The sequence below is a fragment of the Agarivorans sp. DSG3-1 genome (assembly GCF_046774965.1).
In the GTDB taxonomy this organism is placed as follows: Bacteria; Pseudomonadota; Gammaproteobacteria; order Enterobacterales; family Celerinatantimonadaceae; genus Agarivorans.
On the sequence record NZ_CP177241.1, the window covers coordinates 403701 to 461371 of the forward strand.

At 44.9% G+C, this 57671-nt stretch carries 62 protein-coding genes (2 of these 62 cut by a window edge); 26 read left to right on the plus strand and 36 right to left on the minus strand.

Annotated features, from left to right (window positions below):
• Together ACLD71_RS01935 and ACLD71_RS01940 are read left to right on the plus strand one after the other, a co-directional pair.
• Positions 1-1558 carry the 3' portion of a peptidoglycan DD-metalloendopeptidase family protein gene (locus ACLD71_RS01935; RefSeq protein WP_411992703.1) on the plus strand. Its footprint begins 92 nt before the window's first position, so only the last 1558 of its 1650 coding nucleotides appear in the window; the start codon falls outside the window, past its left edge; its stop codon occupies positions 1556-1558.
• Between the two features lie 8 nt (positions 1559-1566).
• Positions 1567-2673, plus strand: a complete 1107-nt coding sequence (locus tag ACLD71_RS01940) for an anhydro-N-acetylmuramic acid kinase (RefSeq protein WP_411992705.1) — start codon at positions 1567-1569, stop codon at positions 2671-2673.
• Here ACLD71_RS01940 and ACLD71_RS01945 read toward each other — a convergent pair.
• From ACLD71_RS01945 to ACLD71_RS01960, 4 genes are all read right to left on the minus strand, one after another.
• On the minus strand, positions 2670-3884 hold the full coding sequence (locus ACLD71_RS01945; protein WP_411992707.1) for a multidrug effflux MFS transporter: 1215 nt from the start codon (positions 3882-3884) through the stop codon (positions 2670-2672). The two genes, ACLD71_RS01940 and ACLD71_RS01945, sit on opposite strands and share 4 nt — an antisense overlap.
• 91 nt (positions 3885-3975) lie before the next feature.
• The gene (locus ACLD71_RS01950) at positions 3976-4500 is read right to left on the minus strand and encodes a MarR family winged helix-turn-helix transcriptional regulator (protein ID WP_201798751.1); all 525 of its coding nucleotides are present in this window, start codon (positions 4498-4500) and stop codon (positions 3976-3978) included.
• 70 nt (positions 4501-4570) lie between these two features.
• Positions 4571-5422, minus strand: a complete 852-nt coding sequence (locus tag ACLD71_RS01955) for an SDR family oxidoreductase (protein WP_137673986.1) — start codon at positions 5420-5422, stop codon at positions 4571-4573.
• Between the two features lie 48 nt (positions 5423-5470).
• Entirely contained in the window at positions 5471-6202 is a 732-nt protein-coding gene (locus ACLD71_RS01960; protein ID WP_137673985.1) for a siderophore-interacting protein, read from the minus strand.
• A 100-nt stretch (positions 6203-6302) separates the two neighbouring features.
• Here ACLD71_RS01960 and ACLD71_RS01965 point away from each other — a divergent pair, with 100 nt between their 5' ends.
• Entirely contained in the window at positions 6303-6728 is a 426-nt protein-coding gene (locus tag ACLD71_RS01965) for a MarR family winged helix-turn-helix transcriptional regulator (protein WP_137673984.1), read from the plus strand.
• A 79-nt stretch (positions 6729-6807) separates the two neighbouring features.
• On the opposite strand, the gene ACLD71_RS01970 is transcribed toward ACLD71_RS01965, so the two are convergent.
• The 6 genes from ACLD71_RS01970 to ACLD71_RS01995 form a co-directional block, all read right to left on the minus strand.
• Entirely contained in the window at positions 6808-7113 is a 306-nt protein-coding gene (locus tag ACLD71_RS01970) for a DUF1330 domain-containing protein (RefSeq protein WP_137673983.1), read from the minus strand.
• A gap of 65 nt (positions 7114-7178) precedes the next feature.
• Positions 7179-7412, minus strand: coding sequence for a hypothetical protein (locus ACLD71_RS01975; RefSeq protein WP_137673982.1), 234 nt, complete (start codon positions 7410-7412; stop codon positions 7179-7181).
• Between the two features lie 124 nt (positions 7413-7536).
• Positions 7537-10665 (minus strand): efflux RND transporter permease subunit, encoded by a 3129-nt coding sequence (locus ACLD71_RS01980; protein ID WP_137673981.1) that lies wholly within the window; start codon positions 10663-10665, stop codon positions 7537-7539.
• Positions 10665-11768: an efflux RND transporter periplasmic adaptor subunit gene (locus ACLD71_RS01985; protein ID WP_137673980.1), complete on the minus strand. Its 1104-nt coding sequence runs from the start codon at positions 11766-11768 to the stop codon at positions 10665-10667. Before ACLD71_RS01985 ends, ACLD71_RS01980 begins: the two co-directional genes overlap by 1 nt.
• Positions 11769-11954: 186 nt before the next feature.
• Positions 11955-12314, minus strand: coding sequence for an iron-sulfur cluster insertion protein ErpA (erpA, locus tag ACLD71_RS01990; protein WP_137673979.1), 360 nt, complete (start codon positions 12312-12314; stop codon positions 11955-11957).
• A 69-nt stretch (positions 12315-12383) separates the two neighbouring features.
• The gene (locus ACLD71_RS01995) at positions 12384-13043 is read right to left on the minus strand and encodes a DUF6776 family protein (RefSeq protein WP_137673978.1); all 660 of its coding nucleotides are present in this window, start codon (positions 13041-13043) and stop codon (positions 12384-12386) included.
• A gap of 148 nt (positions 13044-13191) precedes the next feature.
• On the opposite strand from ACLD71_RS01995, the gene hemL reads away from it, so the two are divergent.
• Positions 13192-14475, plus strand: coding sequence for a glutamate-1-semialdehyde 2,1-aminomutase (gene hemL, locus ACLD71_RS02000; protein ID WP_411992711.1), 1284 nt, complete (start codon positions 13192-13194; stop codon positions 14473-14475).
• 32 nt (positions 14476-14507) lie between these two features.
• On the opposite strand, the gene ACLD71_RS02005 is transcribed toward hemL, so the two are convergent.
• Positions 14508-14786 carry a DUF2845 domain-containing protein gene (locus ACLD71_RS02005; protein WP_137673976.1) on the minus strand — a complete coding sequence of 93 codons (279 nt, stop codon included), beginning with the start codon at positions 14784-14786 and terminating at the stop codon, positions 14508-14510.
• A 60-nt stretch (positions 14787-14846) separates the two neighbouring features.
• Entirely contained in the window at positions 14847-15218 is a 372-nt protein-coding gene (locus ACLD71_RS02010) for a YbaN family protein (RefSeq protein ID WP_137673975.1), read from the minus strand.
• Positions 15219-15430: 212 nt separating this feature from the next.
• Here ACLD71_RS02010 and ACLD71_RS02015 point away from each other — a divergent pair, with 212 nt between their 5' ends.
• The gene (locus ACLD71_RS02015) at positions 15431-15616 is read left to right on the plus strand and encodes a hypothetical protein (protein ID WP_137673974.1); all 186 of its coding nucleotides are present in this window, start codon (positions 15431-15433) and stop codon (positions 15614-15616) included.
• 66 nt (positions 15617-15682) lie between these two features.
• Here ACLD71_RS02015 and ACLD71_RS02020 read toward each other — a convergent pair whose 3' ends face one another.
• The 12 genes from ACLD71_RS02020 to hrpB form a co-directional block, all read right to left on the minus strand.
• Entirely contained in the window at positions 15683-15880 is a 198-nt protein-coding gene (locus ACLD71_RS02020) for a hypothetical protein (protein ID WP_235836231.1), read from the minus strand.
• Between the two features lie 20 nt (positions 15881-15900).
• The gene (locus tag ACLD71_RS02025) at positions 15901-16098 is read right to left on the minus strand and encodes a hypothetical protein (RefSeq protein WP_303554610.1); all 198 of its coding nucleotides are present in this window, start codon (positions 16096-16098) and stop codon (positions 15901-15903) included.
• 20 nt (positions 16099-16118) lie between these two features.
• Positions 16119-16316, minus strand: a complete 198-nt coding sequence (locus ACLD71_RS02030; RefSeq protein ID WP_235836231.1) for a hypothetical protein — start codon at positions 16314-16316, stop codon at positions 16119-16121.
• A gap of 20 nt (positions 16317-16336) precedes the next feature.
• On the minus strand, positions 16337-16477 hold the full coding sequence (locus ACLD71_RS02035) for a hypothetical protein (RefSeq protein ID WP_411992714.1): 141 nt from the start codon (positions 16475-16477) through the stop codon (positions 16337-16339).
• Positions 16477-16644 (minus strand): hypothetical protein, encoded by a 168-nt coding sequence (locus ACLD71_RS02040; protein ID WP_411992716.1) that lies wholly within the window; start codon positions 16642-16644, stop codon positions 16477-16479. Before ACLD71_RS02040 ends, ACLD71_RS02035 begins: the two co-directional genes overlap by 1 nt.
• 20 nt (positions 16645-16664) lie before the next feature.
• Complete coding sequence (locus tag ACLD71_RS02045; protein ID WP_235836231.1) at positions 16665-16862, minus strand: hypothetical protein; 198 nt, start codon at positions 16860-16862, stop codon at positions 16665-16667.
• 20 nt (positions 16863-16882) lie between these two features.
• Positions 16883-17074 carry a hypothetical protein gene (locus tag ACLD71_RS02050; RefSeq protein ID WP_137673973.1) on the minus strand — a complete coding sequence of 64 codons (192 nt, stop codon included), beginning with the start codon at positions 17072-17074 and terminating at the stop codon, positions 16883-16885.
• A gap of 623 nt (positions 17075-17697) precedes the next feature.
• Entirely contained in the window at positions 17698-18351 is a 654-nt protein-coding gene (locus tag ACLD71_RS02055; RefSeq protein WP_137673972.1) for a dUTP diphosphatase, read from the minus strand.
• 27 nt (positions 18352-18378) lie between these two features.
• Positions 18379-20778 (minus strand): penicillin-binding protein 1B, encoded by a 2400-nt coding sequence (mrcB, locus tag ACLD71_RS02060; RefSeq protein WP_411992718.1) that lies wholly within the window; start codon positions 20776-20778, stop codon positions 18379-18381.
• A gap of 203 nt (positions 20779-20981) precedes the next feature.
• Positions 20982-22169, minus strand: a complete 1188-nt coding sequence (locus ACLD71_RS02065) for a patatin-like phospholipase family protein (RefSeq protein WP_411992720.1) — start codon at positions 22167-22169, stop codon at positions 20982-20984.
• Between the two features lie 126 nt (positions 22170-22295).
• The gene (locus ACLD71_RS02070; RefSeq protein WP_137673970.1) at positions 22296-22802 is read right to left on the minus strand and encodes a porin family protein; all 507 of its coding nucleotides are present in this window, start codon (positions 22800-22802) and stop codon (positions 22296-22298) included.
• Between the two features lie 268 nt (positions 22803-23070).
• Positions 23071-25545 carry an ATP-dependent helicase HrpB gene (gene hrpB / locus ACLD71_RS02075; protein WP_411992722.1) on the minus strand — a complete coding sequence of 825 codons (2475 nt, stop codon included), beginning with the start codon at positions 25543-25545 and terminating at the stop codon, positions 23071-23073.
• Between the two features lie 165 nt (positions 25546-25710).
• Here hrpB and sfsA point away from each other — a divergent pair, with 165 nt between their 5' ends.
• From sfsA to ACLD71_RS02130, 11 genes are all read left to right on the plus strand, one after another.
• Positions 25711-26412 carry a DNA/RNA nuclease SfsA gene (gene sfsA, locus ACLD71_RS02080; protein WP_137673968.1) on the plus strand — a complete coding sequence of 234 codons (702 nt, stop codon included), beginning with the start codon at positions 25711-25713 and terminating at the stop codon, positions 26410-26412.
• 320 nt (positions 26413-26732) lie between these two features.
• Entirely contained in the window at positions 26733-27176 is a 444-nt protein-coding gene (gene dksA, locus ACLD71_RS02085) for an RNA polymerase-binding protein DksA (protein WP_137673967.1), read from the plus strand.
• A 70-nt stretch (positions 27177-27246) separates the two neighbouring features.
• Positions 27247-28122 carry a tRNA glutamyl-Q(34) synthetase GluQRS gene (gene gluQRS / locus ACLD71_RS02090; RefSeq protein WP_411992725.1) on the plus strand — a complete coding sequence of 292 codons (876 nt, stop codon included), beginning with the start codon at positions 27247-27249 and terminating at the stop codon, positions 28120-28122.
• Between the two features lie 163 nt (positions 28123-28285).
• On the plus strand, positions 28286-29581 hold the full coding sequence (gene pcnB / locus ACLD71_RS02095; RefSeq protein WP_235836233.1) for a polynucleotide adenylyltransferase PcnB: 1296 nt from the start codon (positions 28286-28288) through the stop codon (positions 29579-29581).
• Between the two features lie 2 nt (positions 29582-29583).
• Positions 29584-30084: a 2-amino-4-hydroxy-6-hydroxymethyldihydropteridine diphosphokinase gene (gene folK / locus ACLD71_RS02100; RefSeq protein ID WP_137673964.1), complete on the plus strand. Its 501-nt coding sequence runs from the start codon at positions 29584-29586 to the stop codon at positions 30082-30084.
• 55 nt (positions 30085-30139) lie between these two features.
• On the plus strand, positions 30140-30934 hold the full coding sequence (gene panB, locus ACLD71_RS02105; RefSeq protein WP_411992727.1) for a 3-methyl-2-oxobutanoate hydroxymethyltransferase: 795 nt from the start codon (positions 30140-30142) through the stop codon (positions 30932-30934).
• Positions 30934-31782: a pantoate--beta-alanine ligase gene (gene panC, locus ACLD71_RS02110; RefSeq protein WP_411992729.1), complete on the plus strand. Its 849-nt coding sequence runs from the start codon at positions 30934-30936 to the stop codon at positions 31780-31782. The genes panB and panC overlap by 1 nt, the downstream gene beginning before the upstream one ends.
• 25 nt (positions 31783-31807) lie before the next feature.
• Positions 31808-32188, plus strand: coding sequence for an aspartate 1-decarboxylase (panD, locus tag ACLD71_RS02115; protein WP_137673961.1), 381 nt, complete (start codon positions 31808-31810; stop codon positions 32186-32188).
• A gap of 240 nt (positions 32189-32428) precedes the next feature.
• Positions 32429-32821 carry a hypothetical protein gene (locus ACLD71_RS02120; RefSeq protein WP_137673960.1) on the plus strand — a complete coding sequence of 131 codons (393 nt, stop codon included), beginning with the start codon at positions 32429-32431 and terminating at the stop codon, positions 32819-32821.
• 89 nt (positions 32822-32910) lie between these two features.
• Complete coding sequence (locus tag ACLD71_RS02125; protein ID WP_411992731.1) at positions 32911-34002, plus strand: methyl-accepting chemotaxis protein; 1092 nt, start codon at positions 32911-32913, stop codon at positions 34000-34002.
• 1 nt (position 34003) lies between these two features.
• Positions 34004-34840: a nitrate- and nitrite sensing domain-containing protein gene (locus ACLD71_RS02130; RefSeq protein WP_137673958.1), complete on the plus strand. Its 837-nt coding sequence runs from the start codon at positions 34004-34006 to the stop codon at positions 34838-34840.
• Positions 34841-34851: 11 nt separating this feature from the next.
• On the opposite strand, the gene trmB is transcribed toward ACLD71_RS02130, so the two are convergent.
• From trmB to hpt, 4 genes are read right to left on the minus strand one after another with little or no spacing between them, the layout of a single operon-like run.
• Positions 34852-35514: a tRNA (guanine(46)-N(7))-methyltransferase TrmB gene (trmB, locus tag ACLD71_RS02135; protein ID WP_137673957.1), complete on the minus strand. Its 663-nt coding sequence runs from the start codon at positions 35512-35514 to the stop codon at positions 34852-34854.
• The gene (locus tag ACLD71_RS02140) at positions 35514-36287 is read right to left on the minus strand and encodes an ABC transporter permease (protein WP_303553988.1); all 774 of its coding nucleotides are present in this window, start codon (positions 36285-36287) and stop codon (positions 35514-35516) included. Before ACLD71_RS02140 ends, trmB begins: the two co-directional genes overlap by 1 nt.
• Positions 36284-37201 carry an ABC transporter ATP-binding protein gene (locus ACLD71_RS02145; RefSeq protein ID WP_174235958.1) on the minus strand — a complete coding sequence of 306 codons (918 nt, stop codon included), beginning with the start codon at positions 37199-37201 and terminating at the stop codon, positions 36284-36286. Before ACLD71_RS02145 ends, ACLD71_RS02140 begins: the two co-directional genes overlap by 4 nt.
• A 58-nt stretch (positions 37202-37259) precedes the next feature.
• The gene (gene hpt, locus ACLD71_RS02150; RefSeq protein ID WP_137673955.1) at positions 37260-37790 is read right to left on the minus strand and encodes a hypoxanthine phosphoribosyltransferase; all 531 of its coding nucleotides are present in this window, start codon (positions 37788-37790) and stop codon (positions 37260-37262) included.
• 288 nt (positions 37791-38078) lie between these two features.
• Here hpt and ACLD71_RS02155 point away from each other — a divergent pair, with 288 nt between their 5' ends.
• The gene (locus tag ACLD71_RS02155) at positions 38079-38696 is read left to right on the plus strand and encodes a TetR/AcrR family transcriptional regulator (protein ID WP_137673954.1); all 618 of its coding nucleotides are present in this window, start codon (positions 38079-38081) and stop codon (positions 38694-38696) included.
• Positions 38697-38727: 31 nt separating this feature from the next.
• Here ACLD71_RS02155 and mpl read toward each other — a convergent pair whose 3' ends face one another.
• The gene (gene mpl / locus ACLD71_RS02160) at positions 38728-40077 is read right to left on the minus strand and encodes a UDP-N-acetylmuramate:L-alanyl-gamma-D-glutamyl-meso-diaminopimelate ligase (protein ID WP_411992735.1); all 1350 of its coding nucleotides are present in this window, start codon (positions 40075-40077) and stop codon (positions 38728-38730) included.
• 68 nt (positions 40078-40145) lie between these two features.
• Complete coding sequence (locus ACLD71_RS02165) at positions 40146-40478, minus strand: hypothetical protein (RefSeq protein WP_411992737.1); 333 nt, start codon at positions 40476-40478, stop codon at positions 40146-40148.
• Between the two features lie 49 nt (positions 40479-40527).
• Between ACLD71_RS02165 and ACLD71_RS02170 the strand changes: the two genes are divergently transcribed.
• The 4 genes from ACLD71_RS02170 (at position 40528) to ACLD71_RS02185 (ending at position 43456) form a co-directional block, all read left to right on the plus strand.
• Complete coding sequence (locus tag ACLD71_RS02170; protein ID WP_411992738.1) at positions 40528-40764, plus strand: hypothetical protein; 237 nt, start codon at positions 40528-40530, stop codon at positions 40762-40764.
• A gap of 84 nt (positions 40765-40848) precedes the next feature.
• A complete protein-coding gene (locus ACLD71_RS02175; RefSeq protein WP_137673950.1) occupies positions 40849-41769 on the plus strand; it encodes a hypothetical protein in 921 nt (306 codons plus the stop codon).
• 76 nt (positions 41770-41845) lie between these two features.
• Positions 41846-42388: a YtfJ family protein gene (locus ACLD71_RS02180; RefSeq protein WP_137673949.1), complete on the plus strand. Its 543-nt coding sequence runs from the start codon at positions 41846-41848 to the stop codon at positions 42386-42388.
• A 246-nt stretch (positions 42389-42634) separates the two neighbouring features.
• On the plus strand, positions 42635-43456 hold the full coding sequence (locus ACLD71_RS02185; RefSeq protein WP_411992740.1) for a TIGR03899 family protein: 822 nt from the start codon (positions 42635-42637) through the stop codon (positions 43454-43456).
• 71 nt (positions 43457-43527) lie between these two features.
• On the opposite strand, the gene ACLD71_RS02190 is transcribed toward ACLD71_RS02185, so the two are convergent.
• The 3 genes from ACLD71_RS02190 to ACLD71_RS02200 are packed head-to-tail and all read right to left on the minus strand — an operon-like array spanning position 43528 to position 47766.
• On the minus strand, positions 43528-44280 hold the full coding sequence (locus ACLD71_RS02190; RefSeq protein ID WP_137673947.1) for a phosphoadenylyl-sulfate reductase: 753 nt from the start codon (positions 44278-44280) through the stop codon (positions 43528-43530).
• Complete coding sequence (gene cysI / locus ACLD71_RS02195) at positions 44273-45976, minus strand: assimilatory sulfite reductase (NADPH) hemoprotein subunit (RefSeq protein WP_137673946.1); 1704 nt, start codon at positions 45974-45976, stop codon at positions 44273-44275. Before cysI ends, ACLD71_RS02190 begins: the two co-directional genes overlap by 8 nt.
• On the minus strand, positions 45976-47766 hold the full coding sequence (locus ACLD71_RS02200; RefSeq protein ID WP_411992743.1) for an assimilatory sulfite reductase (NADPH) flavoprotein subunit: 1791 nt from the start codon (positions 47764-47766) through the stop codon (positions 45976-45978). Before ACLD71_RS02200 ends, cysI begins: the two co-directional genes overlap by 1 nt.
• 215 nt (positions 47767-47981) lie before the next feature.
• Between ACLD71_RS02200 and ACLD71_RS02205 the strand changes: the two genes are divergently transcribed.
• The 5 genes from ACLD71_RS02205 (at position 47982) to ACLD71_RS02225 (ending at position 54361) form a co-directional block, all read left to right on the plus strand.
• Entirely contained in the window at positions 47982-49790 is a 1809-nt protein-coding gene (locus ACLD71_RS02205; RefSeq protein ID WP_411992745.1) for a sensor histidine kinase, read from the plus strand.
• A 9-nt stretch (positions 49791-49799) separates the two neighbouring features.
• Positions 49800-51140, plus strand: coding sequence for a sigma-54-dependent transcriptional regulator (locus tag ACLD71_RS02210; protein ID WP_411992747.1), 1341 nt, complete (start codon positions 49800-49802; stop codon positions 51138-51140).
• Positions 51141-51339: 199 nt separating this feature from the next.
• Positions 51340-52320, plus strand: coding sequence for a TRAP transporter substrate-binding protein (locus tag ACLD71_RS02215; protein ID WP_411992748.1), 981 nt, complete (start codon positions 51340-51342; stop codon positions 52318-52320).
• Between the two features lie 82 nt (positions 52321-52402).
• On the plus strand, positions 52403-52939 hold the full coding sequence (locus ACLD71_RS02220) for a TRAP transporter small permease (protein WP_411992750.1): 537 nt from the start codon (positions 52403-52405) through the stop codon (positions 52937-52939).
• Positions 52940-52963: 24 nt separating this feature from the next.
• Positions 52964-54361 carry a TRAP transporter large permease gene (locus ACLD71_RS02225; RefSeq protein ID WP_137673940.1) on the plus strand — a complete coding sequence of 466 codons (1398 nt, stop codon included), beginning with the start codon at positions 52964-52966 and terminating at the stop codon, positions 54359-54361.
• A 67-nt stretch (positions 54362-54428) separates the two neighbouring features.
• On the opposite strand, the gene ACLD71_RS02230 is transcribed toward ACLD71_RS02225, so the two are convergent.
• From ACLD71_RS02230 to prsK, 3 genes are all read right to left on the minus strand, one after another.
• A complete protein-coding gene (locus tag ACLD71_RS02230; RefSeq protein WP_137673939.1) occupies positions 54429-54875 on the minus strand; it encodes an acyl-CoA thioesterase in 447 nt (148 codons plus the stop codon).
• Positions 54876-54942: 67 nt separating this feature from the next.
• Positions 54943-56289, minus strand: a complete 1347-nt coding sequence (prsR, locus tag ACLD71_RS02235; protein WP_137673938.1) for a PEP-CTERM-box response regulator transcription factor — start codon at positions 56287-56289, stop codon at positions 54943-54945.
• A 41-nt stretch (positions 56290-56330) separates the two neighbouring features.
• Positions 56331-57671: the 3' portion of an XrtA/PEP-CTERM system histidine kinase PrsK gene (prsK, locus tag ACLD71_RS02240; RefSeq protein ID WP_411992753.1), read on the minus strand. It continues 699 nt past the right edge of the window; the window shows 1341 of its 2040 coding nt (coding positions 700-2040); the start codon falls outside the window, past its right edge; the stop codon is at positions 56331-56333.

Sequence of the window (57671 nt, forward strand, 5' to 3'; positions counted from 1 at the left end):
TTCTCCCAGTGCCAGCCAGCGCCAAAGCATAGACTTATCTGCAGCAGCAAGCAGTACGCAAAGCGTTGAACCCTTAACGCCGCAAATTAAAACCAAAGCTGAGCCGTCTATTGAGCAAATCAAGGTAGCTGAGCAACTTAAAGAAGCGGAGCAACAACCTAGTGCTAAATCGCCAGAAGCGGAGTCAGTCGCAAAGACTCCGCAACCTAGCCAAGCTGCAGTCACGGAGCTTGTCAAAAACGAACCAGCCTCTGAGGCACCCCCTGAAACACATACCCTTGCATCAGAACAAAATACACCTTCAACCGCTAAGGCCCTTATCGAGCCAGATTCAAGCGGCGGTGAGGTCGATTTAAATGATGCAGCTGCAGTGCTTGAGCAAATTCAGCAAGGCAACGAATTGCATTTAGGCGTACGTTACCCTTTAGAATTGGCCATTGAGTCTGATCAAACGCCACTAGAACAAGAGCACTTTTATACGCTTAAACGCCAAACGGTTAAATCTGGCGATAGCATGGCGTTAATCTTTTCCCGCGTGGGGTTAAGCGCCCGCACCTTGCACAACATTGATCAACTAGGCGGCGAAGCGCGTAAATTACGTACCGTTCACCCCGGTGATACCCTAGATTTTTACCTCGATGACAACGATCAGCTTATCGAATTGCATTACCCTCAATCAAAATATCAAACTCTGATCATTGAACGTGACTCACAAGACCAATTTAGCGCTCGCATTGATACACAAGAGTTAGAAACTAGAACTAACTTTGCCCGTGGCACCATTAACTCAAGTTTTTGGAATGCCGGTATTAGCGCCGAGCTAAGCCAAGGCCAAATAATGGACTTGGCCGCAGTATTTGGCTGGGACATCGATTTTGCCTTAGACATTCGCAAAAATGACAGCTTTATGGTGTTGTTTGAAGAGCTATACGTAGACGGCCAATACGCCGGCAATGGCGATATCATTGCCGCTGAATTTATCAATCAAGGCGATGTATTTCGAGCTGTTCGTCACGACGATGGCAATTACTACACCCCTGAAGGCCGGCCAATGCGTAAGGCCTTTTTACGCGCTCCAGTTAACTTTAAATACATAAGCTCTAGCTTTAACCCTCGCCGCTTACACCCAGTAACCGGCCGAGTGCGCGCTCATAACGGCATCGATTACGCCGCTAAAGTGGGCACGCCGGTACAAGCCGCTGGCGATGGCCGAGTCACCAAGTCGGGGTACAGCAAATACAACGGTAATTATGTGTTTATTCAGCACAGCAGCGCTTATGTCACCAAGTACTTGCACTTGCATAAACGTTACGTAAAAACCGGCCAGCGAGTAAAACAGGGCAAGAAAATTGGTACTGTAGGAGCAACAGGCCGAGTTACTGGCCCGCACTTACACTATGAGTTCTTGGTACATGGGGTACATAAAAACCCGCGTACGGTTAAGCTTCCTACCTCGACCCCACTTAAAGGAGAGCAAAAGCAACGCTTTATGCCTATTGCTAAAGCCCGTATTGAACAGCTAGATAATACCAAACGGGTATTACTGGCCATGAACTAGGCAAGGCGATGAGTGATATTTATCTAGGTTTAATGTCTGGTACCAGTATGGATGGCGTAGATGCGGTGGTAGTGGATTTTGCCCAATCCCCCCCCAAGCTACTGGCCCACCACCAGCAAGCTATTCCGGCTCAATTACTCAGCCAATTACACGGCTTATGTAGCCCAGCAGAGAACGAATTAGCCAACATGGCATCGGCTAGCGTGGCAGTTGCTGGCTTATTTGCTGATACTGCGAATCAAGCCATTCAGCTTGCTGGCTTAAGTGCCGATAACATCACCGCCATAGGTAGCCACGGCCAAACCATTCGCCACTTCCCTGAGCTAAGTTTTAGTTTGCAGATAGGCAGCCCAAGCCACATTGCGGTGCAAAGCAAAATAGATGTAGTGGCCGATTTTAGAAACAAAGACATGGCCTTAGGCGGCCAAGGTGCGCCCTTGGTACCAGCCTTTCACCAAGCAATGTTTAGTCATCCAAGTGAGCCCCGTTTCATCCTAAACATTGGTGGCATTGCTAACATTACTGCTCTTGTTCCCAAACAAGAGTTACTGGGTTATGACACCGGGCCCGGCAATACCTTGTTGGACCAACACTTTAAGCGCTATCACCCTAGCGGTTTAGATTACGACGACAACGGTGACTGGGGCCGCAGCGGCACGCTGATACCTCGTTTACTAGAGCAGATGCTAAGCGATGATTATTTTAGTTTAAGCGCCCCCAAAAGCACTGGTCGTGAATATTTTCACCTAGCGTGGTTAGATAGCTTTTTAACGCAGCCTGAGTTTTCTATGGCCTCGCCAGAAGACATTCAATGCACCCTGCACCATTTAACCAGCCAAAGTATTGCTCAGCAGTTGTTAAGCTATGAAGAAGGTACGGTTTACTTGTGTGGTGGAGGTGATAACAATGGCTTTTTATTGGCGTTGTTAGCCAAGGCTTTACCCAAACTCACGCTGAGTAGAACCTCAGCGCTGGGCATACCAGAACAAGCCTTAGAGGCCATGGCATTTGCTTGGCTTGCCCGCTGCTTTGTGCAGCGACAAACAGGCAACGCCAGCTCAGTAACTGGCGCTAGTAAACCGGCTATTTTGGGTGGGTTTTATCCCGCTAATTAAGCTTCTTGGCTTAGCTCAGAGACTTTTTCAGTCACGTAAGATCGGTTTCTTACCAATAGCCATAAAGCCCCGCCCGTAAAGCCGATTACACACTGAATAGTGCCTAAGTTTTCAATCAAAGACTCAGGCCGTAACGACACCAATACCATACCCAGCGAACCGCACATCATCGCAAAAAATTGAATAATTGCCACCGCCGAACCGGTATCACTCTCTTGTTGTTCAAGCATTAGATTGGTGCCAGGTACACGCATACCAATTACCCCAACAGTGGCAGGGCCAGCAAGCATAGCAAACAGCCAAGGTGATAAATGCCCCGCGGTAAGCATTAGCACGCCGCATAGTGCCAATAAGCCAAAGCACATCATCACTATCGTTTGAACAGAGATGTGCTTAGATAACTTCATGTATATGCGTGGCCCAAATGAGGCTAACAAAGCATTGAATGCAAAAGCGTAACTAAACTCTTGCTCAGTAAGACCAAAGCCATTGACATAGATATACGACCCCGCAGCTAAAAACGCCATCATTGCCATGGCCGGAATAGAAAATATCCCCAGTAATGAAGTGAATCGAGGGTTTTTCATTACTACCGCTAAGCGCCCCCAAGAACGAACAATAGAACCGGTATAGCGCGTGTCTAGAGTTTCTCGGTAGCCAATGGCAAGTAGCGCAGACAAACCACCAAAAATGGCTAAAGCCACAAACATCATGCGCCAAGAACCAATCTTAAGTAAAAACGCCCCGAGTACCGGCGCTACCATAGGGGCAATGATCACTAAGGACATAATGGTTGCCATTATTCTTTCACGCTCTCTGCCATCGTAAAGATCTTTAACAATGGCGGTAGCCACCACGGTAACCGCGCTGCCACCAAATGCCTGTATTAAGCGAGCACCAATCAGCATTTCAATATTAGGCACAAGGGCACATAAAACACTGGCGGAAATATAGATCCCCATGCCCACAAGCAAGATAGGTTTGCGGCCAAACTTTTCGCTTAACGGCCCCCAAAATAGAAGACCAACGGCATAAGTAACAAAATAAACACTGAGCGTTAAGTTCACCATGGTTTGATTGGTATTAAAAATATCGACCATTTGTGGCAAAGCGGGCAAATAGAGATCGGTGGTTAAGGGCGGAAACGCACTGATCACCACTAAAAATAGCAAGGTGCCCGTTTGCCCTAAAAAGGGTTGTTCTTTTTTCAAGGTACTACTCCAAACTACATTTAGTACAGGGGAGGAAACAATGCACAAGCGTTAACGCGAAGAAGACTTAGTTCATTGATTAAGGCAGTGCTTACTTTAAGTTGTGATTAATCCGATGCAGCAACGAGCAAAACAGCTGAGACTCTTCTTCACTAAAGTCCTCCAGCATGTCATTAACGATCTCCATTTCCACTTTGTCCAAACATGCTAGCAACTGCTGCCCACGTTCAGTTAAGGCCAGCAATACTGCTCGCTTATCGTCTGGATTGCCGTGCTTAGTGATGAGATCTTGTCGCAGTAAACGGGCTACTACCCGCGCTATTTGCGCTTTGTCTTTACTCATCGACACAACTAGCGTTTGCTGAGAGGCGCCTTCGCAGGCTGCAATATCGCTCATTGCCTTGTGTTCTAGGGGAGAAAAGTCCACCTGTTGGCGCTTTACCTCAGCCATCATTTTGGTTCGCGTTTTCAGGCGAATATCTCGCAATGCGTGATTAATAGAACGATGAATCGGCACGATTTCTCCAAACGAGATGAACTGAGTAAAATAGCGAATAAGCGTGTGAGACAGGCTGCGCTGCCAACATAGTTGACTGCGACAACTATGCTGGCACATTTAGTTGTTCTAATCAACTAAATATTAAGAGTAAGTCAATCCAGCTTTTAACCGCACCTTAGTCACTCAATCATAAAGATTTGTTTAAACTGGAAAAATAATCATCCCAAGCTTGATGCTGCCGCCCCGTTGCCGCTAAGAAATGGCTTGGATTATCCGCTTCGCCTTGGCGAATACCGTCATAAATACCTGAAATTACTGTTCCGATAAACTCACCCAGTTCAGCAATTCGCTCTTGTTTATACTCTTCAACCGACATCGGGGTGTAACGCAGCGTGGTGTTGAAAGCGCGATTAAAATACTCCGCTAAGTCGTATTGGCTAAGCGCCTCGCCATGTAAGTTATAGGTATTGCCATTGTGTTTATCATCACTGAGCATACATGCGTAAGCATGGGCTAATTCGGAACGCGTGGTATAGCCGCATTTTCCGTCACCGGCGCAGTTAGCAATAACCCCTAACTTCTTGTAGTTTTCTAGATATTCAATATCAGGTTCAATGTAGATGCCATTTCTACCAATCACCCAGTCTAGGCCACTTTCTCGAACATCTTGCTCGGTTTGGCGATTGCTTTGAATCACCGGTGAAAAAGCCGTTCCCTGTTCTGCGCCTTGTACGCTGGTATACACTATTTTTTTAACACCTGCGCTCTTGGCTGCACGAATAACATTTCGGTGTTGCGCAATGCGCTTGTCTGGCGCGTCCATACCAGATACCAGCAATAGTGCATCAATACCCTGTAAAGACTGCTCTAATTGGCCTTGGTTATTGTAATCACCAGGGCGAACTTCTACGCCCAAAGCGGCGGCTTTTTCTGGGGTACGCGCCAGTGCCACTACGTTTTCTTTCGACAATAAAGCGATAGTCGCTTTAGCGATTGCAGAGCCTAGCTGGCCGTTAGCGGCGGTTATTGCAATTTTCACGGTGTTCGTCCTCATCTCAATATTGTGGTCTTAAGTCATTTAGCAATCTTACAGTGGCTGAGCCTTCTTCTGAGCGCCAAAGCGGTCGGCATTTACGCCTTGTTTCCAATACCCTACTGCCGAAACATTCAATCTATTAAAGCCAATATCTTGCTGCAGAACCGGGCGTAATGTGCGAATACTTCTCGCTTCAAGCCCCAAGAATACCTGGGTATCTAGAGGCATGTTTTTGGCTCGCTCAAAGACTGCTTGCTCTAAAGTGCCAGTTGCTTCATCTTCAACAAACCATTCGGTATGCACCGAGTCGCGGTAATCCATTTCGATAATGTCTGCACGAGTCGGTACGCTAATCACCACGTTTACTTCGGCACTTTTATTAAAGCGTGGCACATAGCCGTTAATCGCATTTAGCGACGTGATGTCGCCCACTAACAAGTAGCTATCATGCTGATATTGAGTCAATTTCATTGGCCCTGGCCCAGCGATACCCAGGCTGTCGCCCACCTTTGCATTTTTGGCCCAGTCAGTCGCTGGCCCACTATGGCGATTAACCACAAAATCCAAGGCGAGCTCTTTGGTTTCAGCACTAAACGAGCGAATAGTATATGAACGCAGTATGGGATCTTTTTGGGTACTTTGTTGCAAAACTACTTTTACATGAGCGCCTTCTTTACCGATAGGAAAGTCACCTAAGCTATCGCCTGTTACCACTATTCGGCGCAGGTGTGGCGAAAGCTCAACAATATTAGAAACATGGGTTAATCGCATCTTTGGCTTCAAAGTGTTTCCTTCATTAGCTTGAATAACATCAATTAAGTTGATAAGGTCTACTATAGTTTAATTAAGTTGACATTGTCAACAAAATATCAAAGTAGGATCTATGGATAACCATTCAATTTCCAATACCATTTTCAGCATTGCACATTCATACCGCTTAACCATGCGTTCGGCACTTAAGGCTAGCGAGTTAGGTTTAAACAGCATGCATGTAAAATGTTTAAGCTATATTCACAACTCAGAAGCCTGCACGGCCAATGACATTGTTCAATTTTTGGGAAGAGACAAAGCGCAGATTGCTCGCCTAGTTAAAGAAATGATTAGCAATAACTGGCTAACAAAAACCGCCAACCCAGAAGATAAAAGAAGCCAGTTTTTATCACTAACTGAGGAAGGCCAAGCGCTAGCCGCGCTTATCGCCGATACACAGAGCAAAGTAAGTATAAAGATGAAGCAGAATTTAAGTGATGAAGAGTTAAAAGAGTTCAGCCGAATAGCTGGGATAATATCGAATAATCTAAAAAGCTAATGGCAAGTAATATAAGGGCTGAGCACAGGTTTTAACTGGCCAACTTCCACCCCAGCCCACGTCAATAATAAGAGCCTAGCTAGCTGTTTTTCTCATAGCTGGAAATGATAGTAGTACTAGCCACAGAGCCTTCAAAGTAGCGCTCTCTTACTTTCAAGTATTCAGGATTAGCAAAGAAGGCTTCCTTCGCTGAACGTTCGGAAAAATAAATAGTAAAAACACGGTTAATATCCCTATTCTCCTCAGGGCGTAATACTTCAGACACCTTAAAGTCGTAACCAAAACCGCCGCCGTAACTTGAGAGAATCGGCTTCATCGCATCACGGTACTGCAGGTACATATCGTCATCTAATACATGTAAACCCACTAACATTTCATATGACATTTGAACTACTCTTTTTGGTTACTGTCGGTAACGATGAATACCTAATCTAAAGGTATTAAGGTGTTTTACTTCAAGGTCGGCTCATCAAATATAATTAAGTCAGGTCCTTCAATTGAAGTAGAAAAATCAGATAAATGCAGATGCTCAAAGCCACTGCCATTTCTGTCCATTTTGTTAGCCGCTTGCTCTAAGAACTTAGCTATTTCTCGTAACTCTTTAGCATTAGTTGATAAAGTAATCTCGGACAATATCAAAGGAGAATTACCTTCAATGCTCTTTGAATAACCATAAACTTTCATTACTTTTACCTGGCTAAATCACTTGTAAACCACAACAAAATAGAAGGGTTCCCCCTTAAGTCTTAGCATAGTAAAACCTAAGAGAGTTGACATTAAAACTAAGCGACAAAGGCTAGGCCATTAACTACGCCCCTAACATCTCTTGTTCTTTGGCTTCTTCAAGCTCTGCGTATTTATCTTTTCGGCTAAACTTAGCGCCTAACATCAATAAACATGGGGTCAGGATTAAAGTCAGCAAAGTAGCAAAACTTAAACCACCCGCTACTGCAGTAGCCAATTGAGACCACCATTGTGAAGAGGGTGCGCCCACTTCAATCGTGCGTTCGAATACATCAATATTCAGCTGCAACACCATGGGCATTAAACCCAAAATAGTGGTGATGGTAGTTAGCATTACTGGGCGTAAACGCTGGGCGCCAGTGCGCATAATTGCTTCTTGCGCCGGTATGCCTTGCCTGCGTAATACGTTGTAGGTATCAATCAATACAATATTGTTGTTCACCACAATCCCTGCCAAAGTAATGACCCCTAGGCCACTCATAATAATGCCGAAGGCTTGCCCTGCCACTAACAGCCCCAGTAATACCCCTATGGTAGAAAACACTACCGCCGACAAGATAAGCAAAGCTTGGTAGAAGCTATTAAACTGGGTAACCAAAATAAGCCCCATAACAAACAGCGCCACCATAAAGGCCTTGCCTAAAAAGTCCATGGTTTCTTGTTCGTCTTCGTTTTGGCCGCGAAGTTTCACCTCAACCAAGGGGTCTAGCTCTAGTTGTTTAAGCTGCTCTTGTAATAGCGGCAACTCTAAACTTAGGTTTTGCCCTGGTGCCATATCGGCACTAACCGTAATCACTTGGCGGCCGTCTACTTTGTTAATCACGTCTTGCTTAGGCTTAGCTTCTAAAGAAACAAAGTTAGTGATAGGCACTAAACCGTATCCCGTTTTAACCCGTAGTTCACTTAAACGGCTAATGCTACGATTTTCTTCTGGAAAACGAACTCGGATTTCTAGCTCATCATCCACATCATCGGGACGATAATCACCGATATTTAAACCATTAGTCACAAACTGTACGGTATTACCCAGCAGCGTTACGTCGGCGCCAAAACGGGCGGCTTTAGCGCGGTCAACTTTAAGCTGCCATTCAATGCCTGGCTTAGTGGTAGAGTCTTCGGCGTTAACAAAGTGCGGATTATCGTCCACCATTGTACGGATCTTTTTCGCCATAGGTTCTAAGCGCTCAGGAAAGCGAGAGCTAAGTTCTAGCTGCACATCTTTACCCGCTGGCGGGCCTGCTTTATCTTTGCGAAACTCAATTTCTAAACCAGCGATGGGCGCTAGGCGCGAACGCATATCTTCAATGATTTCGTTAGCTGGACGACGCTCATTCCAGTCTTTAAGATTTACTCGAATATCGCCTAATTGGTCGCCACCCACTTTGGTGTAGAGGGTGTCGTAATCATCAAGCTCAACGATTCTACGCTCTACTTCTAACATCACTTGTAGCTTTTCATCGGTAGAATAATCGCCATGAGAGCGCACAATTATGTTGTAACCTACGGGCTCTACATCTGGGAAAAACTCTACCCCTTTACCAGCACTGCCGTAGGCCATAATCACTACAACGGCGATAACAATGCCCAAAGCTAATACGCGCAACGGTGCATTTACTGCCTTATGCAATACCCGTAAATAGACACCAGTTAAACCTTGTAGGTCTTTCCATTGTCCTTGGTCAGCTTTAATCAGCGCTTGTTGCTGCTTAGCACTTAGCTTACGCGGGCGACCAAAAATATTGCCTAGCGAAGGTACAAAGATCAACGCCATCACCAGCGAAGCACTTAAGGTGGCAATCAAGGTTAACGGCAAGTACCCCATAAACTGCCCGACCATGCCCGGCCACGCCAGCAACGGTGCAAACGCCGCTAAGGTAGTTGCGGTAGAAGCAATGATTGGCCATGCCATACGTTGTGATGCCAGCGAGTAAGCTTGGTGCCGTGGTACGCCTTCACTCATTTGCCTATCGGCAAACTCGGTGACCACAATGGCACCATCCACCAGCATGCCCACCGCCATAATCAGCGAGAACAAAACGATCATATTAATGGTAAGGCCGCCCAGCGATAACACCAAAATACCGGCTAAGAATGAGCCCGGAATAGCAATGCCGACCAACAAGGATGAGCGCACGCCCATTACCGCGATAATCACCACCACTACCAGTAACACCGCAGACAAAATGTTGTTTTGCAGCTCCGACAACATGGTGCGAATGTCTTTTGATTTGTCGCCAGCGTAATCCACAATCACCGAGTCTGGCCAAAACTTACGTTCGTCGGCTATCAGCTGTTTAACCTGCTCAATGGTTTCAATCAGGTTTTCGCCGGGGCGTTTACTCACTTCTAAAGAAATAGTGGGTTTGCCGTTTACTCGAGCGTAGGTGCTAGCGTCTTTAAAGGTGCGGCGTGCAGATGCTACATCTCCAAAGGTAACAATGCGGTCACCGTCCACTTTAATCGGTAACTCAATAACGTCTTTAACGTTTTCAAATACTGCTGGTACTTTTACTGCAAAGCGGCCGTTACCAGTATCTAAGGTGCCTGCGGTAACTAAGCGGTTATTACGGCTAACTAAGTTGTAAATGTCGGCTTGGTCGAGCCCATAAGATTCCATCAGCAGCGGGTTAACAATAATCTCTAAGAAGTCTTCACGGTCACCACCAATGTTTACTTCTAATACCTGCTTCATGGTTTCCATTTGGTCTTGCAGGTCACGTGCAATGGTTAGCAACGCACGTTGTGGCAAGTCACCAGACAGCAATACAGTAATAGCTGGTTGCTCGGTGGCCAAGGTCACTTGATGCACCTCAGGTTCGTCGCCGCCAGCTGGTAATTTAGGTTTAGCTTGGTCTACTTTAGCGCGTACATCGGACAAGGCTTGGTCGATGTCTACTCCAACTATAAACTCTAATACCACCGAGCCATGGCCCTCGCTCGCGGTGGCGGTCATTTCCTTAATGCCCTCTAAACCTTGCAGCTCTTGCTCCATAGGGCGAAGCAGCAAGCGTTCGGCGTCTTGCGGCGAAATACCGTCGTGCGGAATAGACACATAAATCACCGGGATCTCTACATCGGGATCCGATTCTTTAGGGATATTGTTATAGGTAATGATGCCGGCGATAAACAAGAACACCAACAGCGACAGCACCGTGCGGGTGCGCGACAAAACCGCTTCAATAAAGGCGTGCATTATTCAAGCCTCTCTTGGGCGAGTAGCTCCGCTTTGGTAACCGGTTCAACCTTGTCACCTTCACGTACAAAGCCTTGGCCCAGTACAATTACATCATTATCGCCAGTAAAGCCTGATAACCAAGCACCATCTGGATCTGAGCGTACTAAATCCGCCGGGATAAACTGCACCACGTCGTCCACTACCGTTTTAACGCCTAGGTTACCTTGCTCATCTAAGGCCAATACCGCAGGGCTAACTTTAATGGCAGCCACTTCTTCTAAGGGAATGCGCACACTGGCACTAACGCCGGCCATCAGTTTTTGGTCTTGGTTTTCTAGCAGTACTTCTACTTTAAAAGTGCGGGTATTGGCATCAGACAAGGTGGCGATGAAATCGATAGTGCCTTCTACTTCTTGGCCAGTAACCAAGGTCACGTAGGCTTTTTTATCTAACTTTAACTGGGAGATATCGCGCTCAGATACGTCGGTGCGTACCAATAACTGTTGGGTATCGGCTAACCGAAGAATCGGGTCACCAATGCCTAGGTAAGCACCCGCTTCTACAATGTTCTCTTCAAAAATACCTGTGTAAGGCGATAGCACTAAGGTGTTATCAATCGCCAAATTAAGGGTTTTTACCATTGATTCAGCTTCAACTAAGGATGCTTTGGCTTCGGCCAAACGCGCTTTACCTTGGAATCCTTGCTTGCTTAAAGCTTTTACACCAGCATATTCAATGGTGCGCTGCTCAAGTAATGCTTCGGCGCGTAATAGCTGCGAGCGACGGTCTTGAATATCTAAACGGGCTAAGGCTTGGCCTTTTTTGATAGGGCGCCCTTCGGCAACCAAAAATTCCACTAGTCGGCCAGAAACTTCAGCAGAAATAACACTTTGACGACGCGCTTCGGTTTGACCGTATAAATGCAAGCTACGTTCGATGGGCTCAGCAGTAAAAGTTTTAACTTGTACTCGAGTAAGTTGATGCTCGGTTTTAGTCGAATCTAGCGGTGCTTTTTCTGCAGAGCTAAGTTGTCCAGAGAGCATCCATAAGACAACTGCGATAACAATAATGATAGAAAAAATATATGGGCGAGCAGCAAAAAATTGTTTTACGGCAGACACAATCAAACACTCCCTGTTGACGATTCAATGGTAAGAGAATCAGTATACTAGGTAGAGCCTTTGATCTATATGCTTTCAAGAATACTACTGACAAATTTGCTACAAAGCCTGTGCTAAGACTAAGAAACAACAAAGCCACCTTGCGGTGGCTTACAAAACAATACAAACATTAGCTATTATTAAAATCTAAATACTAAAAGAAGACCCACAGCCACAGGTTGTATTCGCATTAGGGTTGTTCACTAAGAAACGTGAACCCTCTAAGCCTGAGGTAAAATCAACAATGCCGCCAACCAAGTATTGTAGGCTCATTGAGTCAACAACCATTGATACGCCCTGCTTCTCTACTAAGGTGTCGCCTTCATTCACTTTTTCATCGAAAGTAAATCCGTAAGAGAACCCAGAGCAACCACCGCCGGTGACATAGACACGCAACATTAGTGCTGGATTTTCTTCTTCAGCAACCAACTCTTTTACACGTGATGCAGCGGCATCGGTAAATTGAATCGGAAATGCGGCTTGTTCAGTTACAGCTTGCTCTGACACTATCAATTCCTTAAATATGTTAACTGGCGCAGATTATCTAATACCTGAGTAATTTGTTCAAGTATTATCCTAGTTCGGCCAGTTTTGCTGATGAACGATTTCGGCCTTCTTGTTCCACTTATTGCCTTTCACTTTTGCCGTAAGCTCTATGCGCTCCGGCTTAAACCCATCCGGCAACTTTAAGTCGGCATTTACTTCTTGAAAATAATGAAACTTAAAGCTAAGTGCAGCGGATTCTTGCTGCAGTTCGCTTAGTGAGTATTGAGCAGGCTGCAGGTCTTGGCTTCCGATAACCAGTAATTCTAAATCGCCTTTTAGCCAACGTTTATTGCGCGCAACCTGCATCAGCAATACTTGCATACGATAATAACCAGGGCTGAGCATTGGCTCGATATGTAACTGCTCTATCTTCATGCCGCCAGCTTGTTGCTCGGGCGCCATAATGGTTCGGTATACCAGTAACTCTTCGGTGATGCTTACATTTTGCTGGGTTAGCTCATCAATATTGCGTTTAAGCTGAGCCACTTCGGCTAAGCCAGTATCTTGCTCTAGCTGCACCATGGATAAACGCTGTTGTAAAACCGATTGGCTATCAAGGGCATTACTTAAACGCAGTTGCAATTGGCTAATCATTTGGTCTTTTTCTTCAACCACCACCGATAAACCATAAACACTTGTTAAAGCTAACGCGCCAATTAAACTCACCACTAACAACTTCGGCTTTGCCACTTTCTACCCACTTACCCTGAAAAAACGACAGTTTACCCAGATTTATCTCCGGCAACAAACCAGAGATGTAGCCCCCGTAGATAGTTTGCTATAGTGAGCCCAATTTAGCGCCCAAGCGGCCAGTATTTTTGATATTAAAGGATGCTTTATGTCTCGCTCAGAACAACTCTTTAGCCAAGCCCAGCAAACCATACCTGGTGGTGTTAACTCTCCAGTGCGTGCCTTTAATGGCGTGGGCGGTACGCCAGTGTTTATTGAACGAGCCGACGGCGCCCGCATTTATGATGCTGACGGCAATAGCTACATTGATTATGTTGGGTCGTGGGGGCCAATGATTTTAGGCCACAACCACCCCGCTATTCGCCAAGCAGTGATTGACGCAGCCGCCAAAGGTTTAAGTTTTGGTGCGCCTACTGCCACTGAAATAGACATGGCAAACCTAGTATGTGAATTAGTGCCGTCTATGGATCAAGTACGCATGGTGAGTTCTGGTACTGAAGCGACCATGAGCGCGATTCGCTTGGCTCGCGGTTATACTAACCGTGACAAAATATTAAAGTTTGAAGGTTGCTACCACGGCCATGCCGACTCGTTATTAGTAAAAGCAGGCTCTGGCGCATTAACCCTTGGCCAGCCAAGTTCGCCGGGCATTCCTGCAGACTTTGCCCAACACACTCTTACTGCGACATACAACGATTTAGCCTCTGTAGAAGCACTGTTTGCCGAATATCCTGAAGACATCGCCTGTATTATTGTTGAGCCAGTGGCCGGCAACATGAACTGTATTCCCCCAGTGAAGGGCTTTTTAGAAGGCTTGCGTGCGATTTGTGATAAATACCAAGCGGTATTCATTATTGATGAAGTGATGACAGGTTTTCGCGTATCGCTAGGTGGAGCTCAAGCACATTACGGCGTTAAACCTGATCTAACCTGCTTAGGTAAAGTCATTGGCGGCGGCATGCCGGTAGGCGCATTTGGTGGTAGCAAAGAAATTATGGATAAACTGGCGCCTATTGGCCCAGTTTACCAAGCAGGCACGCTATCGGGTAACCCTATCGCGATGGCTGCTGGCTTAGCAGCGCTAACTGCACTTAAAGATCCAACGGTTCACCAGCACTTAAATGCAATGACCGAACGCTTAGCCAAAGGCCTGAAAGAAGCAGCTGATCGCCAAGCGATTCCACTGACCGTAAATCAGGTAGGCGCAATGTTAGGTTTCTTCTTCACCGAAGAAACAAGTGTGACTAACTTCGCCCAAGCTTGTGCTTGTGATGCAGAACGCTTTAAAAAGTTTTTCCACTTGATGTTAGAAGAAGGTATTTACTTAGCGCCTTCAGCTTTTGAGGCGTCATTTACTTCGTATGCGCATACCGAAGCTGATATCGACGCCACCATTGCGGCAGCAGAGCGCTGTTTTGCTCAACTAAAATAAGCTTATTAAACCGCGCTCGCTAAGGGCGCGGTTTAACGTAACCACTCTATTTTCACCACTTGACCAGTTTTTAAATACACAACATATTTCTTGCCGTTAATCTTATACAATACGCCTTCAAGTTTATTGAAGTTATCGCCGCTCACTACTTCTTCATATTCTGGTTTGCCACAAGCGCTTATCAATTCAAGCTTATCGGTGCCTGATCGGATCCACGTGCCATTGCAATTCACATTAGACACTTCTGTTCCATTACCCGCATGAACAATATTCGCCAACAATAAGCTACAAACGATAAACAGTATGCGCATCAATAACCCTTAATATTAAATTTATTACTTAATAAGAATTATAGACAGAAAAAGAGACGCTTAGCGAAGCAACTTTTTAGTGGAAGGGCGAGTCCACAAAAACACCATTACTGCTAGCAGGCAGACACCAGCAACAATTCTTCCAATCCAAGGCACATTCATCCACAGCATTAATCCAGCAGAGATGGTGACCATTAGCGTAGCGCTTAATTTAGCTTTGAGGCTAACCACACCATGTTGGTGCCAATCATTAATTAAGGGGCCAAAGGTAGGGTGCTGTTGTAACCAGGCTTCGAAACGCGGTGAGCTTTTCGAAAACAAGGCTACCGCCAACAAAATAAATGGCGTAGTGGGTAACAAAGGTAGAAAAATACCTAGTGTTCCTAATAATACTGATAGCCAAGCGACCAGCATATAAAACAGTTTTAGCATGTAATGCAGCCCAAACAAAAGCAGAATGGCTATCTTACTCTTTCAGAACTCGATAAATAACTAATAGTTATGACTTGTGGCAAAACACAATTAGACATCTAGATGGCCAAATATCATTCTACCTCTGCCGCCGATTTAATCAACAACTTGCGGGCGGCTAACAAATACCGCTAAAGCGCCTCTAGGCGCGAACTAATATTTAGGAGTTCGTTATGTTTGAAGCATTTCAAAAAGAAACCACTATTCACCCCACAAAGACTCAAGCAACTAGCAAAGGTTTGCCAACCATTGCCTTAAGCAATACTCAATTACACACTCAAGACTCAGAGTTATTAGCTTTGCTCAACGACTACTTTGAGCAACCTAGCTTTAGTGATCGTTGCCGACCAACAGCTTAGCCTAGCCAACCAGCAGATCAAAAAAGGCGATGTGAATTCACATCGCCTTTTTTGAAATCTGTTCACCTAACAAAACGGCGACTGTACTTCACCACGTAATGCTTCACGCTGACAAGTATGACGGTCAACACCGCTAGTACCTATTTGCAGACTACCCTGAGCACTATTGGCTGGAGTAAAAGAGGCTTGGCTAGCAGCACTAAACATTAAGGCTGAACCAAACACAACGCTGAGTAAACTGGTGGTTAAGGCTTTCATCATCATTCTCCTAATACTTTATCTGCTTAACAAAACGGCGACTGTACTTCGCCACGAATTGCTTCGCGCTGACAGGTATGACGGTCAACACCGCTAGTACCTATTTGCAGACTGCCCTGAGCACTATTGGCTGGAGTAAAAGAGGCTTGGCTAGCAGCGCTAAACATTAAGGCTGAACCAAACACAACACTGAGTAAACTGGTGGTTAAGGCTTTCATCATCATTCTCCTAATACTTTATCTGCTTAACAAAACGGCGACTGTACTTCGCCACGTAATGCTTCACGCTGACAGGTATGACGGTCAACACCGCTAGTACCTATTTGCAGACTGCCCTGAGCACTATTGGCTGGAGTAAAAGAGGCTTGGCTAGCAGCGCTAAACATTAAAGCTGAACCAAACACAACACTGAGTAAACTGGTAGTTAAGGCTTTCATCATCATTCTCCTAATACTTTATCTGCTTAACAAAACGGCGACTGTACTTCGCCACGAATTGCTTCGCGCTGACAGGTATGACGGTCGACTCCACTGGTTCCTATTTGCATGCTTCCTTGCGCCCCACTTAAAGGGCCAACCGCCGCCTGACTAGCAGCGCTAAACATTATGCTTCGCGCTGACAGGTATGACGGTCAACACCGCTAGTACCTATTTGCAGACTGCCCTGAGCACTATTGGCTGGAGTAAAAGAGGCTTGGCTAGCAGCGCTAAACATTAAGGCTGAACCAAACACAACACTGAGTAAACTGGTGGTTAAGGCTTTCATCATCATTCTCCTAATACTTTATCTGCTTAACAAAACGGCGACTGTACTTCGCCACGTAATGCTTCACGCTGACAGGTATGACGGTCAACACCGCTAGTACCTATTTGCAGACTGCCCTGAGCACTATTGGCTGGAGTAAAAGAGGCTTGGCTAGCAGCGCTAAACATTAAAGCTGAACCAAACACAACACTGAGTAAACTGGTAGTTAAGGCTTTCATCATCATTCTCCTAATACTTTATCTGCTTAACAAAACGGCGACTGTACTTCGCCACGAATTGCTTCGCGCTGACAGGTATGACGGTCGACTCCACTGGTTCCTATTTGCATGCTTCCTTGCGCCCCACTTAAAGGGCCAACCGCCGCCTGACTAGCAGCGCTAAACATTAAAAAAGATCCAAACACTACACTTAACACTGTTGAAATAACGGCTTTCATAATAATTCTCCTGGTAATGATCCAAGACTGCGCAGCCATGTTCAAGAAGACCCAGTGGTCTACTGGCTTATTTCACAAAAATGAGAAAAAAATGAGGAGAAAGTGACGTAAATAGGAAAAATACTAGATTTATCTGAAACTTAACTTCGCTAAAAAAGTGTGATTTAGTTAACAATAAACTAGCAATAGGGGGGGGTTAAAGCGCTCATCGGAAATAAGCGCTTTATTAGAATAGTGGATGAATACCAACTACTCGACTACTTAGCATTGTTACGGGTTTGCTTATCACTAGACTTACTTGGACAAAAACTCGCACCTGAAGCACCTCTAAAACTTGAAACAGCCATAATATTTACCTCTACTACTTGGATTATGAAAGCGTGATTACCTACTTAACCACACAAAGTATAAGGAGCAATAACAAGGCCAGCTTTTCTTAAAAACCAATTTAGAGTAAAAATTCCACAAGCAAGTAGTTGAAAAGCATACCAATAGAATAATTGACTAGCTTTGCTGGGCATTTCACAAATAATCTAAAACAAGCGCGAGGAGAGGTGGTTTAGCGTATTGCAAATGCTCACAAAAAAGGCGCATCAATGCGCCAATTTGCAACAAAGCCTACATTACTTAGATTGGCTGTAGCGTTGATGTAGCGCCTGATACAAATCATCTTGGAAGCTCAAGCTAGTAGCATCCAAATCCAGCATCAACTCCACTAGGTGTTCGTTATCTTCTCGACCGCCCCACACTTTTCGATAAGTGCCTTGTTTATAGCCGTTGTCTTGGCGGAAAAAGTTAAGCACATTTTTGCTCACATATTGCTGGTAAAGATCCACCCAAGTCATTTGGCAATCCGCTAACAAGGCTGAGAACAGACCAATACTGGTACGTTTGGCCGCCGCTAAGCCAATGAGTAACTCTAGTTTTTCTAACAAATTAAGTTCAGAGAACTGCCAAGTATTACCATCAAACTCTAGCGATGTTTCGTCGATATGGGCAAAAACATGGGCCTGAGCGGGTGCATGCTCCCCATTTGCTTGTAGTAAAAGCTCTGACAATACAAAGTGCCAAATATCTACTAGCTCCATTTGCAGCTGCTCTAAGTCGCAGTCTTGTTTTTTCCACCATTTCCAGCCGTGATGCTCAATGGCTTCCGCGCCTTCAATAACAACCGCACGTAAAAACGGTGAACGCGTAGCCAGCCAATCTGGATTCACTTTAGCGTTCATGTTGTCTTGCAGTTGCAGCATTATTTTCGCTTGGTTTGCTTGTAACATTACGAGTCCTTAATCGATTAATTCGGCTTAGTTAAATATACTTTGTAGCCAGGTTTTAGCCTTGGTCGCAGTGTGTTGTACACAGCCTTCGGCCAGCTCTGCTTGGCTACTTGGTGCAGGCAACAATTGGGTTTCACCACAGCCAGCCGATGTAGGATGGCCATTACTTTTAGCAAAGTGAACCCAAGATAGTTGATCCGGTTGCATCGCTCTTAGCGATTGCGGGTAAGAAGTTTTTAAGTAAGCAGCATACACTGGCAGCGCAGCTGACGATCCGGTGACAGCAGCAGGTTTATTATCATCTCGGCCCACCCATACGGTGACAATTTCTCGCTGATCGATGCCCACATACCAACTGTCTCTTAAATCGTTGGTCGTGCCCGTTTTACCGGCTAAATCAACTTTAGGAATACGCCATTTCAGTGAACGAGCAGTACCACTGCGCGTGACTTGGCTCATTCCATATAAAGTGAGGAAATTACTCATTTCCGACCATCGGCGTTCAACTTTGCTATCGGCGCGATACAATACATTGCCGTGACCATCATTTACTTGATGCACCGCGTACAATGGGCGATATTCACCATCGCCTCCTAGAGTTTGGTATAACTGCGCCATTTGAAAGGGCGACAAACTCAAACTACCCAACAATAACGAAGGGTAAGCGCGAGTATTTTCCTGCAAGCCCGCTAATTTAAGCGTATCCACGACTGAATCGACCCCAACTTCTAGACCTAAACGAACCGTAGGCACGTTTAACGACTCGGCTAGAGCACGCACTAACATTACTGGCTCACTAAAGGTTTTATCGTAGTTGTTGGGCTGCCAATGGGTACCGTCATCTAAAGGAACAGAGAGCGGGCTATTATCCAGTAACTCGCCTAACTGATGGCCTTGCTCTAGGGCAGTAAGATACACAAACGGTTTAACCAGCGAACCAATTTGACGACGCGCGTCTAGCGCGCGGTTAAATCCATGATTATTTTTTTCGCGGCCACCAATTAAGGCACGAATAGCTCCACTATGGCGCTCACTAATCACCATCGCTGTTTGTAGCTGCTTTTTATTGCCTTTGTCGAGTTGCTCTAATACCGACTGCGCTGCAGTTTGAGCGTGGCGCTGTGACAAAGGATCCAGCGTGGTGAATACTTTCACCCCGTTGTGGCTGCTCCAGTCGTTAGCATATTGCTTTAATTCGCGGCGCACTAAAGAGACAAAGCCCGGCGTTTTTTGATAACCCATGCTGCCACGTTTGCTCAAGCCTAAAGGCTGTTTAACCGCCAGCTTGTAGCGCTCTGCCGATATCTCGCCTTCTTCAGCCAAGATACGTAATACAATATCACGACGATTTAATGCACGCTCTTCACGGCGCCACGGGTCGTAATAAGACGGCCCCTTGATAATTGCCACCAACAACGCCACTTGCTCGACCGATAAATCAGTGACGGGGCGTCCGAAATAAAAGTAACTGGCCAAGCCGATACCGTGTACCGCATTGCTGCCATTTTGGCCCAGATACACTTCGTTAAAGTAACTCTCCAATATCTCATCTTTGCTGTAACGAAAATCAATCAGCAGAGCCATGTATGCCTCTTGAAGTTTTCGCCACAGAGTACGGTCACGGGTTAAAAAGAAGTTTTTTGCTAATTGCTGGGTAATGGTACTTCCCCCCTGCACCGTTCGCCCAGCCCGTAAATTAACCACTAAGGCTCGAGCAATTGCCATAGGTGACACACCATCATGCTGATAAAACTGACGGTCTTCGGTGAGAATAAGTGCGAGCTTTAGCGATTCTGGAATCTCATTAAGCGGCACAAATAGGCGGTCTTCTTGCTCGGTTACATTTAAGCGTTCTAGCAATACTGGATCGAGTCGGGTTTGGGCTATCTCTTCTCCGCTATCGCGATGCTGAATTTTAGCTAAACGTGATGGGCTAAAGGTGAGTAACATCGGCAATTCTGGTTCGACGCCATCGGCAAATTCAAACTGCCTGCGTACCACTTCAATTTTGGTTTCAGATACCGCATATTCACCACCACGTTTGGCCCGTTTTACTTTGCGGTAATTAAGTAAGGCTAATTCATCTTGTAGCTCTTTTCGGCTTAAGCGAAGCCCTGGATAGAGTTGAAGCTCTCGGCCATAAACCGCAGCAGGTAACTGCCACTTGTCTCCGGCAAAACGCTGTTGAATCTGTCTATCTAATACAATTCCCCATGCCACTAACACCACAATACCAACTACAGCCAGTTTCCAGCCGATTCGCCATAAACGTTTACCGAGAGAGACTTTTTTGGTGGTTTTTTTAGCACTGCGTGGCTTGGTGGTTTTCTTGGCTGGAGATCGCTTGGCTTTACTGGCGGGCTTTTTAGCAGTCGTTTTTTTAGGACTTGGCTTTTTAGCCGAAGAATTGGGCTGTTTTGGACTCATACTGCCTTACTGCTTAATCAAACGTTAGTTATTAGCCAGCCAAAAATGTAGCGAGAAAGGGCCAGCGAAGAGAGCCATAAGGATACTCTCCCTTGCTACGTTTTATAAGCATAAATTAGTATTAGCCCTACTCGCCCCTCTAACAGTAAATAAAACGGGTAAATGCTATACGGTTTACTCGAACAACCCCGTTACAGACCAACTTAATTTGCCTGTAAGCTAGGCGGTAGGGTTTGCCAAAGGCCTTCATTCATGGTTTTATGGTAAGCGTAGTCGTACACGGCGTTCATATATTCTTTAGTAAAAGCCTCGTCTTTAATTAACTCAAAATCATCATCAATATATGCCAATTTAAAACGCATATTATGACGCTGGGAAAAGTGATAAATATGCTCTACATCTCCAATGCCTTGATTACGAATCATGGTTGATAATGAACGCAAGCTAATGTCGGTAAGGTTGTTCTCTACTACCTGATAAAAAGGCTTTAATACGCCATTACGAATCACATAAACATGTTGCGGTAACCCATTAACATAGTCGCTATGGTAGGCCCATTGTGGCGCTAAAAATACTTGGCGAGAAACACCACCATCTACATGTAGTTCTTCAAAACGCTGATGGCCATCATCAATCACTATGCTTTTAGCGGGGAATGCACCGGGCACAGAACTGCTAGCAATAATAATGTTTTGAATCAGCTCTACGGCTTGATCGCTACCCTCTTGGGCAATTTTTCCTACATCCCACATCGATAACTTTTCATTATCAAGGTTCGTAGTACCAATAATCAGCAGCCGGCCCTCGCTGCGTTGTTTGGCTAATTGGCTAACAATATCAGCATCAATGTAACTACGAACCTGCCGTTCAAACCCGTTAGTGTCTAAAACCGCTTCTCCGCCCAACAAGCTCCAGTAACTGTTCACTTCAAACAGGCTGCTTAAGCTCGTTTGGGTATAGTATTTTTTTAGTATATGGTCGTAGTCGCTGCCGAGGTAAGCGAATATAGATACAATTGCGCCAGTAGACACACCGGTCACTAAATCAAACTCAGGGCGGTTTCCTTTCGCTGTCCACGCATTCAATACTCCAGCAGAAAATGCACCATTAATCCCACCACCCGATAACGCTAGGTGATACACCTGATCTTGATCTTGCGCTCTGCTTTTTTTTCGACTGCGTAAGATATGCTGGTACTCGGTCTCTAAATCGTGGCCTGTGATTTCTTTACTTTCGCCGTCCCAATAACGAATGCCTGAGGTTGCTAGAGGTGACATTAATTCTGAATGCTGAGAGGCATTTCTTGGCGGCGCGCTGCAAGCAACCAATAACAGCAAACTAAACAAGCACAGGGGTTTGAGGGTCACAAATTTACACAGCTGGCTAGCCATGAGGGCGTACTCCAATTCAATTGATGTAAGAATAAATGGTAAAAAGAGGGGGAACAGACATTGTAAAGACGACGTTGATTAAAACACTAGGCTGGCATCCGTGCTCAGCCAATAGTAGAAAACCGTTTAGAAATGGTAATCAACTGACAGCATAACTTGCTGGGTATCATTTAAACTAAAGTTCGCTTCTTCGTAGTCTTGCTCTAAATAGCGATAGCTTAGTTCAGCACTCCAATTGCTATTAATGTTGTAGATTGCGCCCACTTGGCCACCCCAAACAAACTCAGTAGAGCTTTGATCGTTAATTTCGCTATCAGCTGCGCCCATTGAAGCACCAGCAAATAAACTGAATTGCTCGTTTAATGGGTACAAATAGTCGTAAGAAGCGAGGAAAGTATTTTGGCTAAGTTCATCCATATAGGCGTAAGTGCCCATTACTCGATGATTGTCATTAATAATAGCACCACCACGTAACTGATAGGTTGCGCCGTCATCTTCGCCGTTATACATACCCTTTACATTATCAGCCTGATAACCCACACCCGCGCCAGCGAACCAATCTAGATCAGCTGCGATAACGCCGGTAGACAGTGAAGAAACAATCAGTGCGCCTAATAAAGTTTTTTTATTCATAATGCTAGCTCTCACAATTTATAATAAATCATGACCAGTCACTCTATAGAAGGAGTCACTCGTCAGCATCTCTCTCAATAATTAAGTTGAGATAATGCGCCCAGTAACAAGGCTTAACTCGTTACAGCCCGAGCATGATATCCAGATAAATTGTTCGGATATACCATCCGCAGCATCACATACTGTCACGTATACCATGACAGTATAAATATTTGAAATGAGTTGAAGTTAATGAAGAGTACGCTATAAATGCCTATTTAGAGGCAGCTTATGTTTTAGAGTAGTTAAGCTGTCGCTTTGTTTTATGGGTTGCTTGGGCATTCACCGGATCATCAGGCCAAGGGTGCTTGGGATAACGCCCTTTCATTTCTTTTTTTACCTCAACATAAGCGGATTGCCAAAAGCTGGCTAAATCTTGCGTCAGCTGCAGCGGTTTTCCACCCGGTGATAACAGCTCTAGAGTAATCGCTATTTTGTTCCCCAATTGCGGGGACTGTGGCTGCCCAAACATCTCTTGCAGCTTAATTGCCACTACCGGAGCTTGACCTAACTGATAACGAATAGCCGCTCGATTACCCGAGGGTGCCAAATAATGACTCGGTACCAGCTGTTCAATTTGTTGTTGTTGCTGCCAATCTAAGCGAGATTTTAAAGCCGCTAACCAGTCTATGCTTTTTAACTGCTGCCAACTGCGGCACGATTGTAAATGCATATTTAGCCATTGCTCAGCACTATCCACTAAGGCTTGGTCACTAAAGTCTAGGAGTTTTAGATCGCTAAACCACTGCTCTGCGCAACGCACCTTTTCTAACCACGCTTGGGCCCTGTCGCCAAGGGGTAACCAACTAAAGCCTTTACGATTAATTTGCTCAAGCCAAGCTTCTATCACTAGCTCTGGCTCTAGCTGATTGGCGGGTTGAGAAGACAGCACTAAGCTGCCCAACCTTTGCTGTTGCTCGGCCACTACCCGCTTGGCAGACTCAGACCACAAACAATGCAGTTGTTGGCTAAAACGCTCAGGCTGAAATTGGCGTAAACGCTCAATGTCTAGCTCGCAAGCTAAAGCCACACGACCTTGATTTCGCCCTTCTGGCCAATATAAATCGACCACCACCATGGCTGAATACTTCGCTAACGCTTGCTGGTCTTGCTGTAACTCCAAACCAAATCCAGCACTGGCAGTGTAGCTGTTAGCCTGGCGTTTTAAGGCAATCCTATCGGGGAATGCTTGTGCGAGTAATAATCCATCCCAATAAGGGTCAACAGCTGCTTGTGAATGAATCTTAAGTCGCTGACTTAAGCTTGTTAGCTGTTGTTTGTATTGCTGTTTAGCCGCACCTTGTATCTGCAAAATGGCTTGATTTGGCTCCACACCATTTAGCGGGGCATTAATATCTAATAATGCAGCTAATTCACAGGCTCGCCATAACAAGCCTTTCTGAGACAAATTGTTCTGCCATTGCTGAGCTTGATCTAACATCGCCACGCTGCGGGGCCCTAGGCCACTACTAGCTAAACCTTCTGCTCTAGCGGTTAAGCGGCCACCTTCTAGCAGCGCAAGTTGGCTTAACAGCTGCTCAGCTTGCGCCAAGTGCGCTGCTGGCGGCTGTTCTAGCCACTGCAATTCATTGGCGCTAGCGCCCCATTGCTGTAATTCAACCACTAAACGGCTTAACTCACTGCGACAAATTTCCGGGCTATTAGCAAACGGTCGATGGTTAAGTTGCTCTTCACTAAATAAGCGATAACAGTGGCCCGCTTGCAGTCGGCCAGCACGACCAGCGCGTTGAATTGCCGAGGCCTTACAAATCATTTTGGTTTGTAACCGAGTGGTACCACTGGTGGCATGGTAGCTGGCTTGGCGTTCTAGGCCGCTATCTACCACACAACTAATGCCGTCAATGGTCAAACTGGTTTCAGCAATATTGGTGGCTAGTACCACTTTACGTTTACCTGCCGCCGGAGGCTGAATCGCCGCTTGTTGCTCAGCCAAACTTAACTTGCCATACAGGCTATGTAGCTCTACTTCAGCATTGAGTTGGGCATCGAGCTGCTGGGCAACGTAACGGATTTCGGCATTACCAGGCAAAAATACCAATACATTTCCGGTTTGTTCGGCCAGTGCTTGTTGGGTGACCTTAGCAACGCGCTCACTCCATTGCCAATCTCGGTCTACGGGATGGTAACTATAAGAAATCGGAAAACTGCGCCCCTCGCTTTCAAGTAATAAAGCCTCTGGCAATAGTTGCTGCAGAGCATCGCTTTCCAAGGTTGCAGACATTAACATCAATTTAAGTTCAGAGTTAAACGCCTGCTGTACTTCTAAACTAAGTGCTAAGCCTAAATCTGCATGAATACTACGCTCGTGAAATTCATCAAAGATAATTAACGCAACACCCGCTAACTCAGGGTCGGCTTGAATCAAGCGAGTGAGTATCCCCTCTGTTACCACCAACAACTGAGTATTAGCCGATTGCCGATTCTCACCACGCATTTGATAACCGACACGCTCACCCACTTTCTCCCCTAACTGGCTCGCAAGGTACTGAGCAATGTTTCGAGCCGCTAATCGCCGTGGCTCCAACATGATGATTTTTCCATCAAGCTTGGCTTGTTTAAGTAACATCAATGGCAGTGCGGTAGATTTACCCGCCCCTGGAGGAGCACAAACAATAAAGTGTTGTTGAGCCGCTAAGTGCTCGAGTAATGCGGGGAATATTTGTGCTACTGGTAGCGCGCTCAAAGCTGCTCCTCAAACCTAAAATCGTAAAACCCGTTTAGTGTACCCAATCAAGCACCATGACCCAAGTTCGCCTTTTCTAACCCCTAGCGCTCAACCAGCCAGGCTACTCGCTGGTATTCAATCAGTGTTAGCATGGGCTCACTATTTGTAAGATTACTCCAGCCAATGTCATTTGAATCTCCATTAAAGCCAGCCACATTAATCAAACGTTATAAGCGCTTTTTAGCCGATGTCACCTTGGCTGATGGTAGCGAAACCACCATATATTGCGCTAACACAGGCGCGATGACAGGCTGTGCAGAGCCTGGCAATACCGTTTGGTATAGCCAATCCAGCAACCCAAAACGTAAGTACTCACTTAGTTGGGAGCTAAGCCAAACTAAAGCGGGCGATATGATTTGCGTAAATACCGCTAAAGCCAATGAGTGGGTAGAACAGGCCATTAACCAGCAGGTGATTACTGAGTTACAGGATTATCAAAGCCTACGCCGCGAAGTGAAATATGGCAGCGAAAATAGTCGTATAGACTTTTTGTTAGAAGACCCACAGCGTGAAAACTGCTACATAGAAGTAAAATCTTGCACCTTATTGCAAGACGGTAAAGGCTACTTTCCAGATGCCGTCAGCACCCGTGGCCAAAAACACTTACGTGAATTGATGGAAATGAAACAGCAAGGACACCGCGCAGTATTGTTGTTTGCAGTGTTACACAGCGGCATCACGTCAGTACAAGCCGCAGCGCACATCGACCCTAAATATGCCGAACTTCTGCAACAGGCAAAACAACAGGGTGTAGAAGTATTAGCCTATAAAGCCGAGCTAAGCCCCCAAGCTTGCCAACTTCGCTCAGCCATTCCTACTGGCTAGGCCTCTGCGCAAAGAGTAGCTTTGTATATTATAATTTAGGGAGTATTAGCAGAGCCTAGACAAATTAAAACAGAAATGAACAGTGAGCCCCTGAAACAGTAAGTGACATATTTGTGACAATAGCACTTAGCGATTTACTACTTTAGAGGAGTGATTAAAAAACAAGCAAACAGTCTTCAATATGTGGCGTAGCTTAGGTGGAATTGGCAAATTCATGGCAATTCATTTGCGGAGCGTTAGCCTTTCTGATATAGATACCCGCCTAATTTACATCCTCGACTGTTTAACGAAAAAAGTCGTACGGAATTTGGGAGAGAAGTATGCCAGACGGCAAAAAGAAAACACTAGGTGTGCTCTCTATCGCAGGGGTTGAACCATATCAAGCTCAGCCTGGCGAAGAGTACATGAACGATGCTCAGATTGACCACTTCCGCACTATTCTTGAAGCGTGGCGTAACCAACTTCGTGAAGAAGTTGATCGCACTGTAACGCACATGAAAGACGAAGCGGCTAATTTCCCTGATCCAGTAGATCGCGCGGCCCAAGAGGAAGAATTCAGCCTTGAACTTCGTACTCGTGACCGCGAACGCAAGCTGATCAAAAAAATCGAAAAGACTTTGCTCAAAATTGAAGAAGACTTTGGTTTTTGTGATGCCTGTGGAGTGGAAATCGGTATTCGCCGTTTAGAAGCAAGGCCAACGGCCGATTTGTGTATCGATTGCAAAACCTTAGCAGAGATCAAAGAGAAACAATTGGTCGGCTAGTTTTGTTAAAACTTGGGCAGATTTGCTATCACTGCATTTCTGCCAAGTTTTATATTGTAAGACTTTAACTATGAGCGTTAAGCCCTACGTAGGCCGTTTTGCCCCCTCCCCTTCAGGCCCCTTACACTTAGGTTCTTTAGTTGCTGCTGTTGGCAGTTATCTGCAGGCGCGTAGCCAGCAAGGCCAGTGGTTAGTGCGAATTGAAGATATTGATCCCCCGCGTGAACAAGCCGGTGCAAGTAAGGTAATCCTCAAACAATTGGAGCAATTTGGCTTACATTGGGATGGTTCGGTATTTTACCAAAGCCAACGTTTAACCGCCTATCAACAACAAATTGACCAATGGTTACACCAACAAGCTGCGTATTATTGCCAATGTACTCGCAAGCAAATTAAAGCAGCTGGCGGTTATTATCTCAGCACCTGTCGCGACTTAGCCTTAAATGGCGATAACTGCGCGACACGTTTATCTGCAAGTCGGCCAATATACAGTTTTAATGATCAACTGGCTGGAGAGGTTACTATTCCAAAGGCCCTAGCTGAAGAAGATTTCATTATTAAACGCCGAGATGGTTTATATGCCTACAACTTAGCGGTGAGCTTAGATGACGCCGAGCAAGGGGTTACCGAGGTAGTACGCGGCGCTGATATTATTCTTACCACAGGCAGGCAACTGGCTATTTTTGAATTATTAGCCAAAGCTGCACCTAATTATTTGCACCTGCCGTTAGTGCTAGATGAACATGGAAATAAGCTCAGTAAGCAAAACCATGCACCGTCTATTTCCGGTAAACAAAATCAGCAATTGCTGCTGCAAGCCTTACGTTATTTAGGTCAAGCAAGCGAAGCAGGCTGGCTTGAACTAAGCTGTGAACAAATATTAAACAAAGCCTTAGCTAACTGGCAGCTTTCAGCGATACCAAAAATCTCGCTACACAGCCAGTGAATTGGTTGTATTTCTTTGTAAAAAAGCTATATTAGCGCCTTATTTTTCACCATGTAGATAATGCGCGCTCAAGGGGGCACCCATTTTACGCAAACTCGCCAAAGTATATAAGCGGATCATAAATCCAAACAGTGCTGAGCCAGCTAAGCTGGAACAGCAAGTGATCCCCCGTGCTGAACACAATATCTCTCGCCAAGACATTAGCGAGAACGCGCTTAAAGTGTTGTATCGTCTACATAAATCTGGCTACAACGCTTACTTGGTAGGCGGCGGAGTACGAGATTTATTACTTGGCAAACAGCCAAAAGACTTTGATATAGCAACTAATGCTACCCCTGAGCAAATTAAGGCGCTATTTCGCAATTGTCGTTTAGTGGGCCGTCGCTTCCGTTTGGCGCATATACTATTTGGTCGCGAAATCATCGAAGTAGCTACCTTCCGTGGCCACCACGACAGTGAAGCCGCCAATACTGAATCGAAGCGCAGTGAAGAAGGTATGTTGCTGCGTGATAACGTATACGGCAGCATTGATGAAGACGCTGAACGTCGCGACTTCACCGTAAATGCCTTGTACTACAACATTGCCGATTTCTCAGTGGTGGATTTTGCTGGTGGTATTAGCGATATTGCAGACCGTCGTTTGCAACTGATTGGTGACCCAGAAACTCGGTATCGCGAAGACCCGGTGCGGATGCTCCGAGCAGTGCGTTTTGCGGTAAAACTTGATTTTGATATAGCCAAAGAAAGTCGTGATCCAATTGCCCAATACGGTCATTTGTTAAAAGACATTCCAGCTGCGCGATTATTTGAAGAATGCTTAAAGCTATTTTTAAGCGGTGAAGGTAAATCTACCTTTAAAATGCTGGCCGATACACAATTGCTGTATCCACTATTCCCGTTGTTAAAACCCTTGTTACAGCCATGGGATGAAGACTCACCAGAACTGCGTTTTATGTTGATGGCTTTAGCCAGCACTGATAAACGAGTCCGTGGCGACCAAAAAGTAACACCAGCATTTGTATTTGCTGCCCTATTGTGGCCGCTATTAGAAATTAAGAAAGACGAGTTATTGATTGAGCTTTCGCTTGGCGAGCATGACGCCTCAGCTATGGCAATGACTTGGTTGCTGGATCAGCAATGTAAAAGCGTGGCCATTCCAAAGCGCTTTACCACCGGTGTCCGCGAGATTTGGCAATTGCAATCGCGCCTAGATCGCCGCTTTGGTAAGCGTGCTTTCCAAACCTTTGGCCATCCGCGCTTTAGGGCTGCGTTCGACTTTTTAGAATTACGTGCCAAAGCCACTCAAGATAACAACTTGGTAGAGCTAGCGAGTTGGTGGCAACAATGGCAACGCAGTAACGAGCAAGGTCGTAACACCATGGTACGAGAGCTTAATAAAGCGTCTGGCCGCAGTAAGAGTCGCCGTCGCCCGCGTAAGCCGAAGAAGACCGAAGGCTAATAATGGCCCGTTGTTTCCTTGCCCTAGGCAGCAATTTAGTTGATCCGCTCAAGCAAGCAATAGCTGCCAGGCAAACCTTGGCAGCTAGCCAACAGCTCACCCTCGTTAAAAGTTCTTCTTTGTATCAGAGCCGCCCAATGGGCCCGCAAGATCAACCTGACTACTTAAATGCAGTATTTGAGTTAGACACTGAGCTCGCGCCTCTAGAATTACTCAACCTCACTCAAAAAATTGAACTAGAGCAAGGCCGGCAACGCAAAGATGAACGCTGGGGCCCACGCACTCTCGACCTCGATATATTGCTCTACGGCAATCAAATCATCGATACTCCACGACTAACCGTCCCTCACTATGGAATGAAGCAGCGAGAGTTTGTATTATTACCGCTCGCCGAAATTGCCGCCGATTTGCACTTACCAGACCAAAGTTTGGTGCAACAATTAGCAGCATCTATTGATAGCAACGGCTTACAGATTTTTAAACGCCCTGCTGACTGGGCTTAAATACTATATTCACTAATTAATTTGTCTTGTTGTTAAAGGCAAACGGTAACTAACTATGAGCAGAATTACAGTTTCTCACTTACAAAAGTTTAAGCAAAATAACGAGAAATTTTCCTGTATCACCGCTTACGACGCTAGCTTTGCTTCGTTGTTTGACGAGCTAGGCATGCACTTGCTACTCATTGGCGATTCCTTAGGCATGGTATTGCAAGGCCATAAAGACACCCTAGCCGTAAGCGTAGATGACATTGCTTACCATACCCGTTGTGTAGCCCGTGGCACTGAAAAAACCATGATTGTTGCCGACATGCCATTTATGTCGTATGCCACGCCGGAACAAACCTACCAAAACGCTGCCAAACTCATGCAGGCTGGCGCGCAAATGGTAAAAGTTGAAGGCGGCGAATGGCTAAGCCCAACCATTAAAGGCTTGGTTGAGCGTGGAGTGCCTGTGTGTGGTCACCTAGGTTTAACTCCACAATCCGTGCACTTGTTTGGCGGCTACAAAGTTCAAGGCCGCGGCGAACAGCAAGCGCAAGAAATGCTAGAGCACGCTAAGCAATTAGAAACGGCAGGCATTCAATTATTAGTACTTGAATGTATTCCTACTGAGCTAGCAAAACTGATTACCGAAACTCTCACTATTCCGGTAATAGGCATAGGTGCAGGCAATGTGACTGACGGCCAGATCCTAGTGATGCACGATGCCTTTGGCATTAGCAAAGGGCATATTCCTAAGTTTTCGAAAAACTTTTTAACCGACGCTGGCGACATTCGTGGCGCTATCAGCTTGTATCTAGAGCAAGTAGCTTCGGGAGAATTCCCTGGCGAGGCGCAGAGCTTCAGCTAATGATAACAACCGTAAATCTGCCGAAGCAATTACGTTCGGCACTACAAGGTGCTCGCCAGCAAAACCAGCGTATTGGTTTTGTGCCCACCATGGGTAACCTGCACGCAGGGCATATAGCCTTGGTGAAAGAAGCACAGCGCCACTGCGACGTGGTGGTGGTGTCTATCTTTGTCAATCCATTGCAGTTTAATAACAGTAGTGATTTAGACAGCTACCCTCGCACCCTAGAAGAAGATTTAGCCGCGTTAAGTCAAGCAGGAGCAGACTTAGTCTTTATTCCTAGCGCAGAAGTACTGTACCCCAATGGTTTGTCGCTTGAGACCAAAGTCAATGTACCAGGCATTTCTACAATGTTGGAAGGTGCGCTGCGCCCTGGCCACTTTGAAGGCGTTTCCACGGTAGTCTGTAAACTATTTAATCTGGTTCAGCCTAACGTCGCGGTATTTGGTGAGAAAGACTTTCAGCAGCTCGCTTTAATTCGAAAAATGACCACTGATTTATTGCTGCCAATTGAGATTATTGGCCTTGCGACGGTACGAGAGCCAGACGGCCTAGCCATGAGTTCGCGAAATACGCGTTTAAGCTCCCAGCAGCGCCTGCAAGCGCCGCAGTTAGCCCAGCAAATGCAACTCATTGCTCGGCAACTAAATCACAACAATGCCCTCCAATTACAAGCTCAAGCTATTCAACAGCTAGAGCTACAAGGCTTTCGCTGTGACGGCATCGATATAGTTGATGCCAACACACTTGAGCCCATTACTTCACAATCAACCACTGCAGTTGTTCTTATGGCCGCTTTCCTAGGGGAAGTGAGACTAATAGACAACTGTGTGGTTGAATTAAGCTAATTTGTCGATCAATAGAGAGAACGTCATGCAAACTACCATGCTAAAAGGCAAACTACACCAAGCGCGCGTTACCCACGCGGAACTAAACTATGAAGGTTCATGCGCTATCGACCAAGATGTGTTGGATCAAGCTGGTATCCTCGAATACGAAAAAATTGATATCTACAACATTGAGAACGGTGAGCGCTTTTCTACTTACGCTATTTCTGGCGAGCGCGGTTCTAAGATTATTTCGGTAAACGGTGCAGCTGCTCGTCGCGCAGCAGTAGGCGATCGCGTCATTATATGTGCTTATGTAAGCATGAGTAACGAAGACGCTAAAAACCACAAACCTTCTTTAGTGTATTTAAACGAAAATAACGACATCGTTCGCACCAGCAAAGACATTCCTGTACAACTAGCCTAAGCACTATGGCTGTGCACAGTGACAAAAGGCGCACCATTGCAGTGCGCCTTTTTGATTCAATGTTCAATAAGCATTAACAAATCCTGCTTTAATAACATCTAATTAGCACTTACAAAACAACCCGCCAACATGGCTCCCTTATGTAGCGCATAATTTTACCAATTTAGAAAAAACCTAGCTCTTGGTTTGCTTTTTGCTTTATTCAAAGCGAATTTACGCTTACTTGCACCGGGAGCAGTAGTGCTAAGTATTTACCTAATATTGATGGTGTTGTTTGCTTTAGCCATGGTGCCGATCCCCAGCCTAATCAAAACCCATAAACGCGCCGATAAACAGCAACAGATTGAACATAGCCAACTTCTACAATCGCTCTCTCATATCACTCGGCGACATTGGCGATTGCACGCCCAAAAGCTATGCGACCCGCTCTATTCGCCCGCAGAATTAGATAGTACTAAAGAACAAATTGATGAAATTATGGTGCTACTACAAGCCCGCATAAACTATCGGCATTGCCAACACTTAGAGAATATTATTGCTCATTGGCAAGCACTCTCGCACTGTGAGCAGTTAGCCATGTTGCGACATCATCATCAACAAATATTGCAGCTGAGCCAACAAGTAACTGAATAGGCTTTTAGACAAAAAACTCAAAAAGGAATGGTCTTTGCTTTGTGGTAACTAAGATTTACAAAATACGCTGATATGTATGAGGAGTTTTGATGCATAAAGCCACCACCACATTTAATAGTTTCTTGTTAGCTTACTTACTACTCACCATAGTGAGTGTTGTTAACCTGCAGCACCAGCCAAGCTTATTAGCCTTAACCTTAACTTGTTTATGTGTATGCTTAGCCATTTCTAGCTTATTCATTCTAAAGCTGTTAATCAGCCAAATTCAGCAACCGGATCAAGAACAAAGTAAAGGTTTAGCTAGCTACTTTTTCCAAGATTCACGTCATCAACAAATGGAGTTACTCAGGCAGCAGCAACGCCGCGTGATAGAACAGCAAGATGCCTTAGACGAAATTAACCACTGTTCGGCGGAGCTATCTTTACAAGCCCAATCAGTAGCAAGTGGAGCGATACAGCAAGCCGACGCTAGCCAAGCCTCTGCCAGTGCCGTAGTAGAAATGAGCGAGAGCATTAAAGACGTAGCCGAACAGGTGAAGCAAGTAGCTCAAGCCAGTTACGAAGCCAAAAGCTTTTCTGAACTAGGCCAAGAGGCAGCATTAGCGGCTCAGCAAGGCACCGAAAAAATGGTCGCCAAAGGTGAAGTCAGCCTCGATAAAGTGACCCAATTACATCAAAAGTCACACACAGTAAGTAGTATTTCAAAAACCATTGAAGAAATAGCCGAGCAAACCAACTTGCTGGCTCTCAATGCTTCAATTGAAGCGGCGCGAGCGGGCGAGCACGGACGTGGGTTTGCGATTGTGGCTAACGAAGTAAGAAACCTAGCCAACCGAAGCCATCAATCGGCCAACGAAATTAGCCAGAGCATGCAAGATGTGCAAGGCAACATTAACGAAGTATTAGAGCATATCACCCAGCTCACCACTCAAGCTCAGGACATTCAACATACCGTGGACAATTCACGTCAACAGCTCAAACGCATTTATAACAAAAACCAAGAGCTACAAGCACAAACCGAAATCATTGCTAGCAATAGCGAGCAACAACATGCAGCCACTATTGAGCTATCGGCTCATATTAACCAAGTCGCCGACTCTGCGCGCAATAACACAGCCAGTGCAGAGCAAAGTGCCAGCATTGCCAAACACCTTAGTGTGTTAAGTCAGCAAGGAGCTTAATATGAACACTAGCGCCATTATTGCCACCAGCATACTAAGCTTATTGAGTCTTGCGGCCATTGTGTCTTGGCTTTTAGCCAAACGCCGAACGCAACAACAATACGCCGGTCTTGCGGCCCTTAAACAACTAAAAAACCTGGTGGTGGCAATTCAGAAACATCGCGGGTTAAGCTGTGCCTTTCTCAATGGAGACCAGCAACAGATCCATGCCTTAGAGCAACAACAACGGGAAGTAGGCAAAAGCCGACAACTGCTCGCCGACAACAGTTTTGTCGCTAGCCAATCTCGTTGGGATAGTTTTCTGCAGCATTGGCCGCGTTTACAACAGAGCTGGAAAGAGAACAATTTAGAAAACAACATTGCCCAACACAGTTTAATGATTAAGAACTTGCTGTTTTTATCACAAGACTTGGCGGGGTTTTATTGCTTAACTACGCTAAGTAAACAACACAAAAACATTGATTTTTTGTGGCACGAATTGCTAGAAACAGCGGAATCGATTGGCCAAGTAAGAGCCCTAGGCACCGGCTTAGCTGCAGCCAAGAAAAGCAGTAGCGTGGAGCGAATTCGCTTAGCCTTTTTGCATAACAAAATTTCGCAAATAGACGCGCAGTCGCTAAATCACTTTGCCAATAGCTTTGTTCCAGACGATCCTGCCTATCAACCGCTGCTTGAGCATTTACTCACCACTATAGATGAAGAGCTGATTAAAAAGCCTAATCCGTCTATTTCTGTGAATGAGTATTTTCAGCAGGCCAGTAAGGTTCTAGACGGGCTTTACCAACTGTTTGATGCAGGTATCGCCCATTTAGAAGCTCAGCAACACGCTAAGCATTAGTAAGATTTAGCTTAAGATAAGTGGCTTTGCAGCTGCCAAAGCTGTTGGCCACTATTTTGATATTTACGCTCAAATGCCGTAATCGGCTTATCGCTCTGATAAGAGTTGAGCTCGCTGTTGTAACCCGCCATTGTTAAGGCAATTTGGAACTCTTCTAAGTAGGTCACCCAATTGCTACGTAACTCCAGCGTTCCGCCCAGCTTAAGCATATAAGGGAATACCGCACTGCCGTGCCAACGGCGCTGCAAGTGGCGCGATTTAGGCCAAGGGTTTGGGTATAAAACGTAATGATGGCTTGGCTGCCAGCCAGCTTCTAGTGCTAGCCGCCAAAAATCATTCAAGTCCACCTGCAATAGCAAATAGTTTTGCCCTGCTTGGTCAAAATGCGCCTGATGTTTAGTGAGCCGGTGAGCAGATTTGTCCATCCCTATCACCAAGGCTTCTGGGTGCAACTCAGCCAAAGCAGCGGTACTTACACCGGTGCCACAACAAGAATCAAACACCAAGGGGCGACCCGCGGCTTCAACTTGCTTTTCCAATTGATGAAAAGCATCTAGGGTATGTTGCTGATAAGGCTTTTGAAAAGGCTCATCAAGATGGCGTTGTACCACCTTGCGTAAGTTTTCGTGAATGCCCTGCTGATTAGAGCTAACGCTTCGAGAGTTACCTTCCATTAGGCGCGTAACCCGTAACCACGTTTAATCAAGATAAACGCCCACGTGTATAGAATAATGATAGAGCCAATAATCATGCTAAATGATAACCATAGCGATACGTCACTGATCCCTAAAAAGCCAAAACGGAACGCATTTACCATGTATACAATGGGGTTGATTTGCGACACGCTCTGCCAAAAATCAGGCAACAAACTGATGGAATAGAATACACCACCTAAGTAAGTCAATGGGGTCAATATGAAGGTGGGGATAATGCTAATGTCATCAAAAGTATTGGCGTAGATAGCGTTGATTAAACCACCTAAAGAAAACAATACCGAGGTTAGTAGCACGGTGAGCCCAATAGCCGCAATGCTATGCAACTGCAGTGGCACAAAAAACAGCGACACCAAAGTAACAATAAAGCCCACGATCAAACCACGTGTTACACCGCCGCCCACAAAACCCAAGATAATAATATAGTTAGGTACTGGAGCAACTAGCAGTTCTTCGATATTGCGTTGGAATTTGCAGCTAAAGAAAGACGAGGCAACATTAGAGTATGAATTGGTAATCACCGACATCATAATCAAGCCAGGTACAATAAACTCCATGTAGCTATAGCCACCCATTTGACCAATACGAGATCCAATCAAATTACCAAAGATCACAAAGTACAAGCTCATGGTAATCGCCGGTGGCACTAAGGTTTGCACCCAAATGCGGCCAAAGCGAATAATCTCTTTGGTTAAAATACTTTTTAAAGCGGTGCCATATAATGCCAGTTTCATGCTTGCCTCCCTTGCGCCACTAGGGTCACAAACAGCTCTTCCAAACGGTTAGCCTTATTGCGCATACTCTGCACTACTACCCCATTCTCATCTAATAAACGAAACACTGAGTTAAGCCCTTGGCTCTTTTCTACATCCACTTCTAAAGTATGTTTGTCTATTAAACGAGTAGTGAAACCGTTCAAAGCAATGGCTTGGTGGTCGCCTTGGATATCAAAAATAAAGGTTTCAACATTTAGCTTAGAAAGCAGTTGTTTCATTGAGGTATTTTCTACCAGCTCACCTTTATCTATGATACCGATGTTACGGCACAACATCTCCGCCTCTTCGAGGTAGTGAGTAGTTAGAATAATGGTAATTCCTTGCTTGTTTAGCTGTTTCAAGAAATCCCACATAGAACGGCGCAACTCAATATCTACGCCTGCGGTAGGCTCATCTAAAATAAGCAGCTGAGGCTCATGCATTAATGCTCGCGCAATCATTAAACGGCGTTTCATACCACCCGACAACTCACGGGCTCGAGCATTGCGCTTTTCCCACAAATCTAACTGCGATAAGTACTTCTCAGCACGCTCCATCGCCAAGGGCCGAGGCACACCGTAGTAACCTGCTTGATTCACCACAATTTGCAGCACTGTTTCAAACTGGTTGAAGTTAAATTCTTGAGGCACTAAACCCACATAAGATTTGGCGGCTTCTAGGTCTGTATCAATATCGTGACCAAAAATCGTCACGCTACCTTCAGATTTATTTACCAAAGAGGTAATCACCCCAATCGAAGTAGATTTACCCGCACCATTTGGCCCAAGCAGTGCAAAAAAGTCACCCTGCTCTACCACTAAATCAAAGCCTTTTACCGCTTGCACACCACCGGGGTAGGTTTTCTTCAAACCTTGAATTGCTAACGCCTGCATAATCACTACTTAATTAAGGATAAAAAAATGGGCCCTTAGGGCCCGATGATAACTCGCCTTAGTCTAGCGGTATCACTTTGCCCACATAGGGTAGATTGCGGTAGTATTGGTCAAAATCAAGCCCATAACCAATAACAAATTCATCGGGGATACTGAAGCCAGCCCAATCAACCGGAACTTCTACTTCACGGCGAGAAGGTTTGTCTAGCAAGGTGCAAATAGCCACACTGTTTGGCTCACGCAACGACAACATTTCGCGTACTTTGCTCAAGGTATTACCGGTATCGATAATGTCTTCAACAATAATTACATCACAATCTTTAATATCGTCATCTAAATCTTTAAGTACCCGCACATCACGAGTGCTTACCATGCTGCTACCGTAACTAGATACAGTCATAAAATCTAATATTAGACTACGGTCAATTTTGCGCGAAAGATCCGAAAGAAAAATGCACGAGCCGCGTAACAACCCCACCAGCACTAATTTTCGATCAGAGGTATAAGTAGCAGTAATTTCTTTGCCAATCTCTGCCACTCGCTGAGCAATTTCCTGCTCGCTGATCATTTCTTCTACGCGATGTTTCATAATTTGAACCTATTCATTAGCTGTTTATGTCAGCAAAAACCTGTTTAGCACGGATGTAAAAAAATAAAAAACATAGGAATTATCAATAAAATAACAAACAAGTCATTAGTTACTTATGTCAATAACTATTATTTAGCTTGTAAATACACTATTATTTAATTGAAAGGCATTCAATCGTTCATGGTTCTTTTACACTGAACGGCACATTTTAGATGATTTTCGTCAAAAATGGTAAGCAAGAAATGCCTATTAAAATAATAAATGAAATAACAAACGCGAGAACAAACTATGCAAACTAGCACATTAAGACGCCGTACCCGGTTGTCGCCGGAAGTTCGCCGTAAGCAGCTCATGCAATGCGCTGTAGAAATCTTTGCCCGTCGTGGTATTGGTCGTGCAGGTCACGCCGAAATCGCTGAACTAGCAAACGTATCGGTAGCGACCGTTTTCAACTACTTCAATACCCGTGAAGACCTAGTAGACGCTGTCCTTTCTGAAGTTGAACAGACAATGTTAAACTTGGTTGAGCAAACCTACCCAACTGATGAGAACGCAATTACTGCGGTTCAGCACCACTTATCAGCCTTGGTTGAGTTAGCCTACAGCAACTCAGATGTTATTCACATTTGGTTAGAGTGGAGCTCTTCAGTTCGTGAAGACGTATGGCCACGTTTTAGCGCGGTAATGGCTAAAATTAACCAACAAATTGGTGAAAGCATTCAAGCTGGCTTTGACAGCAAAGAAATCAGTAGCGCGCTAAATGCACTACAAGCTGCTCAAGCGATTAACGCAGGATTGTACCTTGCAGTACAAATGATTAATCGCCCAGACAGCCCAGAGCGTCAAGAAGTGGTAGATTTCTTGAACGACTTTGTATTGTCATTATTGCGCCCGCCGGGCAAATAAGCACAGCTAAAGGGGCCTAAGGGCCCTTTTTTTATTGGCTTAGTACCTGGACTAACTTAGCGTGTATCCCTTCAAAACCACCATTACTCATCACTAATATTTGATCGCCACTCACTAACAAGTTTTTAATCTCAGCGACAATTTGATCAACAGAGCTACATACTTTTGCTTGCTTAAGCTGCGCCGCTGTATCTGCAATGTATTGATTATGTTCATCAGGCTGATACAAAAAGACTAAATCGGCTTCTTGCAAACTCATCGCGAGCTTTTCTTGATGTATTCCCATCTTCATGGTGTTTGAACGCGCTTCTAATACCGCAATAATACGCTGTTTTGATACCTGCGCCCGTAAACCCTCTAAGGTACTGGCGATTGCACTAGGATGATGAGCAAAATCATCAAACAAGCGTATTCCATTCACCTCTGCTAACAATTCTAAACGACGCTTTGGCGGAAGAAATTTCTGCAAGCTCTCAATTGCCAAGCTTGGCAATACACCTACATGTCTAGCGGCAGCAATTGCCATTAGTGCGTTTTCAGCATTATGCTGGCCAATTAAGTCCCACCCTAACTGACCCTGATGTTCATCATTTAAAACTATCGATATTTCACTGCAATCGCTTTTAATAGCTTGCCATTGCCAGGCTTCACCTTCTCCGCTTTGTTCCAATTCAGACCAGCAACCTTGATGTAATACTTGCTGAATAGCTTGATTTTTCTTTGGTGAAATCACTCTTCCGGTTGACGGGACAATACGCAATAAATGATGGAATTGTTTCTGAATAGCTGCAAGATCGTCGAAGATGTCAGCATGATCAAACTCGAGATTATTTAAAACGAGAGTTCTTGGTTGGTAATGAACAAACTTAGACCGCTTATCAAAGAAAGCACTGTCGTACTCATCGGCTTCCACCACAAAAAAAGGAGTATCGCCTAAACGGGCCGAGCCCTGAAAATTGCGCGGAACACCACCAATTAAGTAACCAGGTGACATCCCATTATCTTCTAGTATCCAGGCTAGCATACTGGCAGTAGTGGTTTTTCCATGGGTTCCCGCCACCGCGAGTACCCAGCGCTGCGGCAAGATATATTGCTTAAGCCATTCAGGACCAGAGCAATATTTAAGGCCTTTATCTAACACATATTCAACACAAGGATTACCGCGACTCATGGCATTACCTACCACCACCAAGTCAGGTGCGGGATCCAGCTGAGAAGGGTCATAACCTTGAATGAGTTCGATACCAAGCGACTCGAGCTGAGTGCTCATAGGAGGATAAACGTTTAAATCACTGCCAGTCACTCGCATGCCTGACTCGCGCGCCAACATGGCTAGACCGCCCATGAAAGTGCCACAAATACCTAGAATATGAATATGCATAAAATACAGTGTGTTCGAGACTAAAAACCTACGTCTAGGATAGCATTTAATGTAGCCAATTTTGCCAGCTATTGCGCATTTTCAGCACTTGATTGGGGAGACGGCACTTCAATGTATAGTTGCTGTTGCTGATAACGGTAAGGTCGATACCAATTTAACCCACATTGATAATCACCATTAGCGCTGAATACGCAACCTAAAGGTAGTTCACGTAGCCATTGCAACTGAGCCTCGGTTCGCAATTGCTCTTGCCAAAGATGCTGCTCAAGCAGTTCTTTTTTCAACTCAAAGGCATCTACTTTGTTAGGGTCAGAACTTTTTTGCACAATAATAGGGCCAGCGCTAGCACCAAAGCTGGCGAAAAATAGGCTGATAAGCAGGTAAATCAGTCGACGTTTCATAAGTTTTTCATCTACAATCTTAATCCTTTTAAATTTTAGGTGATTGCTCATGATTAAGCACGTTGTTATCGCATTTTTTACCCTTCTATTAATGGCTTGTAGCCAAGCGTCAGAGCCTCAGCTCAAAGCTGATGGGGTATGTGAAGAGCCGCGTCCTGAGATTTGTACCATGCAATATGATCCAGTGTGTGGCGAGGTGAATGGTGAATTGAAGGAATACGGCAATGCCTGTTCCGCCTGTGGCGATCCTGAGCTAATGTCTTATCAAGAAGGCACCTGCCCATAGTAACATTCTATTAACAATAATTAGCAATATCGCCAATCAGTGCTATTTACTTAAGGTATAGCTAAATGGTACTGAGAGGCGTTTATGATTCGTTCTGCAGGCTTATTCGTAATATGTTTAAGCAATTTACTATTTAGCAATCAATCTCTTAGTATCACAACACCCGGCGAGATTAACGATAATACTTTTTATGGTGAATGGCAGTGGGCTGATACTCATGGCGACTCTCAGCAGCTGCAACTGCAATTTTCAGAAGAATTAATTAACCAGTCTGAAGTGGAAACCTTTCGCATCAGCTATAGCTTAACTTACCCCTCACAAGCGATTAGCGCCTACTTAAGCCCTCGCTTAGAGCATGCAGTATCGATGATTAACCAATACGTCGATGACCCTGAAACACGCCTAGATGACATTTTAGAAGCGCTACGCAGTGATAATGGAAGCCCTTCATCTAAAATGCTTTGGGACGCATATGAGCAATACACTCAAGACGCTTTTCGCCACTTAAGTCTACTTCCTTGTTTACATCCTCAAGGCGCGCAATACCCCTGCGTACGCCCTAACTACTCACAGCTTTTTTATCAAAATAGATCGCGAGTCAATCCGCTAATCGAGCATTTTCAGCAACAACAAGATCTCAATCGTTCCTTGGCTGAAGTGCAAGCTTGGCTGCTCACTATTCCAACCAAACAAGAAAACAACTACAGCTTCACTTCTCCGGTGGATGTACTTAAAGATAATCGCGCAGACAGTGACGAACGCGCGTTATTGTTAGCTCTGGTTCTTAGCGAGTTAGCCCCCAATCACCCTATATATATGGTCTACCCCGCTGATAGCGTAGGTAGCGCCTCTCCGGCTTGGCTGACGATTGATGCCAGTAGTGGTATTGAAGGACCAACAATAATGATTGATGAACATCCCCACACGCTAGTTTCAGGCTCTTCAGAACTCATAAAAGAGATGTTGCTCGCAGATGTGCAATTGATAAGCGATGCACTCTATTAACCAATGTTAGTTTTTTGTTATAAATGTTTCACACAGGTCTGACCTGATTAGTGCTGCTAACCACAAGGAATTCGACGTGAAACATTTTTTATTACTATTAAGTTTGCTACCTGCCTGGGCGATGGCGCTCAATATCAATCCTGGTAATTCTGTGCCCAATATCAACATCGACAATGCGGGAGAGTTACAGCTGACTGGAGGTGATATCAGCTATAGCCCTTGGAGCACCCAACAGCTAAATGGCAAAGTACGCCTTATCCAGGCAATGGCCGGGCGCACCAGCGCCAAAGAACTTAACGCGCCAATGATTGAAGCAGTAAAACAAGCTAAATTCGGTAACGATACCTACCAAACGGTTACCATCGTTAACTTAGATGATGCCATTTTTGGTACCTCTGGATTTGTAACAGGCAAAATGAAAACCAATAAAAAGAGTTTTCCTAAAGCCAGCTTTGTTATAGACAAAAAAGGCGATTTATTTGATCTGTGGAAAATTAAAGCGAAGTCTTCAGCCATTATATTGTTAAATGCAGAAGGCGAAGTATTGTTTGCTAAAGATGGCGAGCTAAACCAGCAGGAAATTGACCAAGTGATAGGCTTAATTAAAGCCAATATCTAAACTCAAAAAAATAGGCGTAAGTTATTTACGCCTATTCAAACATTGTCATAAGTACCAGTAGACTGACCACATACACGCTCATTAACACTGTTAATAGCTTATGTTGCTTTGTCCATACGGTAAGGTTTTTTAACACAGCTACCTCCCAATCAGCCAATTAACCTAAATTTAACACTTTTAACAATGAATGCAAACTTGCTTTATCAATGAATCCCCAGTAAAAATGAGCAATCGAGGGAGTATTTCATGTCTGACAAGCCAATCATTGAGAACAAAAACAGCCAAGTAGAGAACACTGCGTTGCAGTTAGCTAAATTAGCTAAACAACGAGGTTTAGATGCATTACTACAAAAAGACAAAGTGCCGTCTACTTGGTCACAGCGAGCTCAGGCTCGAGCTATCGTTGAAAAAGCAACTCAACAACAAAACTTAGAAAAAATCATTTATTTCTCTGCCCAGAAAACCAGCGAGCAAGATGCGGGTAGCGAACCCGATGCTGATTGGATGACTGAATTTTTGCACTTGGCCAGTAATACTCAAGTGAAATCGATGCAAATGTTATGGGCAGACATACTGAGTCAAGAACTCTCCACTCCTGGAAGCTTCTCGGTAAAAGCCTTACGTACTTTAAAACTGATGACACAGCGCGAAGCCAAGTGGTTTCAGTCAGCGTGTGAGTTAAGTTCAACGATAGGTGGGGAAGCAAACAACAAGATTATTACCGGTATCGTCCGTCCTGCCAGTAATTTAGGTTTAGTAAGAGCAAAGCTAGATAAAATCAGCTTAGGCCAGCACCGTATGCCTTATCACCACATCCTGCAACTCACCGAACTAGGGTTGTTATTTGATAGGGAGCTGGAAATACGCCCTTCCGCTCATCACGATACGCCATTAATTCATGGTGAAGCCCACTATAGCCTAAGACCGCGATTTAAAGGCTGTAAGCTGATTTACCATCGTTTTACACCAATTGGTGATGAGCTAGCTCAATTAATTAAAAAGCAAGCTCTGTCGTCTTATCAAGAGCAATTGGAACAATTGCTACACAATTACTTTGAGCGCAACTAAGCTCTGTAGAAATAAAATCAGCACTTATAAAAAACGCGGCTTAAGCCGCGTTTTTTTGTATTGGTAGCCGTTTAAATACCGCTTCCAGCCACCTCTTCGTGAATGCCACATTCACGCTTCAAGCCAAAGAAGCGAGTATCTTCTTCTGTCATGCCCGCTTGCAACGGCTGCGAAGTTTGCACATCACCCACCGATACATAACCTTCTTCCCATAAAGGGTGGTAAGGCAAGTTGTGCTCTTTTAAGTAGTAGTGCACGTCTTTATTGGTCCAATCAATAATCGGCAGTACTTTGAAGGCACCATTTTGAATCTGCAATACTGGCAAATCAGTACGGGTTGAAGACTGACTTCGACGCAAGCCAGAGAACCAGCTCTTCACTTCTAGCTCTTTAAAAGCACGTTGCATAGGTTCAACCTTGTTTAAGGTATTGTATTGCTTTAAACCTTCTACGCCTTGCTCCCAAAGCTTGCCAAAGCGCGCCTCTTGCCAAGCATTTGATTGCTGCGACTTATACACCTTCAAATTAAGGTTTAAGCGGCTAGCCAGCTCATCAATAAAACGATAGGTCTCAGGAAACAAATAGCCTGTATCGGTTAAAACAACCGGAATATCAGGTTTAATCTGAGTCAGCATATGCAAACTCACCGCAGCTTGAATACCAAAACTAGAGGTTAACACCACCTGTTGTGGCAGATTATCTAAGGCCCAAGCAGCGCGCTGTTGAGCAGTCATGCCCTCAAGCTCTTTGTTTACATCAGATAACTCAGCAATACGCGCTTCTACAGGAAGCGCAGCCAATTGCTCTAAATCGAAGTTAGTCATGAAAATCCCTAACGCTTACTTTTACTTCAGCGACAATACCTACACGAATAACAAAGTCACCAAAAGCTTCATCTTGCTCACGTTCCTTAGACCAGCGCGCTATTAATCCGTCAAATTCAGACAAGATTTCTTGCTCACCAATACCCTCTAAATAGAGTTTTGGAATACGTGTTCCGCTTTGGTTACCACCTAAATATAAATTGTACTTACCAGGGCCTTTGCCCACTAAGCCTGCTTCGGCCAACATAGAACGACCACAACCGTTAGGACAGCCAGTAACCCGCAGAATGATGTGTTCTTCACTCATATCATGCTTAGCCAGCAATTGCTCTACGTCATCAACCAAACCTGGTAGGTAACGCTCAGCTTCTGCCATTGCTAAGGGACAGGTAGGAAATGCCACACAAGCCATTGAGTTGAAACGCTGTGGGCTATGACCATCGTCAATTAAGCCATGTTGGCGAGCCAGTTTTTCAACTTTGGCTTTATCTTTAGCAGCAACGCCGGCCACGACCAAATTTTGATTCGCTGTCATGCGGAAATCCCCTTTATGGATCTCAGCAATTTTCGCTACGCCTGTTTTTAAGGCTTTTTCTGGGTAATCTAACAAGCGACCATTTTCAATAAATAGGGTTAAATGGTGTTTACCATCAATGCCTTCTACCCAACCGATACGATCACCACGAGAAGTAAACTCATAAGCACGGCTCTCTTCAAATGCTATCCCGGCGCGCTTTTCCACTTCTTGCTTGAAGGTATCAATACCGACTCTATCAAGGGTGTACTTGGTTTTAGCATTTTTACGGTTAACTCGGTTACCCCAATCGCGCTGAGTCGTCACTACTGCAGCAGCTACGTCTAAAGTTTTGTCTAAAGGCACAAAACCAAAATCATCAGCACGGCGCGGGTAAGTAGACTTATCGCCATGAGTCATGGCTAAGCCACCGCCCACCAGCACGTTAAAGCCAACCAATTTACCATTGTCGGCAATGGCCACAAAGTTAAGATCGTTTGCGTGCACATCAATATCATTACTCGGCGGAATCACTACCGTGGTTTTAAATTTACGCGGTAAGTAATTTGAACCTAAAATGGGCTCTTCTTCGCCACCTTCGACTTTTTCGCCGTCTAACCAAATCTCAGCATAGGCGCGAGTTTTAGGCAGTAAGTGTTCACTAATTTTAGTGGCCCATTCGTAAGCTTCTTGGTGCAGCTCAGACTCAACTGGGTTGCTGGTACATAGTACGTTTCGGTTAACATCACCGGCAGTAGCGATAGAATCAATACCGATGCTGTTCAGCGTTTGGTGCATTAATTTAATATTCGGTTTTAATACACCATGAAACTGAAAAGTTTGACGGGTAGTTAAGCGAATACTGCCATACATGGTGTGGTCTGCGGCGAACTTATCAATGGCTAACCATTGTTTTGGCTGAATAATGCCACCCGGCATACGAGCCCGTAACATGACATTATGCAGTGGCTCTAATTTTTGTTTAGTACGCTCTGCTCGAATGTCGCGGTCATCTTGTTGATACATACCGTGAAAACGAATTAACTGGAAGTTATCTGCTGTAAATCCACCGGTGATACGGTCACCTAGGTCAGCTTCAATAGTGCCACGCAAAAGGTTACTTTCTCGCTTTAGGCGCTCATTATCCGACAACTTGCCTTCAACAATTAGATCCGAACTCATTAGTAAACATCCTTTTGGTAACGCTTAGCACTGCGTAACTGTTTTAAATACTCTTCTGCTTGCTCTGGGCTTTTAGCGCCCTGCTCTGCAATAATCTCTAAGAGAGCTTGGTGAACATCTTTCGCCATGCGATTTGCATCACCACAAATGTAGAGGTACGCCCCTTCTTCTAGCCATTGATAAACCTCAGCGGCGTTTTCTTTCAAGCGGTCTTGAACGTAGATTTTTTCAGCTTGGTCACGCGAGAACGCCACATCTAACTTGGTTAACAAGCCAGACTTTAAGTAACCCTGCCATTCTGTTTGGTACAAAAAGTCTTGAGTAAAGGTTTGGTCACCAAACAACAACCAGTTTTTGCCTTCAGCATCGCTGGCGTCACGCTGTTGTAAAAATGCGCGGAACGGGGCAATACCGGTACCAGGCCCCACCATAATCACTGGGGTATCTGAGTTGCTCGGCAGGCGGAAGTTGTCATTGTGTTCAACAAACACTTTTACCTGTGCGCCTTCTTCAGCACGCGCGCCTAAAAAGCCTGATGCTCCGCCTAAGCGCTGTTCATCACCTTTTTGGTAGCTCACTACACCCACTGTTAAATGTACTTCTTCTTCCACTTCGGCTTGGGCAGATGCAATAGAATACAAACGTGGCGTTAACTTGCGTAGCGCGTCTACAAAATCTTGAGCACTTACCTTGGCTTTTTTCTCTAGCAATACATCAATTACCTGATGATTAGCCGCATACTCACGTAGCTTATCTTTATCAGCAATCACTGTTTGCAATTTCTTGCTAGCAGACCAATTAGCCCATGCTTCTACAAAAGCACCGCTAGTTTGGGTAATTTCTAGTTTCTCGGCCAAGGCCTCAACCAGTGTGAGTTGCTGGTCATCAAGGCTAACCGTTTCATCGGCCGCTAAGCCAAGGCGAGCAATAATTTGTTCAACTAACAACTTATCATTTTCAAACCATACACCGAGTGCATCACCCGCTTGATATTGGATTCCTGACTCGCCCAAATCAATTTCTACATGACGAACATCTTTAGCTGAATCTCTACCAGTAATTTTTTGGCTTAAGCTTAACTCTGCTGCATAAGGGTTCTTTTTATTGAACTGGCTGGCTGCAGGTGCATTCACTGGCAAGCTAACTACCGAACCACTTGGCTCTGCACTTAAGGTTTGCTTAATTTCATCTAATGCTTTTAAGGTCCAAGCGTCGGCATCTTTGTCGTAATCAACGTCACAATCAACACGCTCAGCGACACGCTCGGCACCTAAGGCGGCTAAACGTTCGTCAAAATCTTTACCGGTTTGACAGAAAAACTCGTAACTAGAGTCACCTAACGCTAAAACGCTGTATTTTAGGTTATCTAGTTTTGGTGCTTTTTTAGAAGCTAAGAACTCATGAAACTCAATCGCGTCATCAGGTGGCTCGCCTTCGCCATTGGTGCTAGCAACAATCAATAAGTGAGTTTCATTTTTCAAGCTTTTCGCTTTGTAGTCAGCCACGTTAACGAGCTCAGCATTAATGTCTTTTGCTAGCGCTGCAGCCTTCAATTCTTCAGCGACACCCTTGGCATTACCCGTTTGCGAAGCATACAAAATAGTGAGTTTGCCAGCAGGTTGTGCTGAGGCCAACGGAGCAATTTGCCCGGCTGTTTGTCCGACACCGGCAAGGTAACCACTTACCCATGCCAGCTGAGTTACCGATAGCTCTGCCGTAGCCTGTTGCAGCAGGCTAACCTGTTGCTCAGACAGTGGGCTAGCCAATGACGAAAGTTCCTTTAACAACATTTTTTATCGCACCCTAGAATCACAATTGCAGCTAGTCTACCCAAGCTTGAGTCACCACAATAAAGAATAAAACGGGATTTTTTATAACCGTAGGTAATATACGGCCTTATTCAGCTGCCATTTTCGCTCACAATTTACACTATGTGACTGAACAATCAGCATTATGCTGAAATCTTTTATAAGCTAATGTTATTGAATGAGTGGATTGGCTTGCTATGGAACAGCGTCTGAAAAACGAACTCTCCTTAGGACAAAAGCTAGTATTGTTACTAGGCTGGTTAACGCTTATGCTGCTTGCTGGTGTTACCGCTCAATATCAAGCGAAACAGCAACAACAACGCCAATTACTCGAAGAAAGCCAGCGCTTACAACGCAGTATTCAACACGAGCTGGACCGCTTTAGAAACTTTCCTAAAGTACTTGCCATACAACAGCAGCTTATTGAGCCGCTGAGCCTTAATTTGAGTAGCCAACGCCGCCAAGCTCTTAACCTATATTTACAGCAAGTTAATCAGCTGCAAGGCAGCGATGTCACCTACTTATTAGACCCTTCCGGCACCACGTTAGCTTCTAGCAATTGGCAAAGTGCCCGCTCATTTGTAGGCAGTAGTTATAGCTACCGCCCCTATTTTCAAACTGCTATTTTAGGCAAGTACGGTCAGTATTTTGCGCTTGGCTCTCGCTCTGGCGTTCGCGGTTACTACTTCTCTGCACCGGTCATGCTTAAGCAGCGGGTCATTGGTGTATTGGTTGTGAAGGTCGCCCTCAATATCATTGACAAGAGTTGGCGAGACCCTAATTTCGAATACCTGCTTACCGACAAACACGGCGTGGTGTTTTATGCCTCCCAAACTCATTGGTTATACAACAGCATAAAACCGTTGCCGGAATCACTGCGCCAACAGCTTATTAACTCACGCCAGTACGGTGATAATAAGCTGCCAAATATGGCTGAAAACTTACATGAAAGCAGTATTAACTTGCCGGACTACAGCGGCCAACAGATAGACTACAACAGTATTACTCGAGTATTACCCACGGCCGGCTGGCGCTTATATGCCTTGTCGGAAGATAGAGGCTATAGCAGCGACATTGGCGAAGCGTTGTTCTTAAGTTCGCTATTCTATTTGGGTTTGGTATTGCTTTATTTATACTGGCGTCAGCTGCAAGCTAGGCGCCAATTACAAACTGAAATAAATCAAGAATTAGAAACCCGTGTTCAGCTGCGTACTGCAGAGCTCACCAGCAGTAACCGCCAATTACAGCAGGCCATTGACGATTATCAACGTACCGCTAGCACGCTAAAGAAAACCGAAGATGAACTGGTGCAAACGGCTAAGTTAGCTACCTTGGGAGAGCTTTCGGCGGGTATTAATCATGAATTAAACCAGCCACTTACCGCTATGCAAAGTTACGCCGAGAATGCCTTGCGCTTTCAAGAAAAGCAGCAGCATCAGCAAGTCACCAACAATCTACAAGATATTCTTAAGCTCACCTTAATGATGAGCAAAATGATTGCTAAGTTTAAGATCTTCTCCCGTAAATCCCAAGGCCAAACCAGTGCGGTGTCTAGTGCGGTATCCATTAATGCGGCCTTATCCATTTTGGCCAATCGAATTGTTTCCAATCAAATAAAAATTGAATTTAGCGGCCAAAACCAACAGTGGGTTAAAGCCGATGCCATTCAACTAGAACAGGTGCTTATCAACCTCATCAACAATGCCATCGATGCCTTAGAAAACATTCAGCAGGCGCGTTTGGGGATCCGCCAATATCAAGAAGGTGACTGGCAATGCATTGCTATTTGGGACAATGGTCCAATGCTGAACCATGAGCAGCTCAAACGTATTTTTGAGCCTTTTTTCACCACCAAAAAACAAGGCCTGGGTTTAGGCATGGCCATATCGAAACGATTAATCGAATCTTTTGATGGTGAACTTAGCGTACGTAACTTACCAGGTATAGGCCCCGAGTTTGTCGTCCGTTTGCGCGCTCAAACGCCGCCAGCCACTAATCAACTATAAGAGGTGAGAGTGTATACCCCAGTCATAATTATCGATGATGACCCAGATATTTTACGCTCGTTAAAGCAAACCTTAGAGCTAGAAGACTACGAATGCTTAAGCTTTGAAAATGCAGAACAAGCACTAAGGCAAATAAAGCGTACTTGGCCAGGGGTTATTATCTCTGACATCAATATGCCTGGTTTGAGTGGACTAGAAATGATGCAACGGGCTCATCAAATTGATGCCGATTTACCCATCATCTTGCTCACCGGTCATGGCGATATATCAATGGCTATCAAAGCCATTCGTGATGGTGCTTACGACTTTTTAGAAAAACCTTTCTCCACTAGCCACCTATTAGAAGTGCTGCAACGGGCCTTAGAAAAACGCCGGCTGACCCTAGAGAACCGCGAACTAAAAGCTGAGCTAGATGCGCAAAGTGGCCCAGGCCCGCGCATTTTGGGCTCTACCCCCTCGATAGTTCGACTGCGTAAAATACTCAGTCACATTAAAGATACGCCCGCAGACGTATTAATTAATGGCGAAACAGGTACCGGTAAAGAGTTAATTGCGCGTTTCTTACATGACCACAGCGTTAGAGCCAAACACCCTTTTGTGGCCATTAACTGTGGGGCGATTCCCGAAACCATGATCGAAAGTGAGTTGTTTGGCCACGAAGCGGGGGCATTTACTGGTGCTCAAAAGAAACGGATAGGTAAGATTGCCTTTGCCAATAACGGCACACTATTTCTAGACGAAATAGAAAGCATGCCAATGGCTTTGCAGATAAAGCTATTGCGGGTGCTAGAAGAACGTAGTGTAGAGCCACTGGGCAGTAATCAAGCCACGCAGCTTAACTTGCGAGTCATTGCCGCCACCAAAAGTGATTTAAAAACCTTAGGTGAGCAAGGTGAATTTCGCAGCGATCTTTACTACCGACTCAATGTAGTAGAAGTGCAGATCCCACCGCTTAGGGAGCGTGGTGAAGATATTCCCTTATTGCTAGAGAATTTTCTCCGGGTTGCCGCCGCGCGCTATCAACTGAATAGCCCTGAAATAAGCCCACAACGACTGTCTGAGCTAATTCACCATGATTGGCCAGGCAATGTGCGAGAATTAAGAAACCTCGCCGAGAGGTGGGTGCTTATGGGCGAAGATGCAGCATTTAACGAAGCTAATAATGATCAACAAAGTTTAAATCTTGCAGAGCAGCTATTCCGCTTTGAGCGCACCTTATTACAAGACGCTTTGCAGCGCCATAAAGGCCAATTAAAAGTGGTTCAAGAAGAGCTACAAATAGGCCGTAAAACCCTTTATGAAAAGATGAAAAAATACCAACTAGAGAAAGGCGATTTTAAAGAAGATTAATGGGTCACTTTCCCCCCATTAGCTAAAATGCCTTGGGGGGATATCCCCCCATATTTTTAGCCACAAATACTCAGCCACCCGAAAATCCGCTAATTAACCATTATATATCAATCTCTTAACAACACCCCTCATTCTTGGCTTGAGCTTTGCTATGAGCTGTAGCGTTGTAAGCAATTTACCCTACACAAGGATGATAAAAATGAAATTATTGGCAAGCACGCTCACAGCATTAAGTTTAGCTTTGGCTAGCGTAGTAAATGCAGCGCCTATTGAGCTTAAATTTTCACACGTAGTGGCAGAAAACACCCCCAAAGGCCAAATGGCCTTAAAGTTTAAAGAGTTAGTCGACCAACGTTTACCCGGTAAAGTAGAGGTGAAGGTTTACCCTAACTCGCAACTCTACGGTGACGGTAAAGAGCTAGAAGCCTTGTTACTGGGCGATGTTGAACTCATCTCTCCTTCTTTATCAAAATTTAAAAAATACACCAAGAAGCTACAAGTATTTGACCTTCCGTTCTTGTTCCAAGACATGGCTGCCGTTGAACGCTTTCAAGCCAGCGCAGAAGGCCAAGAGTTATTGTCATCTTTGGAAAGCAAAGGCCTTGTAGGTTTAGGTTACTTGCACAATGGCATGAAACAGTTATCGGCTAATGAACCGCTTTACACACCGGCAGATGCTAAGGGCAAGAAATTTAGAATTATGTCCTCAGATGTATTGGCAGCCCAATTTGAAGCAGTAGATGCCGTACCACTGAAAAAGCCTTTCTCGGAAGTATTTACCCTATTACAAACCCGTGCCATTGATGGTCAGGAGAACACTTGGTCGAATATCTATTCAAAAAAATTCTTTGAAGTGCAAGCCAGCATTACTGAATCTAACCACGGGGTATTGGATTATCTGATCGTTACATCTGCCGAATTTTGGCTTGAGTTACCTGACGATATTCGCACAGAGCTAAAAGCGGCGCTAGACGAAGCGGTTGCTCACGGTAACCAAATTGCGGCGCAAAAAGCGGATGAAGATAAGGCTAACATTATGGCCTCTAAACGCTCTGAAGTTATTTCTTTAAGCCCTGAACAACGCATGCAATGGGTAGAAGCTATGAAACCCGTTTGGCAGCAGTTTGAAGGTGAAATTGGCAAAAACATTATCGACGCTGCAGTAGCGGCTAACCAATAAAACGGCTTGCGCAGAGCCCCCTCGCTCTGCGCCCTTTCACCGTATACCCAAAAAGTATTCGGTGTACTGATAAGGATATCCCATGAAGTTTGTGATTTGGTTTCGACGCTTTGAAGAAAACTTCATTGCTTTTTTGTTAGTGACTATGACCCTGCTGGTATTTGTTGAAGTGATTATGCGCTTTGTTTTCAACGCTGGCATTCACTGGGTACAAGAGGTCACTCTCTATTGCTCGGCTTGGTTAGTGCTGCTTGGCGCTAGCTGGGGTGTGCGTGAAGGCGCCCACATTGGCGTAGACGCCTTTGTAAAGGTATTACCACCTACCCAACGAAAATGGCTCACCTTAGTCGCCCTAACCCTATGTTTATTTTACTGCTGCTTATTTATGTATGGCTCTTGGGTTTACCTCAGCAAGTTACAGCGCATAGCCATTGAAATGGAAGATTTGCCCATAGAGAAATGGAAGACCATGAGTGTGTTGTTTATCGGCTTTGTGTTGCTACTAATCCGCTTTTTAGAAGTGGGATGGAAAGTTGCGACGAATCAGCAAGATGGTTTCCACCTCGCCGATGAGGCCAAAGAAAGTATGCAATTGGCCGACGAACTAAAAAAACAATAAGCGCTTGCGGCAAAGGAACTGACCATGACTACCTTCACCTTATTTATCTTACTGTTTGTATGCATGATTATTGGTATGCCCATCGCTATTGCGCTTGGTTTTGCCAGTATGACCACCATACTATTATTTTCTAACGATTCATTAGCCTCGGTGGCGTTAAAACTATTTGAAGCCACTTCAGAGCACTACACCTTACTTGCTATCCCCTTCTTCATTTTATCTTCGGCGTTTTTATCTACAGGTGGGGTAGCTCGTAGACTGATTAATTTCGCCATGGACAGTGTTGGCCACATTCGCGGCGGCTTAGCCATGGCTTCAGTGCTGGCCTGTATGTTGTTTGCTGCGGTATCTGGCTCAAGCCCAGCAACAGTGGCAGCGATTGGCTCTATTGTTATCGCTGGCATGGTGCGCTCAGGCTACCCTGAATCACTAGCAGCAGGTGTTATCGCCAACGCCGGCACTTTGGGCATTCTAATTCCGCCCTCTATTGTAATGCTGGTTTACGCAGCGGCTACCGAAGTATCGGCCTCACGCATGTTTATGGCGGGTTTTATACCGGGCCTAATGATGGGCAGCATTTTAATGATAGCCATATACATTGTGGCCAGAATTAAAAACCTACCTGCTCAGGCTTACCCTGGTATTCGCCAATGGGGCATTTCTGCGCTTAAAGCGACCGGCGGCTTAATGCTGATTGTTATTGTACTTGGCTCAATTTATGGCGGTGTTGCTAGCCCCACCGAAGCAGCCTCGGTGGCGGCTATTTATGCTTTTTTAGTATCGGTATTTGGTTATAGAGATATTGGGCCAATCAAAGAACAAGCTTGGCGAAATCAAGGCGAAAGCATGATGGCAGCCACAAGCCGTAACTTGATGTTATTTCCAATCAGCATAGTCAAGTCTGTGACCGACCCAGAAGTGCGCCAAGTGATCAAAGATGCGGCAAAAGTCAGCATTATGCTGCTATTCATTATTGCCAATGCGATGTTGTTTGCTCACGTGCTTACTACCGAGCGCATCCCACACATGATTGCCGAATCGATTGTGGCTCATGGCCTACAACCTTGGGCGTTTTTGATAGTTGTAAATATTTTACTGCTGATTGCCGGTAACTTTATGGAGCCGTCGGCGATATTGCTGATTATGGCGCCAATACTGTTTCCCATTGCCACTCAGTTGGGCATCGATCCTATTCACTTAGGGATTATTATGGTGGTGAATATGGAGATTGGAATGTTGACACCCCCTGTTGGGCTCAATTTGTTTGTGACCGCGGGCATTACTGGCAAGAGTATGGGGTGGGTGATTAAGGCTTGTTTACCTTGGCTTAGTTTACTGCTGTTCTTCCTGATATTGATTACCTATATTCCGCAAATCTCCTTGTTCTTGCCTGAATATTTCGACCGAATAAATGGATATTAATTAACACACCAAACCAAACAAAAAGGCCTGCTAATGCAGGCCTTTTCTTTCTCACTAGTAAAATTAATTACACTTTTTCCATTCGGCGCTGACGCCTGCGCAAGGCATCACTAAAGCGGCGTTTTGCGACTTCGGTTGCCGGCTTTAATGGTGGAACTTCCGCAGAGTTGCCTTGGTCGTCTACAGCAACCATGGTAAAGAAACACGAATGCGTATGGCGAACGGTTTGTTCTTTTAGGTTTTTAGCTATTACCTTAATGCCAATTTCCATTGAGGTTCGACCGGTATAATTCACCGATGCAAGAAACGTTACAAACTCGCCAATTTCAACCGGGTTCTTAAATAGCACTTGGTCTACCGACAGCGTTACAGCGTAATTACCGCAATACTGAATGGCAGTGGTATAGGCCACTTCATCAAGCTTTTTCAACATGGCACCACCATGCATTTTACCCGAGAAATTGGCCATTTCTGGAGTCACTAATATATTCATTTCTGTTTGCGAATTGTCCATCAGGAGCCCAATTTTTTGTTGCGATAAGGCTGCTTAGCAGCCTTTAGTGTTGATGTTGTTTTATTAACTAGTCGGTTTTTAATCCGTACTTTTCTAATAAAGAATACAAGGTAGGTCGAGTTACGCCTAACAAGCCGGAGGTGTTAGAAATGTTCCCATTACTTAAGGCTAATGCTTTATTAATGGCTTGTTTCTCGGCGGCCTCACGCACGTGACGTAAGTTTAAGGCGAGCTTGATTTGCTCTTCATCGCCGATTGGCAAGGCTAAATCTTCCGCAGTGATTTGCTTGTTGTCTGCCATAATAACTGCAGACTTAATTTTGTTTTGTAGCTCTCGAATATTGCCAGGCCAGCGGTGACTGGTTAAAGCTGTAATGGCATCATCACTAAAGTTATTAATGTTACGCTGCATTTGCTTATTGTAGCTCTGCAAAAAAGCCCGCGCTAACAACACCACATCTTCTCCACGCTCACGCAATGGTGGAATATTGATGGTGATTTCACTGATTCGATAAAACAAATCTTCGCGGAACTCTTTTTGCTCAACCATGTTCTGCAAGTTTTGGTGGGTTGCGCAAACGATTTTCACATCCACCGGGATCTCTTTACGCCCACCAACTCGCTCTACAATTTTTTCCTGTAGGAAACGTAAAATTTTAGCTTGTAAGGGATATGGCATATCACCAATTTCATCGAGAAATAAGGTGCCGCCGTTGGCGCACTCAATCTTTCCTTCAGTGGTTTTATGCGCCCCAGTAAAGGCCCCTTTTTCAAATCCAAACAATTCACTTTCTAGCAAATTTTCTGGAATAGATGCACAATTAATGGCAATAAATGGTTGGTCTTTACGAGGGCTTTGCTGATGAATAGCTCGCGCAAGAACTTCTTTTCCGGTACCACTTTCACCTAGCAACAAGGTAGTGACCTCAGTAGGGGCGATACGCTCTACCATACGGCACACTTTTTGAACCTCTGGCGAGTTCCCTAAAAAGCCATTGTTATCTAAAGAAGCACCTTTTAGCGCTTCATTCTCTAGCTCAATATTGGCAACCCAAAAGGCGCGAGCGATAATAACCGAGAGGGTATCGTCATCAATCGGCTTTTGATAAAAATCATGCGCGCCCATAGCAATAGCGCTAAGCGCGTTGTCTTTCTCTTCGTTGCCGGTGATCACTATAACTTTAAGCTTAGGGTTTAGCTCAAGCATTTCTTTGAGAGTTGCTAAACCCTCACTGGCGTTGGCTTCATCTGGTGGTAAACCAAGATCTAAGGTTACCACTTTAGGTTCGTAACGTCTTAATGCGGTGATCGCTTCTTTACGATCACCAGCAATAATCACTTGGTAGTCGCTAAAGCTCCATTTCAACTGTTTTTGAATACCAGGGTCGTCTTCAACAACCAGTAACGTTTCCATGTTTATCTCATCCGTTTACGCAAGCTCACAGCAACTGCCAGCTAAATTTTATGAATTGGTAGAAACAAGCGGAATAAACTTCCCTCGCCTACATGACTCTTAACCTGTATATGCCCACCCAGTTCTTCAACAAAGCGTTTTGCATCATAGGCGCCTACACCCATGCCTGCATTACCCTTGGTGGTATCAAATGGCTTGAATAAGCGCGTATCAATAAACTCTACGCTCATCCCTTCGCCGTTATCTTCAACCTCTACGATGCAATCTTTGTCCTGAGAGCTCGCTTTAATCATGATCTCGCCAGAGGCTTGAGTAGCGTCTTGAGCATTTTGTACTAAATGAGAAAGCACATTAATAAAACGCTCTTGGTCGCCAACTAACTCAAAGTCGTCTTCTAAAGAAAAACGTAACTGCGGCTTAGGTTGGCCCATTGAACGCGACTCTACGACCTGCTGCAGTGCCTTTTTTAATAAAAAGGGAGCGACCACAGTATCTACCCGTTGCTTTTTACTTAAATGCGCCACTACTTTAGCTAAACGATTTGCCGCCGAATCTACGGTTTCGAATGCGTCATCAATAAACTCTGGGTTATGTTTATGTTTAATAGCGTTTTTAGACATTAACTGCAACTGCGCCAACACGTTCTTTAGATCGTGAACCAAATAAGCCGACATGCGATTAAAGGTATCAAACTGCTGACTTTCGGCTAGCGCTAAGTTAGAGCGATGCAAATTTAGGAATACTGCTAACTGGCGGCTAATCGCGCGCATTAAGTCTCGGTCTTCCCAGTTAACGCTGTGGATAGCGGTAGGTGATGACAATAGAATTACACCTTTAAACCCTTCACCAGTGCTAGTGGGAACCAAATAACTAAACTTACTGACTTGTTGCAGCATCTTAGAGGAAACCGTAAACGGTACAACGCTAGAGTCTTCTTTCAATTCGTCTATATCAATGATCCATTGATGTTCAATCGCTTGGAAGGCCAAGTGCTCTAAACACAGTAAAACTTGTGGGTCATCATCTGCGACGTTATAGCAAGATTTCACCGTGAAACGACCGTTCTCAATAATTGCCAAGCTAGCAAATTGGCAGTCAAATGGTTGGTTAATGGCTTTTAGTGCAATGTTATAAGGTGATACACCGTCTTCTTCCAGAACGGCGGCAAACTTCATCCACTCTTCGCGGTACTCATATTTATTAGCAAAGAAATGTTTAGTAATTTGCACCTTAAGCTGCTTACGCAAACGCTCAGATAGAAACAAACTCACCAGTATCAGGGCACTTAAAGCAAAGAAACCATTTTGTGCCATGCTTCCCCAATCACCACCCGCATAGCGAATGTAATAGCCCACAAGCGCCATCATGAGTAAGTAACCACC

Bases quoted from the DNA above. Each gene is read 5' to 3' on its own strand.
- ACLD71_RS02200 (WP_411992743.1), bottom strand. From the start codon at position 47,766: ATGTTGTTAAAGGAACTTTCGTCATTGGCTAGCCCACTGTCTGAGCAA.
- folK (WP_137673964.1), top strand. From the start codon at position 29,584: ATGGCCCGTTGTTTCCTTGCCCTAGGCAGCAATTTAGTTGATCCGCTC.
- ACLD71_RS02025 (WP_303554610.1), bottom strand. From the start codon at position 16,098: ATGATGATGAAAGCCTTAACCACCAGTTTACTCAGTGTTGTGTTTGGT.
- ACLD71_RS02030 (WP_235836231.1), bottom strand. From the start codon at position 16,316: ATGATGATGAAAGCCTTAACTACCAGTTTACTCAGTGTTGTGTTTGGT.
- ACLD71_RS02055 (WP_137673972.1), bottom strand. From the start codon at position 18,351: ATGTTACAAGCAAACCAAGCGAAAATAATGCTGCAACTGCAAGACAAC.
- ACLD71_RS02130 (WP_137673958.1), top strand. From the start codon at position 34,004: ATGAACACTAGCGCCATTATTGCCACCAGCATACTAAGCTTATTGAGT.
- panC (WP_411992729.1), top strand. From the start codon at position 30,934: ATGATAACAACCGTAAATCTGCCGAAGCAATTACGTTCGGCACTACAA.
- ACLD71_RS02045 (WP_235836231.1), bottom strand. From the start codon at position 16,862: ATGATGATGAAAGCCTTAACTACCAGTTTACTCAGTGTTGTGTTTGGT.
- ACLD71_RS01970 (WP_137673983.1), bottom strand. From the start codon at position 7,113: ATGTCATATGAAATGTTAGTGGGTTTACATGTATTAGATGACGATATG.
- ACLD71_RS02065 (WP_411992720.1), bottom strand. From the start codon at position 22,169: ATGGCTAGCCAGCTGTGTAAATTTGTGACCCTCAAACCCCTGTGCTTG.
- ACLD71_RS02230 (WP_137673939.1), bottom strand. From the start codon at position 54,875: ATGGACAATTCGCAAACAGAAATGAATATATTAGTGACTCCAGAAATG.
- hpt (WP_137673955.1), bottom strand. From the start codon at position 37,790: ATGAAACATCGCGTAGAAGAAATGATCAGCGAGCAGGAAATTGCTCAG.
- ACLD71_RS01980 (WP_137673981.1), bottom strand. From the start codon at position 10,665: ATGCACGCCTTTATTGAAGCGGTTTTGTCGCGCACCCGCACGGTGCTG.
- prsR (WP_137673938.1), bottom strand. From the start codon at position 56,289: ATGGAAACGTTACTGGTTGTTGAAGACGACCCTGGTATTCAAAAACAG.
- ACLD71_RS02015 (WP_137673974.1), top strand. From the start codon at position 15,431: ATGTTTGAAGCATTTCAAAAAGAAACCACTATTCACCCCACAAAGACT.
- ACLD71_RS02170 (WP_411992738.1), top strand. From the start codon at position 40,528: ATGATTAAGCACGTTGTTATCGCATTTTTTACCCTTCTATTAATGGCT.
- ACLD71_RS02205 (WP_411992745.1), top strand. From the start codon at position 47,982: ATGGAACAGCGTCTGAAAAACGAACTCTCCTTAGGACAAAAGCTAGTA.
- cysI (WP_137673946.1), bottom strand. From the start codon at position 45,976: ATGAGTTCGGATCTAATTGTTGAAGGCAAGTTGTCGGATAATGAGCGC.
- gluQRS (WP_411992725.1), top strand. From the start codon at position 27,247: ATGAGCGTTAAGCCCTACGTAGGCCGTTTTGCCCCCTCCCCTTCAGGC.
- ACLD71_RS02220 (WP_411992750.1), top strand. From the start codon at position 52,403: ATGAAGTTTGTGATTTGGTTTCGACGCTTTGAAGAAAACTTCATTGCT.
- ACLD71_RS02050 (WP_137673973.1), bottom strand. From the start codon at position 17,074: ATGAAAGCCGTTATTTCAACAGTGTTAAGTGTAGTGTTTGGATCTTTT.
- ACLD71_RS02125 (WP_411992731.1), top strand. From the start codon at position 32,911: ATGCATAAAGCCACCACCACATTTAATAGTTTCTTGTTAGCTTACTTA.
- ACLD71_RS01965 (WP_137673984.1), top strand. From the start codon at position 6,303: ATGGATAACCATTCAATTTCCAATACCATTTTCAGCATTGCACATTCA.
- ACLD71_RS02070 (WP_137673970.1), bottom strand. From the start codon at position 22,802: ATGAATAAAAAAACTTTATTAGGCGCACTGATTGTTTCTTCACTGTCT.
- ACLD71_RS02215 (WP_411992748.1), top strand. From the start codon at position 51,340: ATGAAATTATTGGCAAGCACGCTCACAGCATTAAGTTTAGCTTTGGCT.
- ACLD71_RS02040 (WP_411992716.1), bottom strand. From the start codon at position 16,644: ATGATGATGAAAGCCTTAACCACCAGTTTACTCAGTGTTGTGTTTGGT.
- ACLD71_RS02165 (WP_411992737.1), bottom strand. From the start codon at position 40,478: ATGAAACGTCGACTGATTTACCTGCTTATCAGCCTATTTTTCGCCAGC.
- sfsA (WP_137673968.1), top strand. From the start codon at position 25,711: ATGTCATTTGAATCTCCATTAAAGCCAGCCACATTAATCAAACGTTAT.
- ACLD71_RS02155 (WP_137673954.1), top strand. From the start codon at position 38,079: ATGCAAACTAGCACATTAAGACGCCGTACCCGGTTGTCGCCGGAAGTT.
- ACLD71_RS02005 (WP_137673976.1), bottom strand. From the start codon at position 14,786: ATGCGCATACTGTTTATCGTTTGTAGCTTATTGTTGGCGAATATTGTT.
- panD (WP_137673961.1), top strand. From the start codon at position 31,808: ATGCAAACTACCATGCTAAAAGGCAAACTACACCAAGCGCGCGTTACC.
- hemL (WP_411992711.1), top strand. From the start codon at position 13,192: ATGTCTCGCTCAGAACAACTCTTTAGCCAAGCCCAGCAAACCATACCT.
- ACLD71_RS02185 (WP_411992740.1), top strand. From the start codon at position 42,635: ATGTCTGACAAGCCAATCATTGAGAACAAAAACAGCCAAGTAGAGAAC.
- dksA (WP_137673967.1), top strand. From the start codon at position 26,733: ATGCCAGACGGCAAAAAGAAAACACTAGGTGTGCTCTCTATCGCAGGG.
- panB (WP_411992727.1), top strand. From the start codon at position 30,140: ATGAGCAGAATTACAGTTTCTCACTTACAAAAGTTTAAGCAAAATAAC.
- ACLD71_RS02020 (WP_235836231.1), bottom strand. From the start codon at position 15,880: ATGATGATGAAAGCCTTAACCACCAGTTTACTCAGCGTTGTGTTTGGT.
- ACLD71_RS02145 (WP_174235958.1), bottom strand. From the start codon at position 37,201: ATGCAGGCGTTAGCAATTCAAGGTTTGAAGAAAACCTACCCCGGTGGT.
- ACLD71_RS02225 (WP_137673940.1), top strand. From the start codon at position 52,964: ATGACTACCTTCACCTTATTTATCTTACTGTTTGTATGCATGATTATT.
- ACLD71_RS01940 (WP_411992705.1), top strand. From the start codon at position 1,567: ATGAGTGATATTTATCTAGGTTTAATGTCTGGTACCAGTATGGATGGC.
- ACLD71_RS02140 (WP_303553988.1), bottom strand. From the start codon at position 36,287: ATGAAACTGGCATTATATGGCACCGCTTTAAAAAGTATTTTAACCAAA.
- ACLD71_RS01950 (WP_201798751.1), bottom strand. From the start codon at position 4,500: ATGTGCCAGCATAGTTGTCGCAGTCAACTATGTTGGCAGCGCAGCCTG.
- ACLD71_RS02190 (WP_137673947.1), bottom strand. From the start codon at position 44,280: ATGACTAACTTCGATTTAGAGCAATTGGCTGCGCTTCCTGTAGAAGCG.
- mrcB (WP_411992718.1), bottom strand. From the start codon at position 20,778: ATGAGTCCAAAACAGCCCAATTCTTCGGCTAAAAAGCCAAGTCCTAAA.
- mpl (WP_411992735.1), bottom strand. From the start codon at position 40,077: ATGCATATTCATATTCTAGGTATTTGTGGCACTTTCATGGGCGGTCTA.
- ACLD71_RS02175 (WP_137673950.1), top strand. From the start codon at position 40,849: ATGATTCGTTCTGCAGGCTTATTCGTAATATGTTTAAGCAATTTACTA.
- ACLD71_RS01975 (WP_137673982.1), bottom strand. From the start codon at position 7,412: ATGAAAGTTTATGGTTATTCAAAGAGCATTGAAGGTAATTCTCCTTTG.
- trmB (WP_137673957.1), bottom strand. From the start codon at position 35,514: ATGGAAGGTAACTCTCGAAGCGTTAGCTCTAATCAGCAGGGCATTCAC.
- ACLD71_RS02010 (WP_137673975.1), bottom strand. From the start codon at position 15,218: ATGCTAAAACTGTTTTATATGCTGGTCGCTTGGCTATCAGTATTATTA.
- ACLD71_RS02035 (WP_411992714.1), bottom strand. From the start codon at position 16,477: ATGTTTAGCGCTGCTAGTCAGGCGGCGGTTGGCCCTTTAAGTGGGGCG.